A 57,671-nucleotide genomic window follows, 5' to 3' on the forward strand; every position below is an offset into this window, starting at 1 on the left:
GATGGAAGTTTTCTATTACTAAACCAAGATTTTTTTGAATCAGCAACGGGCGTTGATTCAAATCTTAGTCAAATTCAATCAAATAAAAAGAGATTTCATGATCTTCCCAAAATGTCATTTACAACGACCAATGATCTTATCGATGGGCACTTAAACGCAAAATTTGATGTAGTAACTTGCATGGAAGTTATAGAGCATTGTGCCCTGCCTGAAAGAGAACTCGTACTTAAAAACTTAAACGCACTTCTAAAACCAGGCGGACATGTTGTGATTTCAGTTCCAATTGAAATCGGACCCACATTACTTTTTAAGCAATTGTTTCGCCGCATAGCTGGATGGCGCGGCATTGGAGATTATAAATACATTGAACCCTATTCTATGAGTGAACTTATCAAAATGGTGATGGCAACCCAAAATACTGAGATAAATCGCCCGGTACATGAGCACGTTAACCCACCTGCTCCACCACTAAAACTTCATTCCCATAAAGGGTTTAACTGGCGCGCTTTAAAGAAGCGTCTCAACCAAGATTTCATCATCGATCAGACGTATTTCTCGCCTATTCCGATTAACCAAGGTCTTGTTAACAGTCAGGTTTTTTTCGTTTGCCGAAAACCTGACTCGACTCAGTAAGACTTCTGACAATCTCTGTTTTTTTCAAAATGCCAAAATCTGTGTAAAATGTTGATATTAAAGAGGAAAAGCAACATTTCGGCAACAATTTGGATGCTCGCCTAAAGCCTTGTATTCTTTGCGAAAGTTGCCGTAAGTATACAGAAAGTAAAGTAAATTGTTGGTTGAACCGATAGTAGAGAGGTATGGTTCAACAACATTTTATTCATTTTTTCATAGCATTCACATTAACCACGTTGGTTTGCCCAATAGTCATCATGGCGGCTCACCGCTTTATGGCATTGTCTCATATTGACGCAAGGCGACGTTCTACATCAAGAACCCCGCTACTTGGTGGCATTGCAATTGTTATCGCAAGTGCAGCAAGTATGAGTTTGTCGCAATCATCCCTTGGTTTTCACCTACTTTTAGTAAGCATCCCCGTACTTCTCATTGGCATCATAGATGACTTTAAAGAACTCTCAGCACGCCCTAAGTTTTTTGTACAAGTTTTAGCAGCTTCACTTTGGGTAACAACAATACCCAGAGGTGATTTGTTACTTGAACAAATAGGTCTTCCCCCATCAATTGCAATGTTGCTCTCAGCAGCTTGGATCATTGGAATTATTAACGCCATTAACTTCATTGATGGAATGGATGGCCTTGTTGCTGGAACTTTAACAATTGTTTTTATAATGCTGGCGATTCTCTTTAACGGAAATAGAGAGATGTCTATTGCCATGATTATTTTCGCAGGAACTTCACTTGGCTTTTTGTTTTTCAATTATCCGCCAGCAAAAATTTATCTTGGTGATAGCGGCAGCGGACTATTTGGTTTTGTTCTTGGAAGTGCCACAACGATTTTACAACCAAGCCTCAATGGTTCTTATGCCGTTTTGGTTCCGATGCTTTTATTAGCTTACCCACAGATTGATGCTGTTTTAGCAATAATGCGTAGACTCATCAATCAAAGGCCCATCTTTAAGGGCGATCATAGTCATCTTCATCACAAGCTCCAAAAAATTGGGTTTACAGTTCCTCAGTCGCCTTTCATCATCTACTCAGTTGTTATGTATTGTGCGATTGGTGCATATACCATTAACTCACTACCAATATTTCCAGCACTTCTAGTACTTGCAATAACTACCGGTGGATTAATTGGAGCACTTGCTTTAGTGTTTCTATGGGATAAAATTCTTGGTAGTCGCATCGCCCTTTATAATCACTCTGTAATTAATCAACAACTCTCACTTCAAAATAAAAGAACGGGAACGCTTAGATCGTTTCCAGGATTACTCATAAATTTAGCAAAAATTAGTAGTGAATTTCAGCGCTTCACCCCAACCATGACTCATAAATTTGCTGCAGATTTTTCAGCATTAGTGAAACAACATTTTCCAGAAGGATTATTTAAATCTGTAAATAACAATGGGATCATCATTTATTTTGAGCAACCTTTAGAAATAACTGAATCTTTTTTAAATGAATTTAAGAGTGCTCTAAAAACAATGTTTCGAGAATATCAAGTACTTGAGAGCGAAGAAGAAACTCTCAGTGATACAGTTGTATGCTTATCAAATAATATCACACGAGGAACTGGCGAATTAGATGAAGTTGCCAAGCTTCCAGTTAAGCGAGCTGCATAATGAAAACTGTCGCCCTTAACTCTTCTTCATATTTTAATAAAAGCATTTTACAAATTTCAATTTTCAATATTCTTGTTATTACCGGAACGATTTTTTTATTTTCGCTGGTATCACTACCGGCAATTTTATTTATTCCATTTTGCGTATCAGCATTAACACTTTTTTTAGGGCCTTTTAAAGCAGCACCCGCGATCATTTTAACTTATGTTGGATTTGATGGAATGCTTAAAATTCTATCTGGATACAACCCAGTAATCCACGTTGCCTCAGATCTACTCGTGGTTTTATTATGCATACGCTGGCTGATATTCGTCGCTTTTTCACGCTCCTCATTAAATTTCAAGCTTCCACCATTTTGGGTGTTTTTTCTTATACACGCAATGTGGGTTTCACTTGAAATTTTAAATCCATACGGAATAGGTCTCGTACCAGGTATCGCTGCTTATAAAATATATGCATCATTTTTAACACTCTACTTTTTTACTTACTCATTTTTTGATAAAGTTTCAGACCTCAGAAGTATGTTTGTATTAGCCATTATTATTCTCACCGTAGAGTCAATACTTTCGATCTACCAATTTAACTTAGGTGCAAGCTCAGTCTTAGCACTAAGCCCTAATTATGCAAAACCTATGAACGATATTTTTGTTGGTAAACAGTTCCGCCCTTTCGGTACAGCTGCTACTCCAGGCGGAGCCTCTACTTGGTTATTTCTAAGCACTCCGCTTGTAGTGGCTTTTACAAGTATGGATAAAAAAATGTTTAAAAAAATAGTGCTTATTGCACTTATTATCGTAGTAATTTACGCCCTTTTTGTATGTCAAATTAGATCTGCGATGCTTAAAGCCGTAGCTGGTAGTATTGCAGCTTATATTGTGATCTTTTGGAGAAAACCCGTTCGATTATTTGCTGGAGCACTCGTTGGCGGACTTTTTTATTTATCATTTCAATTAATACTTACTATCGATGACCCGCAGATGAAAACTGCTCAAGCGCGGTATGAGGCTATCAACAGTATCAGGTCTATTACTTCTTCGCGTGGACATGGAGTTGTAGAGAATATTCTCTATATTTGGGAAAATGCTCCATTTGGAATTGGACTATCTCGAACAGGTGCAGCGGCAAAAGTATTTGAAGAAAAAATTTCATCAAACCCCTATTTTGGTGTTGAGTGGATGTTCGCCGATAATTTATACAAGGCCTTCCGAGAATACTGCGGTTTTTAAAACCAGGCACGCCAAAGAAAACGGAATAAAAACATCTATGAATATGCTAAAAATACGTAGAAAAATTGCAAAATTAAAATTTTATATTCTTGATAATTTATTAGATTTTTATTTTCAAATTGATACTAGTTCAAACAAAGAACTTATCGAATCAGCTGGCGAGCGTAATGGTTATGACCCCACTGATTGGCAGACATTTCCCAAGTTATTAAGACTTATAAATCCTGGCCCACATGATGTCTTATTAGATCTTGGTTGCGGTAAAGGCCGAATACTTTTGATGGCTTCTCGATTTTCATTTAAGAGAATTATTGGAGTAGATTACAATTCTGAGCTTTGTTTGATTGCTGAAAAAAATGTTAAATCTTATTCTAAACGATCAACTTGTAAAAATATTTCTGTGATTACAGAAGACATGATGAAATATTTAATCCCCGATGATGCTACAATTATGTATATTTATAATCCCCTTGAACAAAACCAGTTAAAAGGTGTGATGCAAAAAATAATGACTTCCATTCAGAAAAGTCCAAGGCCTTTTAAAATTATATTTGGCGCACCACCAGAATTTTCAGAAGAAATTTTTAAATACTCCAATGCAAAAAAAGAATTTTACGATATTGGCCGAAACTCAAAAACATACACGGTATTTTCAATAAATTCCTAATTAGGAAGGCAAGATAAAAATGAAAGTTTCATTTCGAAGAACTCTTAGAGCAATTTGGCGGCGTGTTTATTTCTTGATTCATCAACCTCTCTTTTGGGCACTTACAGTTTTTGGCCACGGCATTACACTCCTTAGCTCCATTCTTTTTTATTACCTAGAGAAAAATTATAACCCCGAGGTTCAATCATTTCTGGATTGCCTTTCTTGGAGCACCGGGCTCATGACAACAATTGGATATGGGGTGGTTGTCCCTGTGACGACACCTGGGAAGATTTTAAGTATTGGTATGATGCTCATTGGTTCACTTTTTCTTTGGTCTTATATGGCACTTTTTGTAAGAGCTCTTTTGACTCCTGATTTAGGTCACTTGGAGAAAGAAATGGATGAATTGGAAAGTGGACTTACCAAAATCAATAAAGCAATTCATCTCGATAATGAAACTGCGAATAAATTAATCCATTCAATTGAGAAACTTAATTCTAATTTGCATAAATTTAAGGACTATGAAGTCACAAGAAAATAAAGTAGCTGAAGTAGTCTTTATTAATGCTTCAGTTTAGTAGAGCTACTTTCAGATGCATGAAGCATTTTCTCGGTGTATGCAAGCGCTAGAGTTGAAAATAAAAACACGAGATGAATAATAACCTGCCACTTAATATGATCAGGATCCTTCTTAGTGATATCGATAAAGGATTTTAACAAATGAATACCAGAGATACCGACTAAGGCTCCTGCCAACTTTACCTTTAGAGTACCAGCGTTAATTTTTTCAAGCCAATCGGGTCGATCTTCATGTTTATCCAAATGAATGCGACTTACAAATGTTGCGTATCCACCGATGATAACCATAATGAGGAGGTTTAAGACCATCGTTATATCAACTAAAGTCAAAATACCTAACATTAGAACTTCTTCAGTGATTGAATTAACAGTTGCGCAGAGATGCACCAGCTCAGCCAAAAATTTGTAGGTGTAAAGTAGTGCTCCTACAATAAGGCCACCATAAATGGGCGCTTGTATCCAACGGCTTGCAAAAATCACTTGTTCAAAAATATTCTCAATGCGTTTCATAGTACCTCGACCTAAAATACTTTGAATGAAACTGATTTGTCTACTTGATTCACGCGGGTTAAGTACTAGGTATGTGCATTTAGGCAGATTGGTATATTGAAAAATAAATATAAGATTTGGGTAATGCTCTCTTTGTAAGCCAAAGATGATGTTCCTCAATGAAATCTCTCGAATCTCGGCCTCGAGCAACAACGGTGATGGGTTTTTCTTGAGCAATCTTTTTAAGATCAACGAGAGTCTTCTTAATGGCCTCTGATGTCCCGTAATCATATATAAAATAATAGTCTGCAGTGGCGGGTTGAAATTCCATGGAACTCAAATCTGCATGTTTAAATTTTACAAGGGGATGGCCAAGGCGATTTAGGCATCGCTTACTTTCTTTGACTCGTTCGCCAACATATTCGTATCCGATAAATTTAACTTTCGGATAGTGCCTCCCGACGACAAAACCCATGCGCCCGTAACCCGCGCCTAAATCAACAATTGTAGTACTTTGTTCGGGCTTAAGTAATGAAAGGATAGTTCTAATTTCGGTATACGGAGTAAGAAACCGCTTCGCTGCCAATCCAATCCATAATTCTTGTGTTTTTTCGTGAAAACCCGAAGCCTTTAACCGGCACCCGTCGCTGCGAAGTTTCTTTTCAACTTCTTCTATCTGCATGCCGAGATAGGCATCTACTTGGTCGGAATGAGCACGTACCCTTGCTTCAGTAATACTCTTGTCATCGCATCGCACGAGCGGAAAAGGATTTTTTGAACTAAATTTCAGCATTTAAAATCGTACTGCTCCCCGCGATAAGTTGCAAGACTTGAAGACTCCTGTATAGAGGTCCAAATATTTTGAGTCATTATAAATCTGGCATACTTTCTGCTCTACTAGGAGTGACTTTAAAATAAAAACGATCAAGGAGTTTTAAATGAGAAGTTTGTTACTTTTTTTCGTGGCTTTGTCGATTAATTCTACAGCCCAGGCTGTGGAGATTCAGGTTCCCAGTAATAACACCAGCATTATGAGTTTTTTAATGGCAAATCCTGCTGCTCAAAATATCCCACTGTCTATCCAATTAACCTACGGTGTAGTTGTAAAAGTAATCTCGATATCATATTCGCAGTGTGCACAGGGCTCTGAGACGTCCATGAGTATTCAAGCTGTTGATTCTCAGGAAAAGAAAATTATTAACGTGAAAAATATTTCAATTCCTTGCCCAAAGTAAGTCCGAACTAAAACACCAGTAATCAAGGAAAAAGGTAACTGTGGAAAATGACGATACACCTAAAATGCAATCAACAGCCATCTTACTTGATCGAAATAAAAAAGTAATTGTTGATCTTTGGGCGTCAATAGCAAAAGAACAATTTCCCGCAGCTCAAAGTCAAAGTAAACCAGCCCTCCTGAATGCTCTTCCTCAATTGATAGATCAAATAATTAATGCCCTTTCTCTAGTTGGTTTTTCCACAGACGAACGAAAAGATATCTCCAAAGAACATGGTCAACAGCGAGCGGCACTAGGCGATTACACTCTCAAGCAAGTATTAGCCGAAATGAGAATTTTACGAGAAACAATGTTTGAGATTTTAGAAAAAGTCGGAGGCCCACTAAATCAGCGTGATCGGGATATAATTCTAGATTCCATTGAAAGAGGGATTGTCATAACTGGTGCTGAGTTTATGAAAATTCAGATTAATGAAAAAGATCAGGAACTTGCTGAGAAAACCGAAGTCGTCAAACAAGTTGAATCTGATCTTTATGAATCACTCACCACAATCGAGAAACTTGAATCTGAACAACGGTTAAGAGATTTATTTGTGGCAACACTTACACACGATTTAAAAAATCCGCTGACAGCCGCAAAAATGAGTTCTCAGATTTTACTCCGCAATTTAGGAAATACAGATGACGTAAATAAATTGGCATCGAGAATTTTGAGTAATATTGTGCGAGTAGATACCATGATAGATTCTTTACTAGATACAAATCAAATAAGGGCGGGCAAAAGCCTAACCATTGAGACGAAAGAATATGATCTTAGAAAACAGGTAACAGAACTTTTAGAATAATTTTCTCAAACTCAAACTGAAAAAAGATTTATTTTTAATCCTCCAGATCTTCCAATCAACTGCAAATTGGCTTACGGCAAAATTGGCAGGGCTTTGGAGAACTTACTAACCAACGCTGTTAAGCATGGAGAAGTGGGTCGCCCTATAACTGTGGCGGTCCAAGAATTAATGAATGAAATAAAAATTTCTGTTCATAATGAGGGAAAGCCTATACCAGTAGAAGAACAGAGTGCAGTTTTTGAGCCGTTTTTTAGATCAAAAACCGTCCGATTCGGAAAGCAAAAAGGTTGGGGATTAGGACTAACATTAGTTCAGGGAATTGTTGAAGCGCATGGTGGGAAAATTGAGTTAGTGAGTAATGCTGACTATGGAACGACCTTTTCAATTATATTTCCCAAGACGCCATAGGTTGAGAGCAGAATTAATTCTTTAGCACGATCATTTTCTATTTCATCCAACGCAGAAGAAAAATAGGCAGAAATTCTAAAGTTAAGATGAGGTGCCTCGCCGAAAGCTGTATAATTTAAATTACTTTCTAAAAATTTTCTTTACTTATTAAATATAATAACTTATTATATTTAATAAGTATGGAGCATCTTGATGTGGCAGGTTAAAATTCAGGATAAAGCTGCTCAAATATTTGAAAGCAGCGATTTAACAGAAGATGACAGGCTCGTAATTCAAACTTGGGCCCAAATAGTGGCCGAACACGGCCCTGATGAGCTTAAAAAGAAACCTTCTGTTTGGGCTGACCACCCTCTTTATGGAGAATGGGCAGAGCATCGGGCCTCTAGTTTTAGTTATAGCGGTCGAATCATCTACACGGTGAAAGACAGTATTATAACAGTGATTGTGGTGAGAATTACTACTGACCATGATTATAAAAAGAAAAAGGAGTAAAATATGGCAACACGTCACTTTTTTAACCTTAAGTTACCCAAGGCAACACCTGGAAAAGTGATCAAAGCTTTTCGTACAAATTTTAATATCACTCAACAAGAGTTAGCTAAAGTCACCGGCATTGCTGAAACCAACTTAAGTGCCATTGAAAATGATAAAGTTGAAATCGGAGTTAAAAGAGCAGTCCTCATTGCAACTGCTTTAGGCATTAGCCCCTCAGGTCTTTTATTTCCAAACGGTTATGTGTCTTCATATGGAAAAGATATAAAAACTGTTCAAGCAGCTGCTGCCAAGATGATGGCGAAGAAAAAAGTAGGCTGATCAAAACAGCTATAGACTTATGTTGAGTGAATAACCATCCCCTTTCTCGACTCATGACGATCAGAATGAGATTTCGAAAAACGTCTCATCCTGGACTCAAGTAATAATCTCAAGACCCGATAAACTTAGGTAGGATAATAACGTAAGGTGGCTTTTATGAAGGTAGCAAACAGTATGCGTTCTTTGCTTGCTCTAATGCTTTTGGTATCTGTGAGTGTAGCTTGTACAGGCAAAGGTAAGGCTCTAGGTGCTTCGTCGAAACCAACTCCGCTCGCAACTGCGACGCCGAGCCCTTCGGCCACAGCTACTCCGGTTCCTACAATTGAGCCAGAGCCAACCGGTTGTCTTAAAGAAATTCCATCTGAACCAGTTCCGATAGTAAACAACGCAAGCTGCACTCAAGGTTATGTTCGGGCCGAGTACAATGATGGGCGTAAAACCTACAAGCTCTGTGTTGCGAAATCGGCATGCGAAGTGGCTAAGCACGAGAACTTTCGCTGTCTCCCAGGCGACTATCCTGAAATTACCAAAGACTGTCACCCCTTGCCTGAGATGGTCGACTATGAAAATCGTTATCGTCACTGGGTAATCGATGAAGCTTCAGGTTTGGTCGACGACGGCGCTCGTGGCATGTACGATGCTCTCGGCCGCCGGGTCCTCAATGGGCGAGTGACAAATGACTGGGGTTGGACAGGAACTTGTGCTCCTAAAATTTGTCCTCCCAAACAAACGAACAAGCAGTGTGTGAATCCTGCTCCGCCACCTCTCCATCATATGCGCGTGGAAGCAAGTGGTCAGGGATCTGATGGCAAGTATCGTTTCGATTCTACGCCAATTGTTTGCGATGGACCTGTTGGAAGTCCGACGGCCAACTATTGCTCGACGGTTTGGAATGGAGAAAAAACTGGCTGCTGCCCCGTTCGTCGTAACAGTGATCCCCTTCGCAAAACATGCGATCTTGAGTTGACGGGTTCCAATACGCTTAATGGTGATGTTGGTCCTGTATGGAGCACCACATACGGTGGCGAAATCTTCCCGACTAGTAGCCCTTTCATGATTTATGTGGATTGGTTTAATCCCAACTACCCAGTTGATGTGTACTCTTGCGGAAACCGCATCGGCACAAAACCTGGCGTCTGTAACGGCATCCGACTGGGTCAGTAATCTTAAACGTTGATACCATTTTTGGTGTAAATTGATAATGCGGCACTGGGAGGTGGTCTTAGGAAAAAACACCTTATCTGATTCAGGAGAACCTTCTGTGGCTTTAAGAGCCTGATGCAATCGACGATTGAATGTCTTCAATGCCCTTGCAGCTAAAGTAGATAATCAGTAAAATTATTCATGCCAAAAAAGCCTCGAAAGAAAATTACAACGGTGAGGGAGCACCCCTTGCACGTTTCGGTGAGCGAAAAAAATCCAACGGGCTTAACTATAAGAGATCAACACTTACGGCGTCTTCAAGGCACTTATCTTGGTACCGATGAAATTGAATCTATTTTCAATAAATATGACCGAAAAGCTTTGATCTACCCAACTCCGAATAAATTAAATGAATATAAAAACGCTGATATGCATGATGAGCAGATCGCTGTATGGACAGATTATTTCAATAAAAAATTTAATATCAATCCGCCCCTAGATCCAAATGTAGTCAAAGCGTTGATAGCAAGTGAGTCTGGATTTCACAAAGATCCTCCGAACAATCCTGTAGCCATAGGCATAGCACAAATAACTAAACCTACATTAAAAATTCTTCAAGACCCTAAAGGTGAAACAAAAGATTTCATTTTCACTAAAATCCGGCAAAAAGATTTAAAAGATCCAAACATTGCCATCCCAATGGGAATTCGCTGGCTCTTTAGAAAAAGACAAACTGCAGAAAGTAAGTTGAAGCGCACGCCAAATGCAGAAGAAATTATTTTAGAATACAAAGGCCTGCTGAAAAGCACAACCACATATAAAGACAGTGCGCTTAAAAAGTTTAGGAACGAATATGCAAAACTCAAAAAGAAATAGATTTATATGCTTTTTTCTAGTTTCAATCTTGAGTGGGTGTACCACGCCTCCCTATAGAATTACAAAACAACAGGGTCGCAAAGTTGAGTTTAATGTTGCACCTGAAAGAATATTAATGGAGTGCGAAGAAATCAAGACTCATGAGGTGCTTTACGGATTTATGATCCATGTTCTAGATGAAGAAAACACAGTTTTGACCATGTCGCAGGGCAATCGACTCGGAAAAAAAACTTGTTTCGATGGGATTAAGAAAATAGAGAGAATCTTAAAAAGAGGGAAACACATCTATATCGGTGCTATCGGAGATTTTGAAGTTCCCCGTGTAAAAGAGGAATATAAATATACTTATCCAAAACTGGGAACATTTCATGGTAATGGAAGAGCTTTTGGATTTATGGCCATCGCAAATGAACATGGCGACTGTTACGATGCCTACTATGGCGATAAAATGCCGTGTCCACAAAGTGAATTTCCGATTAAGTGAGGCTAGTCCCATTTATTACCGTGCGATCTTAAACGCTACCTTTGGATTGATCTTCTCATTGTAAATAATGAGCTTATCAGTAGAGACCTTGTCAATTCGGTGGTTAACGATCTCGCTGACACGCGCTTGATCAATTTCTAGTAAATCCGCAAATTCAACCTGAGATAAATCTTTCTCAGACATATAGCGCACAAGGTTTTGGCAGAGATCCCAACGAAATTTTTCAACCGGAGATGAGCTAGGCCCTACCATCAAAGTGCCTTCAGCATTTTTAAGCTTTCGCTCCATCTCTTTTAATTTCTTCGCATTAGGGTAACGATAAACTCTTCGACTCATGATAATCAAATACCTAATCTTGCAATATATTGCAAGATTCAATATTTGATAACAAAACTACTCGCAGTATAGTGATTGAAAATCACATTCCTACATTTGAACATGCAAGCGTAATTTTTTTAAGGATTTTTAAGGTCGAATTTGAATGATTTCAATCTCTTGGAGCATTTCTGCGTGTTCAAAAATTGGTAGCGGGGAGAGGATTTGAACCTCTGACCTTCGGGTTATGAGCCCGACGAGCTACCAGGCTGCTCCACCCCGCGACAAGTTCGAATGAACCATTGAACCATTCCTTGTAGTTCAGCCCAGCCCTCTTCGTCAAGTGACTTTAGGTTCTAATGGCAAACTTTGGATGCTTTAAAGCGTCTTTTTCCATTTAATGCAGTCAAACAATGCTCATCCCTACCACAACCGATGACTGTTAAAGGCTGAGCCCCTTGTAATTTTTCAATGGCAGCGGGGTTTGAAACCACACTCCACTCCCCTTTTACTGCGATTTTTAACCACAGGCCTTCCATATCTGTTTGATAAAATAATTCTTTTCCACGCACATACCAGGGGCCGTCAATCATCGGGGTGCGCCATGTTTGAAACGGAACACCTTTTGAATCAAGCTCATCAATAGTAGCAAGTTCGATTCCGGAATCATCAATGGGAAGTTGCTTAAACTTACCCGAGGCTGTGTAGGCCTCAATAAATTGTTGTTTTTTAACCTGGGAAACAAAAACTAGATGCACCGAACCTGGGCACGCTTGTTTACAAGAATAAACCAGATCAAACGATTTAAATTTATCAAGGTTTATCCCAACAGGTAAGGGCAAGCCCTTATGATTTCTAAACTCTTCAATGGCATTCACAAACATTTTTGGTCGATCACGTAAGTACCGTGTATTAACAATGGCCCCTAATTCTTCTCGCAATGTTTTATATAAATCAGGCTCTTTACACCGACTAGCAAATGGTTTTTGCGCTTCTGATGTAATCACATTGCCAGATATTGCCCCAGCTCCAGCATCAACACCTGATTGAGGTGCAATTTCACCTACTGAAGTTGGTGATTCGACAATCACCGCACGATTTGGGTTTGTCTCTAGTTCTTTTATGCGAATAGATGAATAGATAATAGATGCCACAAGGATTATACATACTAGAGCTAGAATCCAAAACAGTTTTCGTGGGTTCATGAATTAGTTGTCTATGTTTTTTTCTGGATCAGCTTCAGAAGGCAGATACTCTTCAAAAATAGAGGCTGCTTCACTTGCAGTGCTTTCTGTCGTAGTAGCAGCAGCTGGCTTATCAAAAGCTGCAACTCCTGCATAATTTTTAAATGCAGTGAGTGCGTCTTCTTCTTCTACTACCACATCGGCGACAACTACCGCCACTTCTGCCTCTGCGGCGATGGCTGCTTTTGCTGCTGCTTCTAATCGAGCATCAAATTTTGCAAGCCACCTTGCATCTGAATCAAGAAGTGTTTCACCTATGATTTGTCGTTCGCGTAAATCTTGTGCTCGCTCATTTTCTTTTCGTTCTTTTTCGCGCTTTTTTTCTTGTTCAAAAAATTCCGAGCTCGTTGAAATCGTTGAGAGCTCTGTTGTGATGGTGAGAAGCTCACTCTCACTTTCAGAATAACTCTTGCCAATAGACAGAGCCATTTTATCAGTCAAATCACCAAGTGTTTCTTTTTCAGTTAAGTCTTCAAGTTCTCCAATACCCTCAGGGATGAGTTCATCAATTTCACTCAAAGTTGGAAGCTCTCGAATATTGCGAAGTCCAAAGAGTTCTAAAAAGTCTTTTGTGGTTCCATAGAGCATGGGTTTACCAGGAAGTTCAGATTTCCCAACAAAGCGTACAATGTTTTTTTCCATGAGTGCGCGCACGAGATGACCTGATTCAACGCCTCGAATTTGATCAACTTCTGACTTCACAACAGGTTGTTTGTAAGCAATGATACTTAATACTTCAAGTGCAGGACCCGAAAGTTTAAAGGGCCTTGCTTTGACCATTTTTCGCATCCAACCAGCATTATCAACCTTTGTGCGTAATTGATAACCACCCGCTACTTCTTCAAGACAAATGCCTCGATCACCACCGGCGTAATCAACTTGAAGTAATGCTAAAAGCTCGCGAATTTTTTGAGAATTAATATTTGTACCATGAAAAGTTCCTCGTAAATTTGCAACACTTAATGGGTTAGAAGCTGCAAACAACAAGCTTTCAATAACTGATTTGGCTTGTGTATCTTCAAGTTCATTAGGAAGAACAGGTAATTCTTCAGTATCACCATCTGTCACAGCTTCAAGTGCCTCAATGGCACCTTCTTTTGTGGCTTCGCCTAATTCAGCTTCCATTGCTCGAGCTGTTTCTGCAGCGTCAAGAATTTCTGTAATTTCGTTATTTGTTTTTTTAGCCATTAGATAAGCTCCCCTGCTTCTACAGCTTTTACTTCAGCATCGTTATCAAGCATCTCTTCTTGAATATGAGAGCTCGCTTCTTCACTCAAGCTTTCAAGTCTTAAGTCTTCTTCTGCTTTAAACATTAATTGATCGGCAGTTTGTGCTGCATTTGTAGAATCAAATTCTTGAACGCGATTAACAACATCACTGCTCACAACTTTAATGGTTTCAATGTAAATGGATGAAAACGCCTCTGTTTGGTAAACACGGGTAAAACTCATGCGGCAGAGTTCTAAAACACTTAAAAAAGTTATGAGCAATTCTTTTTTCGTAAATGTTTCACTTAATAAACTTCGAAGCTCAATGCGCTCACCAACTATAAACCGATGTTTAATTTCGATAAGACGTGCACTTATGCTCATGCCGCGACCATATACTTCGTGGGTCGTCTTAACGGCTTCTTTCATGAGTTGCCTAAAAGCAGCAATCAGAGCAAAAAGGCCTCGTTCATCTAAAATTATTTCGCTTTCAACTGTTGGCATGGGGTCTTTTGAACCACGAACCCAAAGATCACGATTCAACAGCGGACGTTTATAGAGTAATTTTCCGGCTTCTTTATACTTTTGATATTCAAGTAATTTTTGAACAAGCTCTTTTCGAGGATCATCTATGATTTCTTCACCTTGTTCATTGTATTGAGGAACAAGCATTCGACTCTTGATGTAAATCAGTGTTGCAGCCATGGCCACAAACTCACCGGCCACTTCAAGATTAAGCTCTTTCATGATCTGGATGTATTCAAGATATTGCTTAGTGATTTCATGAATTGGAATATCGCAAATATCTACTTCATTTTTTTTAATGAGGAACAACAATAAAGACAAAGGGCCTTCGAATGTTCCAATTTGAACCTGAAGACTCATTTCCACCCCAATTGGCTTTTAATTTCGCTCAATGTGTTTTGTCCTTCACGCTTAGCCTTTTGATTACCATCGCCAATGATTTCATCAACGTGGGACGGATTATTCAAGAGTTCTTTTCGCTTTGCCAGAGGTTCTTTCATGAATTCATTGATATGGCCACCAAGCGCCATTTTGCAATCAATGCAGCCGATTCCCGCGGTGCGACAGCCCGAACTGACATCTGACTTGGTTTTATCAGAACTAAAAAGCTTATGAAGCCCGTACACGGCACAAATTTCGGGGTTTCCTGGGTCAGTGCGTTTAACTCGGGCAGGATCCGTAGGCATAGGTTTTAGGATTTTTATAATATTCTCAGGTTCATCTAACAGAGCAATAACATTGCCGTAAGACTTACTCATTTTACGCCCATCAAGCCCTGGAACCGCAGGTGTCGACGTTAAAAGCGCTTCTGGCTCGGGGAGCTTGATTTTATACATATTATTAAACCGGCGCACAATTTCACGAGATAACTCAAGATGAGGAACCTGATCTTGCCCTACAGGTACTTTTGCACCCTTAAATATGGCAATGTCAGCTGTTTGAAGCACTGGATACATAAAACGGCCTAAATTATAGGCATCTTTTTGCTTTAATTCTTCAGCAGCATCTTTCCAGGTAGTGACTCGCTCAAGCCATCCCATGGGTGTGACCATGCAAAAGAGCATATGAAGCTCTAATAGTTCTGGAGCCATCTCACTTTGAACAAAGATAACCGATTTATTAGGATCAATTCCAAAAGCAAGCCAATCGGTAATAATCTCACGATTGAATTTTTTAAAAACTTGAGGATCTTTAAAACCATCAGTCAGTGCATGCCAATTCATTGCACCATAAAAGCACTGATAATCTTTTTGAAGTTCGACCCAATTACGAAGTGCGCCGAAGTAATTACCGATATGCAAACTTTGCGTTGTTCGCATCCCACTCATGACACGTGGCTTATTTAAGTAAGACATCTAAAGCGCACCAAACACACTCAGTGATCCGCGAAGCATGAACTGAGCTGTTTGAACAACTGGGGTATAAATAACAGTGGCAAGACCACCGGTCATAAATAATAAAAGTAATAAAATACTAAAAGTTGTTTGATGCTCTTCTAGTTTTTGGTTCACACGATCAGGTAAAAAGATCGCAAATATTTTACCACCATCTAGGGGGTGAATCGGGAGTAAATTAAAAAATGCTAAAGACAAATTTATTAATACAAATGTTTTTGAAAATTCAATGATGGCTTTAGCGAAAGTAGCAGTCTCAAAAAATCTAACTGTAATACCAAATGTAAATGCCGCGATAATCGCTAGAAGAATATTTGAACCAGGCCCTGCAAGGGCCACCCAAAACATTCCTACTTTAGGGTTTTTAAGATTATCGGCATTAACAGGTACTGGCTTTGCCCAACCAAAAAAGGGAGCTCCGGTTGTGATAGCGAGTATTGGTAAAATAATAGTGCCTAGCATATCGGCATGAGCAACTGGATTAAGTGTAAGTCTGCCCAGCATGCGAGCTGTGGGGTCGCCTAATTTATTTGCAACCCAACCATGCGCGTATTCATGAAAACAAAGTGCTAGGAGAAATGGGATTAAAAACATCCCCACCTTGACCAGCATGTCTATCACATTTAGGTTTGAGGCCACGTTTTAGCTACCTTATTGGTTGTTTATCGATGTTTCAGGTTTAACATTTGATGCCCCGCCAAAGCAAGTGATTGCTTGACTGTTCACTGACAAAGAATTCTAGTTATTTCATGAGCTTATTGAGGCTAGCCGGTATCCTCTCTGGGGTGTTATTTGGCATTCAAACTTTTGGTGATACGGGGAACTATAATTCCGTTCTCATAGGTGATCGCGCCGCCGGTATGGGTGGGGCGTTCACAGCTATGTCGGGTGATCCGTCTGCGTGCAGTTTTTATAACCCAGCGACTTTAGCACTCATTCCAGGCTACAGTTTTTCAGCCAGTGCGAGTCTTTACAATAAGTATGATACGTCTTTTTCTGATGCAGGGAATCTATCAGAATCAACGCTGAAACTTAATCGCGGATCATTTCAAGGTATTCCCGCCGCAGCAGGTTCAGCACTTGGGTTTAAGAAATTCTCAGTTGGATTATCAATTTTAACTCCCGAATATGACACATTCTCTGGTGACATCAGTCTAAACGCTCACCCCAATTCAAACACATTTATAAACTCAAAAGATCAAAGTCTTTGGGTGGGCGGAAATCTGGCTATTAATTTTACGGACAAGTTTTCAGCTGGAATGACTTTTTATTATACATCTCGGGATTATTTTAGATCTACAATCGACCAAACAGTGTCAGGCAATCACACAAAACTTTCTTTTGAAACCAAAGCCTTTACATCTAACAATGTGGTTTATGTTTTAGGCGGGCTTTATAAAATTACCCCACAATTTTGGATTGGCTCTAGTATGCGTTTGCCTTCAATTCAATTATCAGGAGATGGAAGTTATTATAAATCCATTCTAGATACCAGCGTAAGCGGAGTCCCGACAGTTTCAACTCGTAAAAACATTCCAAGCCAAACAACTATTCCCCATAAATTTTCGCTTGGGCTTTCATATTCAATACCTAAAAAATGGTCTATAGACGTAGATGCTTCTTTGTATGGAGCAAATACTTACCGAGATTTATTAGATCCTGTCGCTGGTGATCAAATTACTAACCAACAAGTTCTTAATTATGCCATCGGCGGGGAATATTATTTTGCTTCGTGGATCGCATTAAGAAGTGGGCTTTTTACAAACTTTTCAAGTCATCCCGATATCACCACAGGCCTTATTAGACAGGCTGATCATATTGATATGCTCGGTTTTTCAAGTAACCTTGCTATTTTTACTGGAAGCACATCTATTACTTTTGGCGGGTATTTCACTGGAGGCCACGGGCAATCAACTCAACAAGTAAATCAACAAATAATTGTCACACCCAAAGTTCAATATATTTATTCAATGCTTATTGCTTCTTCTTATGTATTTTGACTTCAGATTAATTTAAAAATTTTGCCACAGATATGAGCTTTGTTTTTTTAAAATAACTCGACACATACGGACACTTTGTTGTGAGTAAACACATCACAGGCTTTTTAATCACTTTTTGATAATCTGAAAACAGATAAAAATTCGCCTGACCTTTACTGATAATCAAATCAGAATGAAACAATGCATGATCAAGTTCAGGAGATTTTTCTTCCCACGAAATACCTAGTGTGTCAGGCCCCGCACAGATAATCATGTTGGCATATTTCTCCATATGCACGTAAGCCCCATCTTCAAGTGTTGCATCGCTGGTGATAGGGCCACCACGTAAAACACTGGTGACAAACCAACCACGTGTACGCATGTCGGCAATTAAAAGCCTATCAAATGCAATTTCTCCAACGTTATCATGAATAAAAAGTGCATGGGGCTGTGATTTTTTTAAACTAGATTTATATTTTTTAGGAACACTATTTAAAAAATTATAAAATTTCTTTGTGTCATTAATCACAAGCTCTTCTGCAACTTTATCGCGAACATGTTTTTCAATAATTTTTATAGGAACGTCATACCCAGTACCCACCGTTCTAAAATCAAGGTGATTACTAGCTATTACCCATTTTACAAGAGTCTCAAATTTAAAATGAGTGTCTTTTTTCTTTGAAAGTTCTTTTTGTAAAAGCCCTGAGAGTTTAAGACCTACGTCATTACAATTTTTTCTAAGCTGTTCAAAAGGCAAACGTTGTCCTGTGAGATGCTTAGCAATACGATGTACTTCGGTGATGAAAACACTAGGCAATGTGTTGAGATTGAAATTTTCAGAAAGATATTTCATACAGGCATTTATGACTTCAAGTTGTTTTTTCTCATCAACACCCATGAGGCGCACCGCACCTCCTATGTCGTCAACAATACATCCAGCGCAACCTTGTTCTGCTTTCACCCATGCTCCTTTGAGATAATAGATTCCCCCTAGACCATAGACTTGAATTCTTAATCCTGCCACGAAAAAATCCGATAAGTTATCAATGGCTGAGAATTATAAAAAATCTATTTTTGATAGTATCCATGGTTTTATCGGGATGACGCGCACCGAAGATCGGATTGTTGCGAGCCCCTACTTTCAACGACTACGCTGGATCAAACAACTCGGCTGGAGTCATTATATATTTCCAGGTGCAACACACACCCGCTTTGCCCATGCACTAGGTGCAATGCACATTATGGATAAAATTTTAAGAAGCATTGGCAAAGGTGTTGATGATGAAAAGCTTTATAATTTAAAAACGCGAGATTCAAAAACGATGTTTCATCGTAAAATGAGAATCGCAGCTATGCTTCATGATATTGGAACATTTCCATTTAGCCATTCAATCGAAGCCGGCTATATTAAATATAATCGCAAACAAATAGCACTTGGCAAAAAAATAACCCCAGCTAATCATGAAGAACTTGGTCGACATATTATCACTAACACCGATTTTGCATCAGGAATCACACACATTTTAAAAGCAGATGGCTTTGACCCTAATGAAATCGCACAAATTATTAATGGTCATTCAGATGATCCACTAGCGAATCAACTTATTCACTCGGATATTGATGCTGATCGAATGGATTATCTCTTAAGAGATTCTCATTATACGGGCGTAAAATATGGCGTGTTTGACGTTGATTACTTAATTGCAAACATGCGTGTGTGCAAACAAGGTAAAAACGAAGTTTTAGCTGTGAATGAAAGTGCATTGATGGCGGTGGAGTATTTTTTAATCTGTCGTTATTCGTGGTACACGCAGATTATTCATGAAGGCACTGCTTATCAATTTGATCTCCTTGCAGAACGCATTGCTGAATTTTTTATTGAAACGGGTCTAGCCTATTCTTTTGAAGAAATAAAAAACTTAGTGAGTAAAAATCCAAAAGCTTTTTTTGGTTTTAATGACAGTTATTTTACGTCAAAACTTCATGAAGCTCTTGAACACGGCGTAAAAGGTGCTCACAAAATTTCTGCCATGATTGAAGAATGGATAGAAATGCTTATGTTTCGCATTCCCATGCAACAAATTAAAGCTGACCCCTTTGAAGCATCACTTATAACAAGCCCAGTTGAGCGCAGTGATCGTATTGAAAAAATACATAATGCCGTTGAGTGGTTGAGAACAAAATTAGACAAAGTACCAACAGCTTGGGTCGTAGAAGATATCCCAACAAAGGATGTTATCTTTACGAAAAATAGTGATGCTTTAAAACGATCAAATAAAACCCGACTAGATCAACAATCGTCTGTAAAAATTGTTGATCGTGAGGGTAACGTAAAATTATTGATTGATGTTTCAAATTCATTAATAAGAATTCTAGCAGGCTATCAGAATTTCACTCCACGAGTTTACGTTGGGAAAAATACTTACAAATATCTACAATCAAAAGGATCTCTCAAAGAACTTGAAAAAATGTTCGGACCACAATTAAAAACCAAAAAACCCGCTTAATTTACATCACCTCCAAGAATTATTCATAAATTCCAAACTGCGCATTATATTTGCCAAATCCTCAACTCTCACAGGGGAGGTATAAGACATAGCAAATTTTGCAAAGCTTAAAGTCTCAGTTTTCCAAATTTTTCGCCCTTTTGAAGTAAGTCTTAATATTTTTGATCTGCTATGAAAATAATTATCCGTATACTCACAAACACCGTCAGCAACGAGTTCATTAGCTATTCTTTGAACATTTTGTCGATTTGATTTCAACACCCTGGCAATTTGCGAAACTGTCATCTGACCGTCATCAAGAATCCCCAACACAAGATTCGCCAACGAATCCGACCGATTTATAAGCTTATGAGCTTCTACTAAAAGTTTCCTAAAAATTCCAACTTTCAACTCATTATTATTCATTCAAAACCACCTTCAAAAAAACATCATTACAACTAAGAAAACTTGTCGCAGCAAATATCTTATAACTTGCGCAACAGAAATCTCAAAACTAGCCCACCAAGAATTGCGGTTTTTTTAACAACCACCACGGAGGTCCACACCACGGAGCTCAATACAAAATATGACAATTTTTTGTCATATTGACAATTAATTGTCAATTTCGAAAGACAGGTGTTTCAGACTTATCAGTTTACGATGGCTTAAATATGGTTTATTGTTTGTTTGTTTATTTGTTATTTGTTTGTTTGTTTTGGGCTAAAAGAGTTTCAGAATTTAATTTTTTTCAAAAGTTGCAATGACATTAGCTAGAGGAGTTCCTGGAGTGAAAACCCCTTTGACTCCAAGTTTTTTGAGTTTTGAAATATCACCTTCAGGAATAATTCCACCTACAAAGAGTTTCACATGCTTAAGCTTTGCTTTTTGCAATCGAGATTGAACATCTTTGACCAATGTTAAATGCGCACCTGATAAAATACTAAGACCGATCATATCGACATCTTCTTGAAGGGCTGCTGAGACGATCATATCCGGCGTTTGATGAAGGCCCGTATAGATAACCTCATGACCAGCATCACGCAGGGCGCGGGCGATGATTTTTGCACCTCTGTCGTGGCCATCAAGGCCGGGCTTAGCTATAAGTATGCGTTTTTGACTTGCCATAAGATGGTTCTATTATAAAACAGTGAAGTCACAAGAACCAACTACAAAAAGTACTTAAACGGAGTCAAAAATGATCCATTTCCTTAGCGACGATGAAAAAGCATTCCAAACAGCTGTCAGGCAGTTTGCCGAAAGCTCAATTAAGCCCCTGGTTTCAAAAATGGACCATGAGGCTGAAATGGATAAAAACCTCGTTAAGCAATTCTTTGAAATGGGCATCATGGGCATTGAATCCCCCGAAAAATACGGAGGTGCGGGAGCTAGCTTCTTTATGGCCTGTCTCGCGGTTGAAGAACTCTCACGAGTTGATGGTTCATGCGGAGTCTTAGTAGACGTACAAAATACTCTCGTCTCAAATGCAATGATTCGTTGGGGTACCGAGGCACAAAAAGCAAAATATCTTCCTAAATTAGCCGGTCAATGGGTTGGCTCTTATTGCCTTTCAGAATCCATTAGCGGTTCAGACGCCTTTGCACTTCAATGCCGTGCTGAAAAAAAAGGTGATAAGTATGTTCTAAACGGTCACAAGCTTTGGATTACTAATGCCAAAGAAGCCGAATTTTTCATCGTTTTCGCCACCGTTGATAAAACACTAGGCTATAAAGGTATCTCTGCATTTCTCGTTGAGAAGTCATTCCCTGGTTTTACTATTGGCAAAAAAGAAGACAAAATGGGAATCAGAGCTTCGTCTACATGTGAACTACTATTTGAAAACTGCGAAGTACCTGCCGAAAACGTATTAGGCGAAATTGGAAAAGGTTATAAAACTGCAATTGAAACTCTCAATGAAGGTCGTATCGGCATTGGAGCGCAGATGATCGGTGTTGCCCAAGGTGCCCTTGAAGCGGCCATTAAGTACTCACAAGGTCGTCAACAATTTGGAAAACCAATCTCAAGTTTTCAAGGAATTCAATTTCAATTGGCCCAAGCAGCTACACAATTAGAATCAGCACGTTTGATGGTCTATCATGCGGCTAGACTTAAAGATGCAAAACAACCATTTCTTCAAGAAGCTGCTATGGCAAAATATCATTCAAGTAAAGTGGCTGAATTTGTTTGTTCAACAGCAATTGATGTTTTCGGTGGTAATGGATTTACAAAAGAATACCCTGTTGAGAAATTTTATCGAGATGCAAAAATTGGTCAGATCTATGAAGGCACGAGCAATATGCAGCTTCAAACAATCGCTAAGACTTTACTGACGAATTAATCTACCGATTCAACTAATAAATTATCCGTTTCTTGACCGGCTTCAAAACTTTTTAAAATTTCTACAGCTAAAGTAATGCCATTATCTTTTGATGTGAGATCATTCGCGATTCGAATAACCACTTTTGAATCTGTCAGTACAAACGTATCTGCAATTTGATGATCTTTTTCATTAAGCATAAAAAAACTTAAAGCCTGATATTTCCCGATGATTACTTTTTCAAACTTCCTATCAGGAAACTTAGATTTTAAATATTCAGTTAATTTTTCAAATGTAATGATTTTAAGTTTTTCATCTTCTATTTTTTTGAAAATAAAAAGTGAGCCACCTGGCCCCATGAGTGTAAGGCAACTTATGACTTTACAGTTAGGAGATGTTCCATTGTCAATGCCCGTAGTCCATCCCTTAGGGTAAGTGATCTGCGCTCTTGTTTCTGGAACGACTGCATTTAGTACGTTTGTTTTTTCTAATTCTTGAGGATTTATATTAGGATTACCACCTCTTTTAGTCACGCTATCTTTTAAGTTCTTGTTAGCAGCGGGGCATGCCGTAAGCATAAGTCCTGTTAAAACTAGAGTGATTTGAAGGGTTGATTTCATACACGTCCTCATAAAGATCCATCAGACTTCAGAGCAAGGACTATGCCCAAACAAGATCAACTACAACGCGTAACCATCGGTAATTTAAAGGATTTTTATGTCACCCAAAGCCATTTTTCGGCACTTTTTCAGCTATGTGCGGCAAACTGCTTTACGCGGCCCCAAGAAATATTATCATCAATCGTTTTTCCGTAATGAGCTGTGTGAATAATGCCACCAGGATTAATAAGAAAATGTGCAGTTAACTGGGTGAGCTGACCATCAGGCACACCTTGTGGGTGACCGGCCGCAACCGCTTTTACGAGTGACCCCAAAACCTTAGGGTGTAAAACACCGCCTAAGCTTTTACCGACTCTGTACAGGTCATATAAGTTTTTTTCAGGATTTGAAATCATTGGTAACGTCGAAAGAATGCCCTGCTTCATTTTAGGAGGAAATTTACTTTCTTCTGATTCAAAAATGGCTACGACATCGACTCCTCGCTTTTTTAATTGCGCATATTCTTGCATGACAGTTGCAAGATGAAAATTGCATAGCGGGCAAGAAGCATAACGATAAAACATTAACCAAAACTTCTGTCTAGGATTAGCTCCCAAATCTATATTTCTACCATCTATAGTGGTCTCTCTGAAATCAGGACACTGCATCCCCGCTTCTAAAATTTTCATAATGATCTCCTGTATTGCCCGCCTACTTGATAAAGTGCGTGTGTGATTTGACCAAGTGAACAAACGCGAGATGCAGACATAAGTTCTTCAAAAATATTTCCACCATCGAGGGCTACTTTTTTAAGTTTCTCAAGGGCTGAGGGAGCTTGCGTGATATGTCTTTTTTGAAAATCTCTAAGGGAATTAATCTGCAATTGTTTTTCAGCAGCAGATGCTCTAATCATTGAAATAGGCTCAGGGGTGAAGCCCTCGGCTAAAGTTTTAGGATCCACGAATGTATTTACACCGATGATGGGCAATTCGCCTGTATGTTTTAGGGTTTCATAAAACATACTTTCTTCTTGAATTTTACCACGTTGATATTGAGATTCCATGGCACCCAGCACCCCACCACGTTCTGCGATTCGACTAAACTCACTTAAAACGGCCTCTTCGACAAGCTCTGTGAGTTCTTCCATAAAATAACTACCTTGATTAGGATTTTCATTTCTGGATGTGCCTAATTCTTTTGTGATGATCATTTGAATTGCCATCGCACGCCTCACACTTTCTTCAGTGGGAGTAGTAATGGCTTCATCGTATGCATTTGTATGAAGGCTATTACAATTATCATAAATTGCAAAAAGCGCCTGAAGTGTTGTTCGAATATCGTTAAAATCTATTTCTTGAGCATGGAGTGATCTACCACTGGTTTGAATATGATATTTTAATTTTTGTGAGCGCTCATTAGCACCATATTTTTCACGCATACTTACAGCCCAAATCCGTCTTGCAACGCGACCTAACACTGCGTATTCAGGATCAAGTCCGTTACTGAAAAAGAAACTTAAATTGGCCGCAAAATCATCAATCTTCATTCCACGACTGAGATAATACTCAACGTAGGTGAAACCATTGGCTAACGTAAATGCCAGTTGGCTAATGGGATTAGCACCTGCTTCCGCAATATGATAACCGCTGATACTTACAGAATAATAATTTTTGATATCATTTTGAACAAAATATTTTTGAACATCGCCCATGACTTTTAAAGAAAACTCTGTTGAAAAAATACAAGTATTTTGAGCTTGGTCTTCTTTTAAAATATCAGCCTGAACTGTTCCTCGAACTTGCTTTAAGGTTTCTTTTTTTATTCTCTGACGATCTGACTCTGTAGCTTTTTTACCTAATTTTGTTTCAAATTCTTCTACTTTTTGATCAATCGCTGTATTGAGATAAAAAGCTAATATCGTTGGAGCAGGGCCATTGATCGTCATACTTACACTTGTAGCAGGGTCGCAAAGATCAAAACCCTTATAGAGTTTTTTCATGTCTTCTAAAGTGCAAATACTCACACCACTCTCGCCGACTTTCCCGTAGATATCTAATCGCTCATGGGGGTCTTCACCATATAAAGTGACACTGTCAAATGCTGTAGAGAGTCTTTTTGCCTGATCATTACGACAAAGATAATGAAACCGTTTATTGGTTCGCTCAGGTGTTCCTTCACCCGCAAATTGCCTACGTGGGTCTTCACCTTCACGCTTTAACGGGAACACACCTGCTGTAAATGGAAATCTCCCTGGAACATTTTCTTTTCTTAAAAATTCAAGCCTATCACCCCAATCTCGAAGCTTGGGAACAGAAACCTTTGGAATTCTTGTTTGAGATAAGCTTTTTACAGTGAGTGGAATTTTAATTTCTCGATCTCGCACTTTATAAACGAGTTCGTCTTTTGAATATTCTGAAATAAGATTTTGCCAGTTTTCAAGTTGAGTTAATACTTCGGGCTCAATTTTACTTTTTAAGTCTTTTAACTTATCAAGCGCAAAATTGCCAGGCATCTGATCTTTTAAAGCCTCTTGGGTTTGACTGATAGCTCCAACTAACGACGCAGCTTTTGCCATTTCAGCAGAATTTTTTTTATATTCTTTTACAGATTTCACAATTTCAGCAAGGTAACTTTGATTTTCCATAGGAATAATAACTTGGCGATGACTGGTCAAAAGCTCTTTATTATTTGTTTTAGCTTCAAAACCTTTAGCTTTTAAAAGCCCACATAACTTTGTAAACAACTTATTAACACCACCATCATTAAATTGTGATGAAATGGTTCCAAAAATCGGAAGATCGTCATCGGGATTTTTATCAAATAATTTATGCGAACGTCGATATTGCTTTCGAACATCACGTAATGCATCGGGAGAGCCTCGACGATCAAATTTATTTATGGCAATGATGTCTGCAAAATCGATCATATCGATTTTTTCTAATTGTGAAGGAGCTCCATATTCGCTGGTCATCACATATAAAGACAAATCTACAAACTCAGTAACACCCACATCACCTTGACCAATTCCGATAGTTTCAACAAAAACCAAATCAAAATCACTATGCTGAGTCACACCAATGACATCACTTAGAGATTTTGAAACTTCACTTAAACTTCCACGAGTGGCAAGGGAGCGCATAAAAACACCGGGCCTTGAAAGTGAATTCATGCGTATGCGATCACCTAAAAGGGCACCTCCAGTTTTTTTCTTGGTGGGGTCTACACAGATGACTGCTATTTTCATATCAGGATATGTATTTAAATATCTTTGAATGAGTTCATCAGTGAGAGAACTTTTACCCGCACCACCGGTGCCTGTGATTCCGACAACGAGAGGTTTTTTTTCACGCTTTGTGAGTGCAGTGATCCAATCAGGTTTTTCTTTATTATCTACGTTTTCAATTGAAGTGATTACTCTGGATAATTCTTGTGGCCACGACAGTTTTAGCTTTTTCTTTTCAAAAAAATCTTTTTTTACTTTAAGAACATCAAAGTCACATTCGTTAAGAATATCATTGATCATCCCCTCTAAACCCATACGTCTTCCGTCATCAGGATGATAAATGCGAGTAACACCATATTGTTCTAATTCTTTTTTCTCGCTATGAACAATAACCCCACCTCCACCACCAAATATTTTGATGTGGGAAGAATCATTTTCTTTAAGGAGATCCACCATGTACTTGAAAAACTCAATATGCCCACCTTGATACGAACTAATGGCAATTCCTTGGGCATCTTCTTGAATAGCAGCATTGACGATATCTACAACAGAGCGATTATGCCCGAGATGAATGACCTCAGCACCCCCTGCTTGTAAGATGCGTCTCATAATATTGATGCTCGCATCATGACCGTCAAAAAGACTAGCGGCTGTAATGATACGCACATTGTTTTTCATTTTTTATTCACCAGTAAATTTTGGTTCACGTTTTTCAGTAAAAGCTTTTGTGCCTTCTTTAACGTCTTGTGAATCAAATAACTCTCCAAAGAGATCTAGTTCAAAGCCTAAACCTTTATCAATAGCCACATCAAAACCATCATTAATGGCTTCTTTACTTGCAGTCACTGCAAGAGGGGCTCGCTTTGAAATAATTTTAGCTGTTTTAAGGGCTTCATCTAAAAGAGTTTCTTTAGAAAATACTTTATTAACTAAACCCATTTCCAATGCTTGTTGAACATTTATTTGCTCACCCGTGTAAATCAATTCACGAGCACGGGGTAAACCTACAAAACGTGCAAGTCGTTGTGTGCCGCCAAAACCTGGCATCAAACCTAAAAGTACTTCAGGTTGACCAAATTTGGCATTCTCAGAGGCATAGATAAAATCGCAACTACAAGCAAGCTCTGTTCCACCACCTAAGGCAAAACCATTGACGGCAGCAATCACAGGAATTCTTAATATTTCAAGACGTCTAAAAACACTTTGTCCAAGTTTTGAAAAAGCTGCAGCTTGTTCAGAATTCATTTCAGACATGGCTACAATGTCAGCTCCTGCTACAAATGCTTTTTCACCGGCTCCTGTAATAACAAGGGCACGTAAATCGCGATCTGTGTCGATTTCATCAAGTTGAGTATCAAGTTCTTTTAGTACTTGTTCATTTAAAGCATTAAGCGCTTTAGGACGATTGATTTTTAAAACGCCAACACCATCTACTTTTTCATAAGAAATTGTTTCAAAAGCCATTATTTTGCACCCTCATATTTGTAAAATCCACGACCTGTTTTTTTCCCAAGCCAACCAGCTTCAACATATTTAATTAAAAGTGGGCAAGCTCGGTACTTACTATCTCCAAGCCCATCATGGAGAACATTCATAATTGCTAAGCAAGTATCAAGGCCAATAAAATCAGCCAATGCGAGTGGCCCCATAGGCTGGTTGGTTCCTAGTTTCATGGCATTATCAATGGCCAAAGGTTCAGCCACACCTTCAAAAAATGTATAAACAGCTTCATTAATCATGGGCATTAAAATTCGATTAACTATAAAACCAGGAAAGTCTCTCGCCTCAACAAATGTTTTACCCATTTTTTCTGCCAAAGATTTAGTTACAGCAAATGTTTCATCAGAAGTCGCTAGCCCTCGAATTCCCTCAACAAGTTTCATTACGGGTACTGGGTTCATAAAATGCATCCCCACAACCTTGTCAGGTCGTTTGGTCACTGAACCAATTTTTGTAATGCTAATTGAACTCGTGTTACTTGCTAAAATCGCACCTGGTTTTACAGTGGCATCTAGATTTTTAAAAATTTCAAGCTTCAGACTTTCTTTTTCTGTCACAGCTTCAATAGCGATATCGCATGGCTTTAATGCCGAAAAGTCATCTGACGTTTTGATGCGTTTTAAGAGTTCATCTTTTTGCGCTAAAGTTAAGGCTTCTTTTTTAATTAAACGATCACAACTTGATGAAATAGTGTTTATGGCTCGACTCAGAGCCTCAGGATAAAGATCAAAGAGAATTACATCATGCCCAGTACCTGCGAGCACTTGCGCTATTCCACTCCCCATTTGCCCCGCACCCAATACGCCAACTATTTGCCCCATGAAGGACTCCTTTTTGACAAACTTATTTTTGAATTTCCGCTTAAATTACTTTCACTTAGAACTATATCTTTATGTTCAGCGTGTCAAATTCTATTGAGCTGCTGGAGCCAATCGCCAGATGAGTAAAAACATGTCATTGGGATTCTCTCTAATACTTTCATTATTTTTCACAAAGAATAGAAACAGGCGCGAGACGTTATCTTTGCTGTGATATTCCCCGCCCAAATATCCACGGCCCATGACATTAGAAACCACTTTAGTATTTGGATTTAACTGCTCATAACGACCAATTAAATTAATATTCTCAAATATTGGATGCTCTAAATCGGCATGCCAAATTAAAGAATCTGTGTTTTCAATTTGGCTAAAAGTTTGAAAAATCGAGCCTTCTAATTGAAGGCCTAAACCAAAAATATTAAATCCAAAAAATGCGTTTAAACCTCTGATGCGTGTTTCATAAGGCGTTCCTATAGCTATAAACCTACCCGATGTTGCACTCAAACCTAAGTTACTATGTGCCGGGCCTTTGAGCCCCCATTGTCCTGTGACAAAAACACGATTGTCTTGATTTGAAGTGAGATTTGCACCTTCACCGTTGTGTACAGCGAGATCCATGTAGTGCCCATCAAGATCAACATGAAAACCCACACCTGTATCTCTTAGCGGAAAAAAACCACGCTCATAAAGTAAAGTTCGAGGGAGCCATAATTCTGTTTCATCTTGAGATTGCAATCCCCAGGGAATTCGAAACTGACCTGCGTAAATGTCTCCAAAATAGGTATGAATTGTACCCGTAACATCTGTCATGCTCACTGACTCAGCGTTTGGCGCTGCCCAATATGGCCGATAAAGCAATTGACTCGCCCCTACAGAGGCCTTGATGTGAGCCCATTGCACAAATCGACTCGTGAAACCCACACGCCATAAAAGCGGATCTATACCACCTAACGAAGGTTCTTGGACGTGCACTTGAGATTGAAAAAACATGTCATCAAATTCAACTTTTAGAGCTTCAGCAGCTTGAATTAGCTGTGTAGAAAAAAATAAGCAAAAAACAAATAAAACACTTACGGATTTTTGAAACACTTTGATCATGACCTTATTATTTGCGGCAATATATGCCGAGGCAAGGGCAAAACTTGCCTAACTGCAATGTTTAAAGCCATTTAATCACACTACCCTAGGCCTTGTTTATGCATTCCTCATCTAAGAGGAAGAATTGTGAGAAAAACTAAAGAGTTTGATATCAACTCATGCATGCTTTTGACTCTCGGCGCCATACTTTTATGGACAAGCCTCGCAAGTGCAGTACCCGTTTATCGATTCCATGACTCGCCTTTTCCGTCAGGGGAAAGCAGTCCAAAAAACCTGGATATGACAGGTCTTACCATTTCAAAAACTTGGCTTAAAATTCGTTGGAGTAACCACGAGGGTTTGGTACCAAGACAGGCCATCTACAATGCCATTGATTTAAGTAAACGCGCTCTACTTTTAGAAACAACGCCCTATAGAAAAATACCTCAAGAAAACAGATTGCCCGCAGGTGTGTTTCAGAAGAATACTGACGTAGAAATCATTTCACAACAAGATCATTGGGTATTGATAAAAAATAAAAAAATCTCAGGCTGGGTGAGTGAAAATTTCTTGAAAGCACATCCCCATGATTTAGGCTTTATGCTTACAAATAAAAAAACGCACTTTAAACTTTCGCCAGATATAAAATCTAAAACACTTTATGAAATTCCTGAAAAAAGAAAAGTAACTTGTTTAGAAAAAAATAATTCGTGGGTCAAAATAAAGTATAGAAATAAAATAGGCTGGGTGAGTGTTCATCACGTTTTTTCAAAATTAGATACTGATTTTGCAATTATCAAAATAAAAACTAAACCTCAAAACTCAACATCAACTGACAATTTAGAATTTGGTCAAAAAGTTCAAATTACAGATCATCACACAACACAATGGGTGAAATCAAAAACTCCTGAGCATGGCCACGTTTGGTGGCTATTTAATCAACACCCAACGCAACTACAAGTTGCCAAATCTACTCTAGAAACGAAAGAACTTTTTGATAGAGGTCTTTATGATATGGCAGCACATCCACAAATGCCGCTTATTAAATTCGCCTCAGCCCAAGGAGTTTTTCTAACTACTGATGATAAAAATTGGCAAATAATTTCTGAATTCGGACATCAAAACTTTCCAGTGGCCATCGCAAATAATGGCGATATTTATGTCGGGCATTATCGAAGCCAAAACCAGGGCGAAAGTTTTCAACCCTATTTGCGCTGGGATAAAATTATTTCTAAAATAACTGAAATTAAAGGTTATACCCCTCAAAATCTAAGACTAACTGATATAGATTTAAATGATAATTCTAATGCGATAGTCATTACTTTAAGTTCAGCGAAAAATTCAAATAAAGATGAAATCAGACTTATGTCAACTAATGGCGGAAAGTTTTGGAAGCTTGCAAATGAGAAAACTCCTTCACAATGGCCTCTCTTACGAAATCTCGCAAACCGTAACGCCCGTCTATCCCCTGTTTTTCTGCGTCCACAGGAGTTAGAATATGAACATAAACGTCCTGCTTCCAAACTCCCCAATTAGTGAAGGCTGAGTTCTTAGGTAAAACAAACTGAGTACCATAAATACAAATTGGAACAATCGGCTGTTTTGCTTCAATGGCTAGATAAAAAGCACCAAGTTTAAAATTTTCGACCGTACCGGTTTTAGAACGTGTTCCTTCAGGAGCCATCCAAAAGCTTTCTTTACGATTAAATTTCTCTAAAGTTTGTTTTAAAACAGCATGTGCCGCTTGCGGGTTACCCCTCGCAATGGGAAGCATCCCTGAGGCCCGAAGAGCTGCGCCAAAAAGTGGAATTTTAAAAAGCTCAGCTTTTGCAGCCATACGAAATGAAATTGGAAGCGCTAAAAATAAAACAGGAATATCAAGAAGGGCTAAATGGTTACTGACTAATATCATGGAAGGATATTTTTTAAGATTCTCTTTACCTTTAACATGGAGCTTAATGCCCGAAAGATAACAAATAACTTTTGCCCATTTACGTGAAAGATTCTCAAAATCTTTACGCGTTTTAAATGAAACAATGTATAAAGCATAAAGTGAGCAAATTAATGTAAAAGCTGGCATAAAGAATAGATTAAAAAGTGCACGCGGGTAACTTAATAATTTAAAAATCACTTTTTAATCCTGGTTAATCTTCCAATGCCGACAAATTACTTTTACAAGCCCTGGAACGCTGTTTTGTAAAACCGCTGCCCCATGTTTCATATTTTGAGAAAGTTTTAAACTTAGAGTGGGCTGTCTAAGTAATACTTGAGTCACATTTAGCTGAGTCATTTTTCCGGTTTTTTTAAAATACTCGTTAAAATGTGGAAGCTCTTGCCCAACATCATCTATGACTATTTTCATAACCGCTGTTTTAAGACCAAGTTTTCTACCAACACGAATAATCTCAGCGGTTTCCATATCCACAGCTTCAGCGCCAGATTCTTTAAAAAGCTTTTCCTTATCATTAGGTGTTTCTAACACCAACGGCTGAGTGGTGAGACTCGTTGCACGATACTTTAGGCCCTCTTGAATCATGGATTTTCCCATATCTTCTACAAGTGTTAAATCCATATTAAAAACAAATTGATCAAGAGAAGAGATAACCTTATTTGGAATTACTGCATCACCAACTTGTAAATTAAGCGAAAGCCCACCGCAATAACCAAGCACAAGAACTCCGACATAAGCATCACTATTCATGACAGCCAATGCTGCGGTTGCTGAGGCTTGCATACCCATAGAAGTCATTACAACATCGACTGGGTAACCGCTCAGTAGACCTGAGCACATGGGGTGTTTATAACCTTTTGGAGTTTTTTTATCGGTCATTAATTTTTTAAGAGTTTTGAATTCTTCATTAATTGCTACAGCAATAAGTAATTTTTTACTCATAGTATTTTAGGTTCCAGAATTTTCTGGTGAAAAATAGATTTCACCCAGAACACGATCTCTAGCAGCTTTTCGTTGACGACGTTTGTACTCACCATGGGCGGCAGTACCAGAGAGATTACTAACGTATGTTTGATAATCCATGATTTGAATTTCATAAGGGTAAAAAAACCGTAGCATTCCGGTATTTGTTTTTATTTTTATAAGTTGTCGACAAATAAATTTTACTACCCGATAACCTTCATCACTAAACGGATTAAATTTTTCTCTAAATTTCCCTCGATGAGCCTCTGAACTCATAAGAGCTTTTAGCTTTGCCTCAACTTCTTCTGCTTCAATTGGTTTTTTAGTTTCAATAAGCTCATCAATAGTTTCTAAAAACAGATTCGTCGGGAACAAAGTATTTCGCGATTGATTTGGCACCACGTTAGCAAAACAAATAGCGTTGTGAAGTCTTAAATACTTAATGACGCGAAATGCATCAAAAACTGAACCCGTAACAAAACGCAAACCCATCTTATCAAAAATATCAATAGCCACAGTCTCAGGTTTACTTAAAGTTTTAATAACCATGCTGTGTTTTTCTTTAAATGCTTTAACTTCAAATTTCATCAACGGAATTTGATCTACGTCATCTTTACTTCCCAAATAGAGTTCACCGTGGGGCAGCGAAACAACGCGGGATTGTACGGGTTTAAGAATCTGGTCTTGAATTTCTGATGTGTAATTAAAAAATAAATCGTTTTCAACGTGAGCCACACAATGCATTACTCTTAAAATAGCGCATGACCAAAGTTGCATAATATTTTGAGCATGATCTCGTGTGCTGGCATATAACAAAAGGCGTCTGATATCTTGAACCTTATCTTTTGATGCTAAAACATCAGGAATTTTTTCATCAGGTTCGAGAATAAACTTCTGCATCATTTCTATGGTTTGATCAAAAACTTTCCAGATGGCATCGTCTTCTTCAGGTTTTGAAAGATCATATCCGTATGATTTTAAAAATTCTCCAGCCTCTTCAAGTGAATGAAAATCAAGACTTGGAATATCAATGGTACTAAAACCACCGATAACCGTTTTCATAAGTTGTTTAGGAAAATCTAAATTGACCGCCACACCAAGACTGTACTTAAAACCATAGCTCAATTCAACAAAGAGATTAGCGGCAGCGCATCAGTTTGCAGGCGTTAATTTTACCCGTTCCTAACTTACCAATTGCTCCACCGAGAGTTGGATTTGGCTTATTCACTGTGTTCTCAAATGTAACTATAGCATTGAGTTGATTACCGATGATTTCACCATTAATCTCGACTTTTCCGAAATTATCTTTAAGTAGTAAATAGACTGACGACTGCCCTTGCAAACATGTGTCTTGTTGACAATTTCCCTTAACGAGCCCTTGAACAACTGGCATTGTAATAGGAATGGCCGTGTTGCCATTGATTCCACTAAGACTATCCCAAAACACAATCGAGACTTTACCCGATTGAATTGCGATACCTTGAGGTGTGGCCACTGCGTCATTAAGGGTTTTATTACCAGCAAAAATAATGGTCGATTGATTATCACTACCAGCTGCACTAAAGCCAATGGCGCAATTTGCATTAAGCATTCCGTATGTTGAATTTTGCGTACCACATCCAAGTCCTTTTGCATCAGGAACTGCAGGGGTAGCTGAAGTACTCCCCACTTTTTCAGGGGCTAAATCTGTACTTAAAAACCATCGAACAATTTCATGCTCATCAGCAATGCCTGCTTGTCCGCTGGTAAATCTTATTCCCGTTGGTCCAAGAGAAGGTTTTATCTCACCCCAAACTGCTTCAGTCATAGAGGCCGTCACAGGTGGTCTTTGACCACTGACGATTCCATTGTCTACGCCCGTTGCTCGATCAGGGCCTGAATCACCCACTCGGCCAGTAAAATCAGGTGCCGCTTTTTTGGGGCTCGGGCAGGCGGTTTGAAATAATGCTAATCCTATGGCAAATACAAGTACGAGTTGTCTCATAACTTTCTCCTCTTACGTATAAAGACTATCGCAAGGGATGGGCCATGATTTTATGTGTTTAAATGGGTTATATTAGATTTGAAGGCTCAAAATCATCATTCTAAAGCTTACGCGCTTAATGTCGTTAGTCAGGTGTCAAAGCGTTTGATAGCGAAGTTTTTATAAAGTCAAACCTTTTGCGAGCCCCTGGAGCTTTGCCTTACAGCTATTTTTGCCCGATAAAGCTACAAGTGCTTTTTCTCTAGCAGAGTTAAGATCCATCATTTTTCCGTTTTGAAGTGGAATATTCTCAGGAAACACAACTTGGTTTACGAGATCATCACGCCTTTTATCTGTGATTTCTTTAATGCGCGCAACACCCAAAGGTAATGGCACCCCAGCTTTAAATTCAGGATCAAGGCTACGTCTTGGGTTTAACGAGAAGTTACGTAACTCGCTCATCTTTAGTTGAGCCATCGCGTACCAGCGATTACTTAGCTTCATATGGCTTTTGTAATCAATTTTAGAATCATACTCTTGATAGAATTTTTCAATACGTTCTTGATTTAGATCACCCTCTTTAGCAATGGTGAGTGCAAGTGGCGCAAGTACTGAGTCAAAATTATTTAACAATACCTGTCTTGCCAAGAGCTCTGATTCAACAAAAAGTTTTCGAATTTCAGTTTGATAGAGTTTGCGATCAGCGTCAGATAATGTTTGAAGAAATTCATTTACTGATTTTCCATGAGGCAATGCAGTTTTACCCCAAGCTTCTGACAAACCTGAACGTAAAACAGTATCTACTGCTAACTCCATAGATTGTTCCATGTCATTACTTTTACCTGCGTCATGACCACCGTGTTTGTCAATCAGCATTTGAGCCACATAACCACCTGCATTCACAGCCATGTCACGAATAACGGCTTCAAGGCCTTGTTTGAAATATTCTTTCTTCTCGTGTTGAGCAAGCCCCAGATAAACAATCCATTGCCCCATGATCTCAGCAACACCTGGCATTATTGTTAGACGCTGAGATTGAAATTTTTTGCCAAAAAGAACACGCCTTACTAATTCATGTCCCGCTTCATGATAGGCCGTCATGATATGCACGGAATCTGTCATTTTCACATGCTCTTGCAATGTTCTCATTCCAAGAGAGAGAACATACACACCAGATGGTGTCTGAATTTTGTATTTAAATTTATTGTCTTTTGGAATGATAGGAAGTGCTGTAAGCACAACTTTTGACCCTAATGGAACATTCTTACTCAACAAGAATACTCTTAATTCATCTCTGATTTTTTTAACAAAATGATCAATTGATGCGCCCTGATCTTTGATAACAAAACCTTCAGTTTCAATTAATTTAACCGTGGCTAAATAATCATTGGGGCTAGCAAAAAGCACTTCCCAACCACGTCGCCCCTCTGTAATTTTTAAATCTTCAAGGGCAAGTGATAATTTTAACTGTGAAAGTTCACGAATAGTTTTGTAATTTATTGGTGAGTAAAAAAACATATTCTCAAAACCAATTCGCGCAGCCATTGGCTCTGACAAACTTTTATATATCGTAGCTCTTCTAATAGATTCAGACTTAACTGATTCTTTATAGATAGTTTCACGCGCAGCTTGCTGTTGTTCTTGAGGTATATGTGTTGGAATTTGTGAATACCACTCTTGCCCGATGTTTGCAGTCATGATGAGGGTCACATTACCCATGGATCGTGGTTTGCCGTCAGCAAAAGTTCTTACCGTGGGTTCTCGAAGAATATCAAATAGAGCACTTAACACCCAAGGTGGTGCATTTCCGATTTCGTCTAAAGTCGCCATGAAATTACCTTCAGTACGATCATAGATTTTCATGAACTCAGACTTAATTACTTTATCACCAACTTTTTGGCCTAATATTTTAACTTTTAAATCGTCTTTGTTAGTGACAGAACCGAAGTCAAAAGCGTGCATAGCCTTTTCATTGCCATAAAGTTCAATAGCGAGAGATCTTGCAGTTTCAGTTTTTCCGGTTGAAGTTGGGCCAAATAATCCAAAAACTTTTACTGCCTCTTTATTATCATTAACTGTATTTTTGTTATTACCGCGACGCTCTTGAGTTAAAACTACAGCTTTTGCGATCTCATCTATTACAACTTCAGCACCAAAAACGCGTTTTTTTAGACGCTCACCTAAAGTAAGTATTTTTCGCAATTGTGCATCAGTTAATCGCACAGCTTCTCGCTCATGCAATGTACCTTCAAGCACTAGCTCAGTCTTAATATTGTCTCGCTTAATTACGAGTGAGTAGGTGCGATCTGGATTTTGAGTGATATCTAATTCAATTGGATATCTAGCTGTAGGCATTTCAATTTTACCTTCAGAAAATGCCTCAAAGAGTGGGTCTTCAACAAAAGATGTGATGCGATCAATAACAGGTCTTGCATTATCTTCTGCGACATATTGATACTCTTGTAAAAATGCGACAAGTTTATTTGACCAAGAAAGAACAGGTGCTTTTGCACCACCTAAACGCACGTTTAAACTCTCTAATTTTTGTCTCGTGATAGTTTGTAAATCTTTAACTGAAAGTGGTCTAAACAAAAGCATTTGCCAATTTTGAAAGCGATTAACCAGATCTTGTGAAATACCAGGCGCATGCTCTGCTTTTCCACCAGTATTTTCAATGTGATTAGTTTCCATCAAACTATCGCGAAGGCGGCCGTAGTTCTTACTAACATTTGGCCATTTAACCATCATCTCGTCATAATTAAGGGGGGCGCCATAGCGTCTGCCGTCGGGTTCTCGAGCGGTCAAAAGCTCTGAACCTTCATTGGTAGCGATGATGTATAAAACAGGGACATACATTTTATCTACGCCACCTTTAACCGAATTGCTAACTCGCACAAAACCTTGATCAAGAGTTTCTTTTAAAAATGAATCTTTCATAGATTTTGACCAACGCTCAAATCCAGAAATATAAATAACTGCACGCTCAGGTCGTTGACCTTCAAGTACTTTTTCTGAGCCCTGCCATTCAGGATTCTCGGCAATAGATTCTTCTGTTTTACCGTGAGGATTCTTCTCAACTTTTATTTGATAACGCCCTCCAGAATGAGCTGCTAAGAATCTCTGAAGAGAGGTAACACCGTCTGAACCAATATGCCCCGTAGATGAGCCCGTTAATGAAGTCATATCTTCTTTTCCAGTGACTACGGGCAATCTAAACAAATGTGTTTTGTACGCCTTATCGCGTTTATACATGGCATCGGTAATTGCTTCAGTGGCTGTGTCTTTTCCAGTACCAGGTAATCCCATAAATAAAAGAAGCTCTGGCAACTCTCGATTGAAACGAGTGATATAATTTCTAATTTCAATTTTTTTTGCAGCCGCTATAACTTCAGGCTGCCCGATAATTCGTTTATTTAAAATCGCAGTAAAAGCATCTAACTCTTTTTTAAGAAGTTCTTTATTGTCTCTTGTATTTGGAACTGCATCTTGAATAACGTCCTGATCACCATTCTTATTAGCATCAGCATTCTTATCAGCTGACTTTAAGCGAGATCCATCAGATTCGTCCTTAAAAGGCTCTTCAGGATTAACGCCTAATTCTTTAGCTACATAGGACAAACGATTATCAAGATTAAGCTGTCCACGTACTTTTGACTGATAGTTTGGTGAGGCCTTTCGAATTCTTACCACCTCAGGTGTGAAAGGTAAGTCTTCAGTGAATTTTAGAATATCTAGTGTTGGCGCGTTTTGCCCGTGGCCATCTTGGTAAGTAATGTATGTACCTGTTTGTTCGTGATATCGTAAAAATGTGAGTTGACGATCATTACTAAGAGTAGCGATGTAATTTATTTTAAATCGACTCTTCTCACTACTCACGGCCATTTCAAATGTTTCAACACGCTGAGTACGATTGTTGATAGCAGCAAAATATATTTTTTCTTTAGTTTGGTGAGAGATTACCGTAACACTTTCGCTAGTACCTCTGGCAATTTGAACATTCCATATGCCTTCAGGTTTTACATTTCGACTAAAAGGAACTGGATAAACTGAACCATCTAAACTCACAACATAATATTGATCATTGACTGCAACTTGGATGTACTCACCACTATTACGTACACCAAAAATAATATCATTACCATTTACCTTCTGTAAGGCATTATGCTCAGGATCAGGGTAATTCACATTTACAGTTGCCGTATTTATTTGACCTTTAAAAATCGTATAAACTAATTTAGTACGCGGGTCCAAAAAACTTACTTCATCTAACTCAGCCCCTGCGTTGAAGTTATAAATAAGTTGTGCACCATTAATAAATTCGTAAACGACAGGTATATTTCCGTTCACGTCGTTTGAGTTATCTCCTGCCTGCGCACTCTTTTGAACTGTAAGAAATATTGTAAGAACTAGAATGGCAATAATCAGTTTTTTAATGGTCATTCTTTCTCCCGCACTTTTGCGTCCCAGTATGAATGCTTAGCCAAATACAAGACCTATGCCACTTAAAGCCCTTTAAATTTCCGCCACTTACGCAAAGTTTAGAAATTAACGATGACGAAGTTTTTGGCAAAAATGCCAATTACAAGCTTAAGGGCGGCTTGCAGCGTCAAGTAGAGTAATACAACTAGGCAGTGCACCCCCCACATGAGGGAGAATTCTTTTAGCAATATCAAGTCTCACTTCGCGCTCAAAATTATCTATAAGAACTCTTAAAGATATCTGTTCAGAAAAATATTTCGCCGCAAACTTACTTAAAAGGCTTTTGGCATCTGCAACTAAAAATTTGATACCCTTAGCCTTTGCCTGAGATTCAATTAAAAGATTAAGTTTAAGCTCTAAAATATCACGCACTTCTTTAGTATTTTTGGGTGGAAAAAATGCATGTACTCCTGTCATTCGATCAACAAGAAATTCAGAAACACCTTCTTCAATTACAGCTTTTCGAATTTGCCCTTCAGTTGGTAATGCGATTTCTTTATCTACTAGCTCTTTTGTTTTTTTGTTTGCAGCCGAAAAGCCAATTGTACTTTGAGTTGAAGGTTGAGATTTTTTGATCCAGTCATTAATAAATTTTTGCCCAGCATTTGAAGCAAAAGTGATAGTCACACGACGAATATCAACTCTTACTGACACTTGATTAACTCTACTTTGCGAACCATCTAGTGAAGCCTTTGTATAAAAATGATCGCTATCCATCATCGTGAGTAAAGTGTTTTGCACTGATGTGTGTGCTTTTTCAATTTCATCAAAAAATAAATGTGCGTAAGGATTTTTCAGCACTGCTTCATAAATTGTATTGAGTAAATCATCTGACGTTTTACCGGCACCATATTCGCTCATATTGATACGTACAAAACCATCAGTCATATGTGTTGCAAACCAAGTCTTTGCCACTCCCTTAGGCCCAACAAACATGCGCCTGCCACGAGGTTTTGAGGCATCTTGAGAACCTGTTAACGCCAATATAAGATCGTCAATAACAGCGTCTTTTACGTCAGTATAATTTTTAACATAATGATCTAGGTTTTCACGTGTAGTTTTAACTTTGTTGATTCTAAATTGAGGGTCAAATTCATCTGCATTGACTTGTTTTACCTTGGTAGCAATGGTTTCTATATATTTTTTAGTGATTTGATTAACTGGCACTGATTCTAGCTGTGCATATGCGTAAACGGCCTCTAAGTGCCTACTTGCACGCTCTAAAACTGTACCGATGGCATCGATTTCACCTGCGACATAAATGACATGTTGATTTAATTCATTTGAAAGTGGTTGATACCCCACTTTTTCTGCCCACATATGAAGTGCTTCAAGCATTTTTTCTTGTGGAATTTCTTTTTTAATAATTTGTCTCATCCGGCGATTAAGACTTCTATCACCAGCAAGACTTTTCTTAAAGCCATCATGATTTGTTGTACCGATAAAACGAACTTTGCCGTTTGCTAATTCTGCACTTATTTGCGCAAAAAAGTCATTAGCCTGACCTGAGTGAGTGCCGCCACCTCTAAGTGAATGCATGTCATCAAAAATAAAAATAACATCGTTTACTTTTGCATATGCAATAAGGGCTTTAACACGTAACTCAGTTACGCCCTTCCATTTTGAGCCCGCATCAAAATCAGTGGCATTGATCTGAATAAATTTTGTGTCTTTTGAAATTTCAGGAAACTTACCATCCAAAACCATTTTTATAAAACTTCGAACTAGTTCAGTTTTGCCTGAACCAGGTTCTCCGATTACAATTGCACTTCCTGCTTGCTTGTAGAGAAGCACACTGCGTAGGGCTTGAATTTCTTGGGGTTCATAGATATCAAATATTTTATTACTTGTACTGATTTCTTTTGATAAATTAATAAATGATTCATTGATTATGACCGAAGATTTGATCCATTTATTATCTTCCGTCTTAATATATGGGTCTTTTGGATCATCCGTTGGTTTTTCAGAACCCACATCCATTGATTCTTCTAGAGGTAATACATCCTGAGGTCTTTGTACAACTCCAGCATCTTTAAAAGTTTTTTGAATTTCACTTTTTCGTTCATCTAATTCACTTTTGGTATAACCGACTTGACTAGGGACATGCTTCTGTGGGTTCCACGCGTCTAAATTAAAAACTTCTGCTAAACCTTCAACACTCAAACCTTCACTTGTGGTTACTGATTTTTTGCCGTCGGTAATTTTTAGTGTCCCAAGTGGTATAATAGTAGATTTTGGGCTTTTTATTGATTTGACTGTACCCAACTGAATACTCGCTCCATCATCTCTAACTAAAAAAACATCACTTTGGTTTTTACCTGCAACGATACTTATAATTTTATAACTAACATTACCTACTTGTTTGTACTCAACATGTGTTTTCATTCCGACTTTATGCCCACCTACGATTTCATGGGGATATGTCGCTTGAGAAATCGGCAGTGTTACATGATTTCCATTTTGGTTTACAAAATGAAGTTCATCTCCTACTTGAAAAAATACAAAAGTACCGCGTTGTTTAATAGCCAGTGCCTGGTAATTTGATATTTCTGAAACTTGATTTGATACAATCTTAGAGGCAATCCAACTATCAAAAAGCAGTTGTGATTCTACCTGCTCATTTACTGCGACTCGTAGAATTTTTCCATGCACGATGAGTGCACTTGGATCAAGAGGAACAGCGTTTGTTGGAGCAGATCTTGGCAAAAAATAAACACCATAGCCAGGTACACTTACCAGTTTATTCTCATTAGGAAATTTATAAACAAATCTTCGAACAGGAGGCTCAAGTATTGCGAGTGCATTGATTGAAAATACTGTGATTAAGAGAATGAGTAATTTTTGAGCCTTCATTAAACTCCCCGAATAAATTATGTGTCACAAGAATCTGCAGAAAAACCAATGCAATACACATGCTCACTCAAAGTTTTTAAACAGTCATTTAAGTCGCTAAATTCGATTTTTAAAGTAGATTTTTCAGAAGTGTCAATTGTTAAGGCATCATTAAAATTCGCTGGTTACTGTAGGCGCGAGATACGGGATTTGTATTGCTGTTCAAGTTTTTTATTACGCTCATCCCCTCCTGGTAAATTTGCAGAAAGATACACAGGGGCCACTTTACCACTCTCAGAAAAATACTCACAAACTCTCACAGATAAATAATTTACCGTGATTGACCCTAAAATAGTTGAGAGTGGCCCCACAGGAACATCTAGACCTTGAATTTTTACAACTGCATCACCTGGTATGCCACCTGAATCAATAACATGGTCACAAAGTTCATAGAGTTTTTTGCCACTGACATGTCGGCTGGAAGTTTTTTTAGAATGCTCGATATTCGTGATTGCCACAGTAATAAGGCCAGCTTTTTTAGCATGTTCTGCCATTTCAACGCTCGTGGCATTGATTCCTGAATTTGAAATGATAGTAATCACTTCACCTGCTTGTGGCTTATAAAAATCAAAAATTACTTTAGCAAGACCTGAAAGTCTTTCAAGTGGCCCATTACGCGAAGGACCTGCATGGGGCATGAGATACTCTTCAAGCCATGGGTTAATTGGTATTAGCCCACCCGCACGATGAAATGCTTCTTCAACCACCATGTGCGAATGCCCAGCACCAAAGAGATGCCAAACGTTTGGAGTACACTTTAAAGAATTGGCATCATCACCAGAAGTTAGACTTTTAAAAATCGCAAGTGCCACACTTTCGAGCACAGGTTTTTGTGTAGCTAAAAGATTTTCAATCTTTTCTGTTACGGTTTTTACGTATCCATCAGCTGCTGACATAGTTCTCGCTTACAAAGAGTAGCTCTATTTTATTATTTATAAAATTTTCGCTCGGTTTTTGCCATGCTTCTTAAAGGTGCTGAGGGTTTAAATCTTGGACCCCATTTTGTAGATAAAAGTTCAAGTTCATCTACGATCTTTGCTGTGCCTATAGAATCTGCCCATCTTAAAAGCCCGCCTCTAAACGGAGGAAAGCCCGTACCCATGATCATACCTAAATCTACTGCGTCAGGTGTTGTTACGATTCCCTCTTCCAAACAAAGAGCTGCTTCATTAATCATCGGGAACAAAACCCTATAAACAATTTCTTGCTCGGTAAATGGATTTTTTGGATTTGAAAGACCTAGAATTTCATAGATTTTTTGATCTACCTCTTTTTTGCCAGCACTATCATAAATGTAAAACCCTGAGTTGTTTTTTCGCCCCAGTTTTTTTGCATCAACAACTTTACCCATAAGTGGACAAGCTTCAGCTCTAACGCCAAACTCATGACCCAATACTTTTGCAACTTTTGCAGAAGTATCTAACCCAACTTCATCAATAAGATGTAGTGGACCCATGGGCATTCCAAATTTTAAAAGGGCTTTATCGATAAACTCAACACTTGCCCCATCGCCTAAAACATAACAAGCTTCATTTAAATACGGCATTAGTAAACGGTTTACTAAAAACCCCGGACCATCTTTTACAACGATAGGTGTTTTGCCCATTTTTTTACATAATGCAAAAATAGTAGCTGTTGCTTCGTCACTTGTTTTTTCGCCACGAATAACTTCGATTAAGGGCATTTTATTTACTGGATTAAAAAAGTGCATTCCCACAAAGTTTTCAGGCTTCGTAAGTGCCACAGCCATATCGTTAATTCGCAGGCTTGAAGTGTTACTTGCAATGATCACATCGTCTTTACAATATTTTACAAGATCACCTAAAACTTTTTTCTTCACATTAAGATCTTCAACAATAGCCTCAACAACTACATCTAAAGTTTTAAACCCAGCAAAGTCTGTACCCCCACTAATTAAACCCATTTTCCTTTTATAGTCATAGCGTGTGAGTTTCTTACGTTTCATGGCTTTTGAAAAAATCTCATTTGCAGCCTTAAGCCCTTTTCCAATTGCTTCAAAAGTAATGTCTTTTAGTCTTACGATCATTTCTTTTTCTGCAGCCAGTTGAGCGATACCACCACCCATGATTCCAGCACCTAAAACGCCAATGCTTTTCACTTCTTTTGACTTCACATCTGTTGAAATTCCTGTTTGTTTTTTGACGGCTTCTGTGAGGTAAAAAAGGCTAATAAGGTTTTTACTCACATCTGTTGTGGCGACTTCGCCAAACGCGTGTGCTTCAATGGCTAAACCTTTTTTAAAGTTACCTTTGTATGTTCTCTTAATTACTTCAATGGCCTTTAGAGGTGCTGGGTAATGCCCCTTGGATTGAGAGAGCACCATCTTTTTTGCTTGAGAAAATACAATAGGCCTTCCTAGAGCACTTTCTAAAAAAGAATTTCCCATACCTTGTGCATTAAAATATTTTGTCCTCTTTTTCGCCCCACCTTTAATAACTTCAAGTGCATGAAGTCTTGCTTGCTGAGCTAAAACTTCTTTGGGCACACTTTTATCTACAAGACCTATCTTTAAAGCTTTTCTACCATCAACTGATTTTCCAGCTAAAATAATATCAAGTGACGCTTGTAACCCCACTGTTCGAGGCAATCTTTGGGTTCCGCCAAAGCCGGGAATCACACCTAATAAAACTTCAGGTAATCCAATTTTTGTGGCTGGGTCATCACTGCAAATTCGATAATCACAAGCCAAAACCATTTCACATCCACCACCCAGACAAGCGCCATGAATAGCAGCAATCGTCGGGATTTTTAATTCTTCAAGTGCTAAGAAAATACTTTGCCCTAGGTGACAAGCAGTCTCTGCATCATCGGGTGTTTTTAAAGCTTTTATTTCTTCAATATCAGCACCTGCAATAAAAATGCTGGGCTTTCGTGAAATCAAGATAGCAACTTTGAACGTTGATTTTGAGAGCTCTTCGATAATTTCATGAAGCCTCATCAAAACACCGCTTGAAAGTTTATTTACCTTTTCGTTTGGCATGTCAAATTCCACCCAAGCGATTTCACCTTCAGCTTTTAGCCTGATGGCGTCGGACTGAGTCTGAATATTTTTTGTTACTGCCTTAAGCTTCTCGTTCGACAATGATAGCTCCACCTTGGCCTCCACCGATACACAATGTCGCTAGTCCGAATTGAACATTGCGATGTTTCATTTCTTTTAATAGGGTTAATACGATTCGTGAGCCAGTGGCTCCTACCGGATGCCCCAGAGCGATTGCTCCCCCATTGACATTTAATATTTTAGGATCAATCTCCCCTGTAGCTTCACTCACACCAAGTCTATCTTGGCTGAATTTTTTAGAAGCCATAGCTTTTTGACAGGCAATAACTTGCGCGGCGAAAGCTTCATTGAGTTCAATAAGACCCATATCTTTTAATTTTAAACCTGCACGTTTAAGTGCAAGTGGGGTAGCTAACGCTGGACCCAAACCCATACGCTCAGGTTCTAAACCCGCAAATCCGTAAGAGCGAACAATACCCAGTGGCTTGTAGCCTAAGCTTTGCGCTTTTTCTCGCGACATCATTAAGACCATTGCCGCACCATCAGTAATCGGACACGCATTGCCAACAGTTATGGTTCCGTATTTTCTATCAAAAAATGGTTTAAGTTTTGCGAGTTGCTCTAAACTTTGACCTTTACGAGGACCAATATCTTCTTTCACTACAGCTTCATATTTAGGTGGCAAAAACACAGGTGCAATTTCTTCACCCAGCCGACCATTTTCTGTGGCGGCAATGGCTTTATTATGACTCTCTAAAGCATACTTATCTTGTTCATCTCGAGAGATTTCAAATTCACGAGCTAAAATTTCTGCAGTTTGACCCATGTTGATCCCAACAAATGGATCCGTTAACCCAACCATTATTGAAATCACAGGTTTTAAATATTCTAATTTCATATCACTTAATGCACTTAATTTTGCAGGCATCGTTTTAGCTGCCATCACTTTTGCAAACACGTCGGTGAATTCTTTGGAAAATAAAAGTGGCATATTTGACATGCTCTCGGTACCACCGGCCACAACCACATCGACAATGCCTGATTTAATTTTATCAAAGCCTTGGGAAATACTCTCCAGTGCAGATGCGCAATTGCGGTGAACTGAATAGGCAGAAACCTCTTTTGGAATTCCAGAATGAAGTGCCACGACGCGCGAAATATTAACGGCGTCCGCAGGAGTACCGGTGTTTCCGATAATAACTTCTTCAACTATTTTCACGTCGAGATTGGTGCGAGCAATTAGTTCTTTGAGCGCTACTTTTCCAAGTTCAGCAGCATGCACATCTTTAAAAAGTGATCCTGCTTTTGCAAAAGGGGTACGCACTCCGTCAACAATAACGACATCACGTGGTGATGACATATATTAAAACCTCATTGGTATAGGTTGATTCAAACCCTATTACCTCAGGTGAGTGGAAAAGAGTCAAGAAACACCAAGCTTACTCTTCACATTGCTGTGACGCATTACATAAGTACTCCACACGTGTTATTGACTAAGCTTAAGTCTAGCCCTATCTTTATCTAAGAATATGGCAATTGTGAAAGGAACATCATGAGTTTTGAAGATGACGCATTGACGTATCACAGCTCGGGGCGCAAAGGTAAAGTTGAAGTTGTTTCTACCAAGCCCTGCTACACACAACGAGATCTAGCTCTTGCTTACACTCCCGGAGTAGCTGAACCTTGCAAACGTATCGCGCAAAATCCTGACCTGGTTTACGAATATACAGCAAAAGGAAATCTTGTCGGCGTCATCACCAATGGAACAGCTGTTTTAGGGTTAGGCAACATCGGCCCTGCTGCTGGAAAACCTGTCATGGAAGGTAAAGGTGTTCTCTTTAAACGTTTTGCCGACATTGACGTCTTTGACATCGAAGTAAACACTCAAGATCCCGAAGAATTTGTACGAGCCATTAAGCTTTTAGAGCCCACTTTTGGCGGTATTAATCTTGAAGACATCAAAGCTCCAGAATGTTTTTACATCGAAGAAGAATTAAAAAAGACAATGAACATCCCCGTCTTTCATGACGATCAACATGGAACCGCCATCATTAGTGGTGCAGCTTTTATCAACGCACTCATTGTTACAAACAAAAAAGCAGAAGATGTACACGTTGTTTTTTCTGGCGGAGGAGCAGCTGCAATTGCATGTGCTAAACTTTTTTTAAGTTTAGGAGTACAAAAGAAAAATCTTTTAATGTGTGATTCCAAAGGTGTTATTTATAAAGGGCGTACTGAAGGAATAAATAAATATAAAGAAGAATTCATTGTCGATACCAAAGCAAGAACCCTTAAAGATGCCATGGTTGATGCTGATGTTTTTGTTGGTGTAAGTGTTAAAGGGGCCGTCACAAAAGATATGCTCAAAGGCATGGCAAAAAATCCGATTGTTTTTGCCATGGCAAATCCTGATCCAGAAATCACTTATGAAGATGCTTTAAGTGTTCGTAAAGATGTTTTAATGGCCACAGGCCGCAGTGATTATCCAAATCAAGTTAACAACGTTTTGGGGTTTCCATTTATTTTTAGAGGGGCTCTTGATGTCAGGGCCACTGCCATTAATGAAGAGATGAAAATTGCTGCCGTTCATGCGCTTGCAAAATTAGCCAGAGAAGATGTTCCTGACTCAGTTTCACGTGCGTACGGAAATAAAAAATTCAAATTTGGGCCTGAGTATATTATTCCAAAACCATTTGATCACCGCGTTTTGTTGTGGGTAGCCCCAGCTGTGGCAGAAGCCGCCATGAAAAGTGGTGTGGCTCGCCTACCCATTAAAAATATGTCTGATTATCGAGAACAGTTAGAAAGACTTCAAGGTAACTCTCGCGGAATTATTCGTAACGTTATTAATAAAGTAAAACATTATTCACCTGAAGTTTCACATCTTCCTTCAATTGTATTTACTGAAGGCTACAACGAAAAAGTTCTCCGTGCTTGCCAGATTATTTTAGAAGAAGGTGTGGCAAGACCCATCATTCTTGGGCCCGAAACAACAGTGCGTAATAAAATTAAAGAATTAGATCTGTCACACTTAAAAGACATAGAAATTATTCAACCCATTAGATCTGATAAATTTGGACTCTACTCACAACGTTTTCATGAAATGCGAAAACGTCGAGGTGTTACACTTTTAGAATCAGAGCGACTCATGTATGACCCCAATTATTTTGGTGCCATGATGGTTCACATGGGCCATGCAGACGGTCTTATTAACGGTGTAACCCAAAGTTATGCTGAAAGTGTAAGACCCCTCTTAAGAGTTCTGGGCACTAATCCAGGAGATGTGGCAGCGGGTCTTTACATTATTATTCAAAAAAATCGAATGCTCTTTTTTGCTGATACCACAGTGAATATCGACCCGACCGCAGAAGAATTAGCAACCATCGCGATTAACAGTGCTGATGTTGCGAAATTTTTTGACGTCAGTCCACGCATAGCAATGTTGAGTTTTTCAAATTTTGGAAGCACACGCCATCCTCAATCAAGTAAGATGCGCGAAGCTGCAGATCTTGTACGTCGTAGACGCCCTGATCTTATCGTTGATGGTGAAATGCAAGCTGATACAGCCGTTGATCCTAATATCGTAAAAGAACTCTTTCCATTTTGTGAAATAAAAGATGGGGCTAATGTTTTAATATTTCCTGATCTTAATAGCGGAAATATTGCCTATAAGCTTATGCATAAAATTGGCAATGCAGAAGCAGTAGGCCCAATTCTTATGGGTATTACAAAACCTGCAAACGTTATGCAAAGATCAATTGATGTAAATGATCTCCTTAATATGGCAGCGATCACAGCCATCCAGTGTCAGAGCATGAAACAACAGACGAATGCTTGATCTCACACGCCATCCTGAAAAAGTTTTACTCATAGGGGTGGGCCTTAAAAGTGATACAGCGGCAAATTTAGAAAACAGCCTTGACGAATTAGCCCTTCTCGCAGAAAGCGCAGGGGCTGTTGTGGTTGGTATTCTTAAACAACGGCTTGAAAAAATTATTCCAGCTACTTATATCGGTTCAGGAAAAATTCAAGAAATTGCAAAACTCAGAGAAGAAATATCAGCAAACATTGTAATTATTGACGCCAAACTCTCAGGTGTTCAGCAAAGAAATATTGAGACACTCATCGGCGCTAAAGTATTAGATCGTCATCAATTGATTTTAGATATTTTTGCACAACGCGCCCAAACTCGAGAGGGTAAACTTCAAGTAGAACTAGCTCAACTCAAAGATCAAATGCCAAGACTCATTGGAGAATCAATAGCGGGGCTTTCAAAACAAGGCGGGGGCATCGGGACAAGAGGTCCTGGTGAAACAAAACTTGAGATGGATAGACGTCGAATTCGAACTCGTATTGAGCAAGTCACTAAAGCCTTAGAGGCTGTTAGAAAATCTAGAGAACTCCATCGAAAGCGTCGTCAAGCAAGTCATATTCCTGTCCTTGCACTTGCAGGGTATACAAACGCAGGAAAATCCACACTCTTAAATTACCTCACTCACTCAGACGTATTAGCTGAAGACAAACTCTTTGCAACACTTGACCCCACTACACGAAAATTAAGACTCCCCTCAGGTAAACAGGCCGTTGTCACTGACACCGTAGGTTTTATTGATAATTTGCCCCATCATCTCATCGAGGCTTTTAAGGCAACATTTGAAGAAATCACCCAAGCCGATGTGATTTTACATATTCATGATGCTTCTCACCCTTTTGGGCCACAACAAACACATGTTGTGAGTGAGCTCTTAAAAGAAATTGGTGTGCACGATAAACCCATTATTCATGTTTACAATAAAATTGATAAAGTCCAAACCATGAGCGAAAGAACCACACAACGTGAAAGCCCCTTCGTAAATGTTTCATCAATTGATGGCAATGGTATGGATCAACTCTTAGAATTAATTGAACGTGTTCTAAATGAAATGTCTGTATCTGTTGATTTGTATCTACCTACCAGTGACCCGTCACTGGTTTTTAATCTAGCTCGTGATGGCAAGATTCTTTCACAAGAATCAGGCCCTCACGTCATTCACTGTCGGGTGAAACTCACCGAAGAAGCCCTTCAACGTTGGTCGCGCTACCTTACTTAAATGCTAATTTATTTTTACCCGTCATCATGGCGCAAAGCCTCAATGGGGCTAGAATCTGCAATTCGCCATGCTGGAATCACAGCACCTGCTAAAGTGAGAATCATCCCTAAAAATATTATTCCTAAAATTACAGGCACTTCTACTTGCACAGGAATTGTCGTGTCATAATAAATTTCTGGTAATTTGATAATAGGAAATCGATCTAATAATCCGCAAATAATTAAACCAAATACCACTCCACCCACAATTCCTACAAGACCTAAACAAGCACCAATTGCCATAAAGATTCTTCGAATTTGTTGTTTTGTAGCACCAATGCTTTTTAATATACCCACGTCAGCACGTTTTTCAGTCACAAGTAATACAAGTACTGAAACAACAGAAAAACTACTGACTAAAACCGTGAGGCCCAAAAATAAACCCATTAATGTTTTTTCCATATTCAATGAATAAAACAGTGCTGAATGAAGTTCTTGCCATGTTTTTACTTTTTTAACACCAAGCTTAACTAATGATTCTTTTACTTTTACCGAGTCATCAGGATTATTAAGCCTTACTTCAAAACCTGACTCTAAACTTGCTGAATGTTTTAATTTTTTAAGACCTGTATTCACATCATAAAAAACAGCATGGGTGTCGACATCGGGGACATCCGTTCTCAGAAGGGCTCTTACACGCACTTTCTCATAAATGGGCATTTCACCAGCGGGCAATAAAAGACTTTCAGGTGCGACTATATTGATTTCATCACCATCAAAAATGCCAAGACTACGAGCTAGTTCAACTCCTAATGCAACTTCTTTAGGTGCAAGTTCAAAATTAACTTTTGCAATTTGTTTTTTGCCAACAATGACAGAACTTCCGCTCTCACTCACTTCAATCTTATTTTTGACCTGTTGAGCAATTTTCTTAAGTGCTTGCGAATCTACACCTCGAGCTACACCACCAGAAAATATTCCATCAAGTGTACGAATGATGACGTCTTGATTTGAATAGGGGTCAACAGTTCCATTTTTTCCGACAACTTCAGTTATTTTACGAAATGTTTCAGCCGATGCATCGCTGATTACAAGATGGGGTTGAACACCCAAGAGTCGTTTTTTAATAGCTTCATCAAACCCTTGCATTACAGACAAAACTACAACCATTGCTAAAACACCCAAACAAATACCCCCGACAGAGAGCATAGCAATTGTTCGTACAACAGACCCCCGCGTACGATTGAGCATATAACGTTTTATAAAAAGACGTTCCAGAAGCATAAAAACATTCTATGCTTTGAAAACTCTGACATCAACGTGTTTATCGAATTAAAATTTAAGGAGATCCTGCATGTAGCGCTTCCAAAAAGACCAAAAACTCTCTTTTTTGCGCTGTTTTTTAAGGGCATTGCCAAATCGGCTGATAAAATCTTCTGGCTTCATAGTTTTAATATTCTGTGGATTTTCAAAATTACCAATGATTTGACCTAAAAGCTGAGAATCACCTTCCATATATCGAAGAATTTCTAACGCAAGCCCTACTGACCGCTTTTGGGGATTCTCATCAAACTGAATCGTTTCAGATTTGGCATTCTCTTTTGCTATTTGATTTTCATTGTTTTGCTCTTCTAAGCCTTGATCACCAGATATTTGAAGATCTGATTCAATGACCACCCCTGTTTTTATTCCATCGAGGCAATTCCATTCTACAACTTGGCCATTAAAACTAATTTGTTGTTTGATAATATTATGTTGTTGATCAGTCCAAGTAAAAAGATCAGTACCAGGCTCGCTATGAAACCAACGACTCATAATATCTTTGTTTTCATTTTTAACTAGATCGGCTGAAACTTCTTTAAGATTTCGCCCGATGCCTCGGCCGTTAAAAAAGGAGTGGGTTTGTTTCTCATTCATTTGCAGGCAACCTCTCGCCTTCTTTATCCTTTATTTCTTGATTTTTCTTACGTGCAATGTCTTCTTCTTTTACATCTTCAACTGCGCCCTTTAACAAAAATGATTTTTGCATTGCCCTTAAAACAACCACAGCCTCTTGAAGTGCTTCAACACTCTTTTTACTCGCGTCAGGAAGCAGAGGTGCTATTTCGGCAATAATAGGTAAAAATTTATTAATCTCTTCTGTCAAATTCGCAAGCTGTTCCATTGTTTTCTCACTTGTTTTTCCAAGTGAGGGCAAATGCTCAGAAAATTGAGCAAGAGCTGGTAGCATTTTATTCACGTCGTGGGTGAGACGGTTAAGATTTGAAAGTGCTAATTGAAGATTTTTATTTTTTGTTGCTTGCTGAGTAAGTTCACGGAGACTTCGCATAGTGGGAAGTGCTTCGTCGAATATTCCAATAAGTGCTTGTGAACGTTTAGGATCAGTAAATGCTTCAGCAACAGTTTTTAAATTTTTAAGCAAATTATCAATGGTCGCCAAATAGGGTCCAAGCTTTCCACCACCTAAGAGATCCATAATGTCCATTGTCTCTTCACTTGCAATAATTGAATTATCAACCAATGCAGGGGCGTCTTTTGTACCGACTGTGATCTCAACAACTTTATCACCTATGATAAATGGCCTAATGACTCTTGCGATTGAATCTTTTCTAAGTTGTTTATCAAATTGGCTTGATACTTTAAGCTGAACTTCGATTTCATTATTATCGTTGAGAATAACACTTTCTACAGTACCGGCTCGAAGACCTGAAATTTGTACGAGGGTACCAGGATGCAAACCATTTCCATGAGTAAATGTAGTCTTAATATGACGACGCGCTGAGAACCAACCCTGTTTGATGGCTACAATGACTGTAAATGCACAAAAACCAGCAGCTGCAATAATAACAAAGAGCCCAGCCATGCGTTCAAATTTGGAAAAATGAACTTTCATGCTGCCCCAATTTCAATAGAATTTTGATTTTCAAAAATCAATTTGCTGTCCTTAATTTGAATGCGTTCGCAATCAAACCTTTCGATAAACCGCCTGTCACTGCAAGCCATTACAATAAGTTCATCTTGCTTACCTTCACTTCGGTATTCATCGATACAATGTTTAAGGGCTTCTACTGCGTTTTCACCGATTCCCAGGTTAGGCTCATCAAAAAACAAGACTTGTGGTGTGCAAACTAACGATCTTACAAGACCCGCAATTTTACGAACACCGGCTGAAACTGCAGCTGGCCTATGATCAAGGAAATCTTTGATATTAAAATTTGAAATAAGTTTATCGAGATATATCCCTCCACGTTCAGCGCGCCATTGCTGATTGTAGAGTAATGGTAGTTTGATATTTTCAATCAGTGATTTATTCATTAAAAGTCCACCATTTTCAAAACATATGGAAGTACTTGTTCTAAGTGGAGCAAATTGTTCAAAACTCATTTCCCTTAATGAGCGTCCGTTGTAAATTACATCACCTTGAGTTGGCTCAACGAGACCCGCGAGCATTCTTAGAAAAATAGATTTACCGCACCCAGGTTGACCCTCAAGTACAATAATTTTTCCGAGAGGAAATTTTAAATTTACATCATTAAAAAGGGGCGCACCAATATCAAATTTCAAGCTTAAGTTCTTAATTTCAATATCAGTAATCCGCTCTCTTCTCATATGAGCCCCAATTGTCTGAGATTTTGTAAATAGACACTCAAGCTCACAAGACTATTAAAGCCGACTGTATACATAATGCTATTCACTACTGCTTTTGTAGTAACTTGTGGCACTTCCGTAAAAGATTGCTTCACGAGTAACCCTTGGTAACAGCAAATAATAAAAATCATGCCGCCACTAAAAAGATTCTTGAGCAAAAAGAGCCAAACATCCGCACTACTAATGGCATATGCAATGCTATCAATATAAAAACTAAATGAAATTGGTTGCACAAATTGACCGATAAAATAACCACCAAAGAGGGCAACAATACAAAAATAGAGTGCTAAGCAGACAACACTAATAATGCCCCCAAGAAGTCTTGGAAACACAATGTAGCTCAATGGATTTATTCCCATACTCTCAAGTGCGTCGATTTCACCATTGACCTTCATATTCCCCAACTCACTGGCGATTGCAGTACCCGATCGAGCAATAACGACTAACGCTGTCATTAATGGACCCAACTCGCGAATGATCAACACAACGACGAGATTTCCTAACATGTCACCGCCGCCAACCTTTGAAAGCTGGGAGCTACTTTGAATAATAATTAATGTGCCGGCAATCAACGCCAACATACTTATGAGTGGCAAAGCTTGAAAACCTGTAAAATAAATTTGCGTAGAAATAACTTTAAATATTTCTCTAAAACTATTGTGTTTTCGATTGATAATGACTGATCGAAAACTTACATAGACCATTGTCCAGGTTTGCAGAGTATACCTGACTACACTTCCTATGCGATTACCTATATTGTCTGCCAAATCTAGAATAAACATACACCTCCGCCTGCATCTTACATTTCGGAATTACTCAAATTTTTCTTGAGAATTGAATATGCAATTCCGATAGATAAAGTGATGAGTGCTATTGAATATTGTGAGATCACAATTGAAGTCTTCTTGAACATGCAAGGTCAAATTCCTTTTGACGTCTATATTCAATTGAGCCCAGGTAAATATACAAAGATATTTAATCGCAATGACATGGCCGATCGCACACGCTTTGAAAAATACTTGAAAAAAGGTGCTATCAGTCTTTTCATCAGCCGAAAAGATCGTCGCGAATATATTGCCGCAACAGAGCGTTTTATCAGAAAAATCATCACTCAAAGCGTTGATAAAATATCACCACAAGATGCAAGTCGCGCTATTGAAGAATTAGCTGAACAAACTTTGTTTGAAATTTTTGAAGACAAATTATTTGATGAAAATTCACTACGTATTGCTCAAGATATTGCCAAATCTTATATTCAGTTTCTAAAAAGCGATCCAAAAATTTTAACGCAATTTTTGCAACTCTGCAAAAACGAAACATACATGGTGAGACATTCCATCACCACAACTGTAATCGCTGTACTCATTGCTAAATCAGCATCAAACGAAAATGATCGCACATTACAGATTATTGGATTAGGCGCACTTCTCCATGACATCGGCATGGCTCAAATCAGCGATGAAATTAACGAGCTTGAAAGAAAATTATCTGCCGAAGAATGGACCATTATAAAAGCCCATACTCAAACAGGTAGCGACACACTTAGAGGTGTAAAAAACTTTCCAGAAGAACTAGCAAATGTTATTGAGCAACATCATGAGTCTTACGATGGCACTGGTTATCCCAAAGGGCTCAAGGGTGAAGAAATATACTACCCAGCACGTATCGTCGCAATTGCTGATTGTTTTAGTGCATTGACAACTCGTCGAGGCGGACGATCACTTTTTACACCTGAAGAAGCCATCGCCCTTTTACTTACTGAAAAAAGAAAATATGATCCAAAACTATTAGTAGCTTTTGAAGATTTATTAGCACCTAAAAAGAAAAAAGTTGCCTAGGTATTACCGGGGTATTTGCTCAGCTTGATTTAATTCAAATTCCAATTGTTTCATAAATTCTTGTTCTTCTGAAAGCCTTCGAGTAACCCAAGTGAAAGTTGGATTACCAATGGCATTGCTAAAAAGATTCCAACCAAATGCAGAAAATCCAATAAGATAACTTCTCGTTTTCATCTGCTTCACATCTAAAGGCGAGAGTGGCCCGATACCAGTAAAAAACGGTGTTCGAGCCTTAATAAAATCATCACTTTTAGTTGCAAGTGGCCTGATAATCTTACGCATTCTAAACATTGAAAATGTTGCAACATAGGCTCCGTCATAAAGTACGCGGTCCCAGCGGATATCTTGCCCCATGTAAAGTTGAGCTATCATTGATGAACTTGAAGTTGCTACTGCTAATATCCACATAACGTCAAAATATTTACCATCACCAGAATAAAATCCAAGTAGGCCATCACAAATAATTGCAGTTAAAAAATTAAGTTTGTAATTGGGATCATTCCACATTTCTTTCACAGCGTCTCGAGTTGCAACTGGATTGAAAATGATTTGACTAAATGAAAGCCCACTTCTTTGCATTAACTCACCAATTGTGAGTGAAGTTATTGAGCCACCCGCTCCAGCGCCTGCCCATAACAGTCGAGATGATTTTTCACTAAAAAATTTCATCACCTCAGGCTTTGTCAATGTTGTGGGGGCTTTTAATAAACTCAAAGATGTTTTCTGTAAATTTTTGAGTGATTGTAAACCACGCTGAGGAGCTGAAAATATCGAGCCGAATTTCTTTGATGCCATGGCATACCAGAGAGCATCGATTAACCCCCGAGCATAAACATGAGCACCAGGTTGTGATTCTAAAAACCGAGAAAATTCATAACTATTTAACCCTATATAAGGACCATACTGAATATGCTGCTTGTTTCCCGCTGCTTGTAGCCCCCCACTTAGAGCTAGAATAACATTCGTACTTGCTGCGAGTGGGAATGCCACTGTATGAGCTGTCCATTGAGCTATAGCTTTACCAAAACCTATAGATATTTTTTCAGCTTTAGAAGTATAAGATTCATCAAATCCAAACGCAATTCCATATTCTTTATCTATGGGTTCAATTAAATTTCTATAATTTTGAGGTAATTGGGCAAGGGTTTTATTTCTTAGGTCTGAATGTTTCATAAAGTACTTCGGACTACCAATCCACTCTGTACCTCGAAGCCACGCCGAAACAGCTAGCACTCTTGCATTATTAATCACTTGATGGGCCATTGATTTAATAAGTGGAATATTAGCAACGACGACTTTACCTAAAACGCCATGGTCTTTATTTATTTCTTCTAATTTTGCAGCATTAAGCACGGGCTCAGAGCCTTGATTTTGCGTTTTTATTAACGATCGATAGCTCAGTGCTAAATGTTCATAGAGTTTTGGGGCATCTTTGGCCGTAGAAATAGGAGTAAGAAGAAGCATGAGCTGAGGAACTTGATCAACCATTTGATTGACTAAGAAAAAACCCATTTGAATTTTTTCAGTAGATTCATCAATCATCTTTTTCTGAATCTCTACTGACAAAAGTTTATCTTTTTTAAAGGTATCGATTTTTGCGCGTTCTTGAAGTTGTTCGTAATTGATTTTTTCTATCCAAAGCGAAAGTAATACAAATTGATTTAAATACTCTCGCAATTCAAACTTTTGAGTTCTTAAGTCATGGTTATATTGATTTATTTTTTTACGTAATCCACCAAATATTGGACTATCCTGAACCAAATCGCTAACACGAAATATTTGTTTTCCACCTGCAATAGCTTCATAACGAAATTCATTTTCAATTATTGAATTAAGATATTCCCTAAGCAGCAATAATCTGTATTGCCTTTTATGATCACTTGGAAACTTAGTAACAATAGCAATAAAATCTTGCCGATAAGTTTCGTTATCAAATTGATCTTGAACAAGTTCATCGGCATGAAGAACTTCTTTCACAACCTGAAGATCTTTTGGATCAATATTTGGCTTTACCACAGGTGCTACTGGAGCTGACAAAACTGCTGGTGTGCCGGGAGTACCACTTTGCAATTTCACTTCGGGCTTTTTAGAACCGACATTTACTTCTTCGATTGGTAAAGGTTTTTTTACTTCAGTATCAGTAACAACTGGTGGCGTCGTT

At 38.6% G+C, this 57,671-nt stretch carries 51 protein-coding genes and 1 tRNA gene (1 of these 52 running past the window's edge); 19 read left to right on the plus strand and 33 right to left on the minus strand.

Translation table 11 applies throughout. The features are described from left to right. The 5 genes from SGI74_12495 to SGI74_12515 form a co-directional block, all read left to right on the plus strand. The coding region (locus tag SGI74_12495; protein ID MDZ4678315.1) for a methyltransferase at nt 1–633 on the plus strand (633 nt) is incomplete at its 5' end. A 257-nt stretch (nt 634–890) separates the two neighbouring features. Beyond that, entirely contained in the window at nt 891–2,258 is a 1,368-nt protein-coding gene (locus SGI74_12500; GenBank protein MDZ4678316.1) for an MraY family glycosyltransferase, read from the plus strand. Then, complete coding sequence (locus SGI74_12505; protein ID MDZ4678317.1) at nt 2,258–3,484, plus strand: hypothetical protein; 1,227 nt, start codon at nt 2,258–2,260, stop codon at nt 3,482–3,484. Before SGI74_12500 ends, SGI74_12505 begins: the two co-directional genes overlap by 1 nt. A 43-nt stretch (nt 3,485–3,527) precedes the next feature. After that, entirely contained in the window at nt 3,528–4,151 is a 624-nt protein-coding gene (locus tag SGI74_12510) for a class I SAM-dependent methyltransferase (protein ID MDZ4678318.1), read from the plus strand. A 19-nt stretch (nt 4,152–4,170) separates the two neighbouring features. Then, nucleotides 4,171–4,674: a potassium channel family protein gene (locus tag SGI74_12515; GenBank protein MDZ4678319.1), complete on the plus strand. Its 504-nt coding sequence runs from the start codon at nt 4,171–4,173 to the stop codon at nt 4,672–4,674. 20 nt (nt 4,675–4,694) lie between these two features. Here SGI74_12515 and SGI74_12520 read toward each other — a convergent pair whose 3' ends face one another. Together SGI74_12520 and SGI74_12525 are read right to left on the minus strand one after the other, a co-directional pair. Beyond that, nucleotides 4,695–5,222, minus strand: a complete 528-nt coding sequence (locus SGI74_12520; GenBank protein MDZ4678320.1) for a TIGR00645 family protein — start codon at nt 5,220–5,222, stop codon at nt 4,695–4,697. A 79-nt stretch (nt 5,223–5,301) separates the two neighbouring features. Further along, nucleotides 5,302–5,994: a class I SAM-dependent methyltransferase gene (locus SGI74_12525; GenBank protein MDZ4678321.1), complete on the minus strand. Its 693-nt coding sequence runs from the start codon at nt 5,992–5,994 to the stop codon at nt 5,302–5,304. Between the two features lie 145 nt (nt 5,995–6,139). Here SGI74_12525 and SGI74_12530 point away from each other — a divergent pair, with 145 nt between their 5' ends. From SGI74_12530 to SGI74_12565, 8 genes are all read left to right on the plus strand, one after another. Then, nucleotides 6,140–6,436: a hypothetical protein gene (locus tag SGI74_12530; protein MDZ4678322.1), complete on the plus strand. Its 297-nt coding sequence runs from the start codon at nt 6,140–6,142 to the stop codon at nt 6,434–6,436. Between the two features lie 40 nt (nt 6,437–6,476). After that, nucleotides 6,477–7,280 carry a histidine kinase dimerization/phospho-acceptor domain-containing protein gene (locus SGI74_12535; GenBank protein ID MDZ4678323.1) on the plus strand — a complete coding sequence of 268 codons (804 nt, stop codon included), beginning with the start codon at nt 6,477–6,479 and terminating at the stop codon, nt 7,278–7,280. A gap of 66 nt (nt 7,281–7,346) precedes the next feature. Then, nucleotides 7,347–7,688 (plus strand): sensor histidine kinase, encoded by a 342-nt coding sequence (locus SGI74_12540; GenBank protein ID MDZ4678324.1) that lies wholly within the window; start codon nt 7,347–7,349, stop codon nt 7,686–7,688. A gap of 192 nt (nt 7,689–7,880) precedes the next feature. Further along, nucleotides 7,881–8,180, plus strand: coding sequence for a hypothetical protein (locus SGI74_12545; protein MDZ4678325.1), 300 nt, complete (start codon nt 7,881–7,883; stop codon nt 8,178–8,180). Nucleotides 8,181–8,183: 3 nt separating this feature from the next. Then, nucleotides 8,184–8,501 carry a helix-turn-helix transcriptional regulator gene (locus tag SGI74_12550; GenBank protein MDZ4678326.1) on the plus strand — a complete coding sequence of 106 codons (318 nt, stop codon included), beginning with the start codon at nt 8,184–8,186 and terminating at the stop codon, nt 8,499–8,501. A 156-nt stretch (nt 8,502–8,657) separates the two neighbouring features. After that, nucleotides 8,658–9,665, plus strand: coding sequence for a hypothetical protein (locus SGI74_12555; protein ID MDZ4678327.1), 1,008 nt, complete (start codon nt 8,658–8,660; stop codon nt 9,663–9,665). 228 nt (nt 9,666–9,893) lie between these two features. Continuing rightward, entirely contained in the window at nt 9,894–10,520 is a 627-nt protein-coding gene (locus SGI74_12560; protein MDZ4678328.1) for a transglycosylase SLT domain-containing protein, read from the plus strand. Between the two features lie 28 nt (nt 10,521–10,548). Next, nucleotides 10,549–11,004, plus strand: coding sequence for a hypothetical protein (locus SGI74_12565; GenBank protein MDZ4678329.1), 456 nt, complete (start codon nt 10,549–10,551; stop codon nt 11,002–11,004). A gap of 15 nt (nt 11,005–11,019) precedes the next feature. Here SGI74_12565 and SGI74_12570 read toward each other — a convergent pair whose 3' ends face one another. From SGI74_12570 to SGI74_12600, 7 genes are all read right to left on the minus strand, one after another. Further along, the gene (locus SGI74_12570) at nt 11,020–11,340 is read right to left on the minus strand and encodes an XRE family transcriptional regulator (protein ID MDZ4678330.1); all 321 of its coding nucleotides are present in this window, start codon (nt 11,338–11,340) and stop codon (nt 11,020–11,022) included. Between the two features lie 186 nt (nt 11,341–11,526). Next, a tRNA-Met gene (locus SGI74_12575) sits at nt 11,527–11,603 on the minus strand. A gap of 72 nt (nt 11,604–11,675) precedes the next feature. Beyond that, a complete protein-coding gene (locus tag SGI74_12580; GenBank protein ID MDZ4678331.1) occupies nt 11,676–12,473 on the minus strand; it encodes a hypothetical protein in 798 nt (265 codons plus the stop codon). Nucleotides 12,474–12,527: 54 nt separating this feature from the next. Then, entirely contained in the window at nt 12,528–13,751 is a 1,224-nt protein-coding gene (scpB, locus tag SGI74_12585) for an SMC-Scp complex subunit ScpB (protein ID MDZ4678332.1), read from the minus strand. Further along, entirely contained in the window at nt 13,751–14,656 is a 906-nt protein-coding gene (locus tag SGI74_12590) for a segregation/condensation protein A (protein ID MDZ4678333.1), read from the minus strand. Before SGI74_12590 ends, scpB begins: the two co-directional genes overlap by 1 nt. Next, nucleotides 14,653–15,651, minus strand: a complete 999-nt coding sequence (gene trpS, locus SGI74_12595) for a tryptophan--tRNA ligase (GenBank protein ID MDZ4678334.1) — start codon at nt 15,649–15,651, stop codon at nt 14,653–14,655. Before trpS ends, SGI74_12590 begins: the two co-directional genes overlap by 4 nt. Further along, nucleotides 15,652–16,284: a site-2 protease family protein gene (locus SGI74_12600; protein MDZ4678335.1), complete on the minus strand. Its 633-nt coding sequence runs from the start codon at nt 16,282–16,284 to the stop codon at nt 15,652–15,654. It abuts the gene before it with no gap. A gap of 155 nt (nt 16,285–16,439) precedes the next feature. Between SGI74_12600 and SGI74_12605 the strand changes: the two genes are divergently transcribed. Next, nucleotides 16,440–17,690, plus strand: coding sequence for an outer membrane protein transport protein (locus SGI74_12605; GenBank protein MDZ4678336.1), 1,251 nt, complete (start codon nt 16,440–16,442; stop codon nt 17,688–17,690). 7 nt (nt 17,691–17,697) lie between these two features. Here SGI74_12605 and SGI74_12610 read toward each other — a convergent pair whose 3' ends face one another. Further along, entirely contained in the window at nt 17,698–18,693 is a 996-nt protein-coding gene (locus SGI74_12610) for an ARMT1-like domain-containing protein (protein MDZ4678337.1), read from the minus strand. Between the two features lie 22 nt (nt 18,694–18,715). Between SGI74_12610 and SGI74_12615 the strand changes: the two genes are divergently transcribed. After that, nucleotides 18,716–20,176, plus strand: coding sequence for an HD domain-containing protein (locus SGI74_12615; protein MDZ4678338.1), 1,461 nt, complete (start codon nt 18,716–18,718; stop codon nt 20,174–20,176). Nucleotides 20,177–20,182: 6 nt separating this feature from the next. Here SGI74_12615 and SGI74_12620 read toward each other — a convergent pair whose 3' ends face one another. Beyond that, complete coding sequence (locus tag SGI74_12620; protein ID MDZ4678339.1) at nt 20,183–20,581, minus strand: hypothetical protein; 399 nt, start codon at nt 20,579–20,581, stop codon at nt 20,183–20,185. Between the two features lie 312 nt (nt 20,582–20,893). Continuing rightward, nucleotides 20,894–21,280: a cobalamin B12-binding domain-containing protein gene (locus SGI74_12625; protein ID MDZ4678340.1), complete on the minus strand. Its 387-nt coding sequence runs from the start codon at nt 21,278–21,280 to the stop codon at nt 20,894–20,896. Between the two features lie 70 nt (nt 21,281–21,350). Here SGI74_12625 and SGI74_12630 point away from each other — a divergent pair, with 70 nt between their 5' ends. Then, nucleotides 21,351–22,490 carry an acyl-CoA dehydrogenase gene (locus SGI74_12630; GenBank protein MDZ4678341.1) on the plus strand — a complete coding sequence of 380 codons (1,140 nt, stop codon included), beginning with the start codon at nt 21,351–21,353 and terminating at the stop codon, nt 22,488–22,490. Here the strand turns inward: SGI74_12630 and SGI74_12635 are convergent. The 15 genes from SGI74_12635 to SGI74_12705 all read right to left on the minus strand — a co-directional run bounded on the left by SGI74_12635 (nt 22,487) and on the right by SGI74_12705 (nt 46,316). After that, the gene (locus SGI74_12635; GenBank protein ID MDZ4678342.1) at nt 22,487–23,089 is read right to left on the minus strand and encodes a hypothetical protein; all 603 of its coding nucleotides are present in this window, start codon (nt 23,087–23,089) and stop codon (nt 22,487–22,489) included. The two genes, SGI74_12630 and SGI74_12635, sit on opposite strands and share 4 nt — an antisense overlap. A 128-nt stretch (nt 23,090–23,217) precedes the next feature. Next, nucleotides 23,218–23,757: a redoxin domain-containing protein gene (locus tag SGI74_12640; GenBank protein ID MDZ4678343.1), complete on the minus strand. Its 540-nt coding sequence runs from the start codon at nt 23,755–23,757 to the stop codon at nt 23,218–23,220. Further along, nucleotides 23,754–26,969 carry a fused isobutyryl-CoA mutase/GTPase IcmF gene (gene icmF, locus SGI74_12645; protein MDZ4678344.1) on the minus strand — a complete coding sequence of 1,072 codons (3,216 nt, stop codon included), beginning with the start codon at nt 26,967–26,969 and terminating at the stop codon, nt 23,754–23,756. Before icmF ends, SGI74_12640 begins: the two co-directional genes overlap by 4 nt. Nucleotides 26,970–26,972: 3 nt before the next feature. Continuing rightward, complete coding sequence (locus tag SGI74_12650; GenBank protein ID MDZ4678345.1) at nt 26,973–27,755, minus strand: enoyl-CoA hydratase-related protein; 783 nt, start codon at nt 27,753–27,755, stop codon at nt 26,973–26,975. Continuing rightward, a complete protein-coding gene (locus SGI74_12655) occupies nt 27,755–28,612 on the minus strand; it encodes a 3-hydroxybutyryl-CoA dehydrogenase (protein MDZ4678346.1) in 858 nt (285 codons plus the stop codon). The genes SGI74_12650 and SGI74_12655 overlap by 1 nt, the downstream gene beginning before the upstream one ends. Nucleotides 28,613–28,702: 90 nt before the next feature. Next, on the minus strand, nt 28,703–29,707 hold the full coding sequence (locus SGI74_12660) for a hypothetical protein (protein MDZ4678347.1): 1,005 nt from the start codon (nt 29,705–29,707) through the stop codon (nt 28,703–28,705). Between the two features lie 1,351 nt (nt 29,708–31,058). Next, entirely contained in the window at nt 31,059–31,817 is a 759-nt protein-coding gene (locus SGI74_12665) for a lysophospholipid acyltransferase family protein (GenBank protein ID MDZ4678348.1), read from the minus strand. Nucleotides 31,818–31,820: 3 nt separating this feature from the next. Continuing rightward, nucleotides 31,821–32,579, minus strand: coding sequence for a hypothetical protein (locus tag SGI74_12670; GenBank protein MDZ4678349.1), 759 nt, complete (start codon nt 32,577–32,579; stop codon nt 31,821–31,823). Nucleotides 32,580–32,585: 6 nt separating this feature from the next. After that, nucleotides 32,586–33,695, minus strand: coding sequence for a TIGR04552 family protein (locus tag SGI74_12675; GenBank protein ID MDZ4678350.1), 1,110 nt, complete (start codon nt 33,693–33,695; stop codon nt 32,586–32,588). A gap of 43 nt (nt 33,696–33,738) precedes the next feature. Next, on the minus strand, nt 33,739–34,584 hold the full coding sequence (locus SGI74_12680) for a hypothetical protein (protein MDZ4678351.1): 846 nt from the start codon (nt 34,582–34,584) through the stop codon (nt 33,739–33,741). A gap of 159 nt (nt 34,585–34,743) precedes the next feature. Beyond that, a complete protein-coding gene (locus SGI74_12685) occupies nt 34,744–39,003 on the minus strand; it encodes a hypothetical protein (GenBank protein MDZ4678352.1) in 4,260 nt (1,419 codons plus the stop codon). Nucleotides 39,004–39,150: 147 nt separating this feature from the next. Beyond that, the gene (locus tag SGI74_12690; protein ID MDZ4678353.1) at nt 39,151–41,895 is read right to left on the minus strand and encodes an AAA family ATPase; all 2,745 of its coding nucleotides are present in this window, start codon (nt 41,893–41,895) and stop codon (nt 39,151–39,153) included. A 164-nt stretch (nt 41,896–42,059) separates the two neighbouring features. Next, nucleotides 42,060–42,830, minus strand: coding sequence for an SIS domain-containing protein (locus tag SGI74_12695; GenBank protein MDZ4678354.1), 771 nt, complete (start codon nt 42,828–42,830; stop codon nt 42,060–42,062). Nucleotides 42,831–42,862: 32 nt separating this feature from the next. After that, nucleotides 42,863–45,037 (minus strand): 3-hydroxyacyl-CoA dehydrogenase NAD-binding domain-containing protein, encoded by a 2,175-nt coding sequence (locus SGI74_12700; protein MDZ4678355.1) that lies wholly within the window; start codon nt 45,035–45,037, stop codon nt 42,863–42,865. Beyond that, nucleotides 45,018–46,316: a thiolase family protein gene (locus SGI74_12705; GenBank protein MDZ4678356.1), complete on the minus strand. Its 1,299-nt coding sequence runs from the start codon at nt 46,314–46,316 to the stop codon at nt 45,018–45,020. Before SGI74_12705 ends, SGI74_12700 begins: the two co-directional genes overlap by 20 nt. Nucleotides 46,317–46,508: 192 nt before the next feature. On the opposite strand from SGI74_12705, the gene SGI74_12710 reads away from it, so the two are divergent. Both SGI74_12710 and hflX read left to right on the plus strand, forming a co-directional pair. After that, complete coding sequence (locus tag SGI74_12710) at nt 46,509–48,794, plus strand: NADP-dependent malic enzyme (protein ID MDZ4678357.1); 2,286 nt, start codon at nt 46,509–46,511, stop codon at nt 48,792–48,794. Next, the gene (hflX, locus tag SGI74_12715; GenBank protein MDZ4678358.1) at nt 48,787–50,046 is read left to right on the plus strand and encodes a GTPase HflX; all 1,260 of its coding nucleotides are present in this window, start codon (nt 48,787–48,789) and stop codon (nt 50,044–50,046) included. The genes SGI74_12710 and hflX overlap by 8 nt, the downstream gene beginning before the upstream one ends. Nucleotides 50,047–50,060: 14 nt before the next feature. On the opposite strand, the gene SGI74_12720 is transcribed toward hflX, so the two are convergent. The 5 genes from SGI74_12720 to SGI74_12740 are packed head-to-tail and all read right to left on the minus strand — an operon-like array spanning nt 50,061 to nt 54,454. After that, complete coding sequence (locus SGI74_12720) at nt 50,061–51,308, minus strand: FtsX-like permease family protein (protein ID MDZ4678359.1); 1,248 nt, start codon at nt 51,306–51,308, stop codon at nt 50,061–50,063. 48 nt (nt 51,309–51,356) lie between these two features. Further along, nucleotides 51,357–51,941 (minus strand): hypothetical protein, encoded by a 585-nt coding sequence (locus tag SGI74_12725; GenBank protein ID MDZ4678360.1) that lies wholly within the window; start codon nt 51,939–51,941, stop codon nt 51,357–51,359. Continuing rightward, nucleotides 51,934–52,917 carry an MlaD family protein gene (locus tag SGI74_12730; protein MDZ4678361.1) on the minus strand — a complete coding sequence of 328 codons (984 nt, stop codon included), beginning with the start codon at nt 52,915–52,917 and terminating at the stop codon, nt 51,934–51,936. Before SGI74_12730 ends, SGI74_12725 begins: the two co-directional genes overlap by 8 nt. Beyond that, nucleotides 52,914–53,633, minus strand: a complete 720-nt coding sequence (locus SGI74_12735; protein MDZ4678362.1) for an ATP-binding cassette domain-containing protein — start codon at nt 53,631–53,633, stop codon at nt 52,914–52,916. Before SGI74_12735 ends, SGI74_12730 begins: the two co-directional genes overlap by 4 nt. Beyond that, nucleotides 53,630–54,454 (minus strand): ABC transporter permease, encoded by an 825-nt coding sequence (locus SGI74_12740; protein MDZ4678363.1) that lies wholly within the window; start codon nt 54,452–54,454, stop codon nt 53,630–53,632. The genes SGI74_12735 and SGI74_12740 overlap by 4 nt, the downstream gene beginning before the upstream one ends. Nucleotides 54,455–54,535: 81 nt before the next feature. Here SGI74_12740 and SGI74_12745 point away from each other — a divergent pair, with 81 nt between their 5' ends. Next, nucleotides 54,536–55,510, plus strand: coding sequence for an HD domain-containing phosphohydrolase (locus SGI74_12745; GenBank protein MDZ4678364.1), 975 nt, complete (start codon nt 54,536–54,538; stop codon nt 55,508–55,510). A 3-nt stretch (nt 55,511–55,513) separates the two neighbouring features. Here the strand turns inward: SGI74_12745 and SGI74_12750 are convergent, their stop codons facing one another. Further along, nucleotides 55,514–57,671: the 3' portion of a hypothetical protein gene (locus SGI74_12750; protein ID MDZ4678365.1), read on the minus strand. The gene runs 179 nt beyond the window's last position; 2,158 of the gene's 2,337 nt are visible here — the last part of the coding sequence; the start codon falls outside the window, past its right edge; the stop codon is at nt 55,514–55,516.

It is taken from the genome of Oligoflexia bacterium (genome assembly GCA_034439615.1).
Taxonomy (GTDB): domain Bacteria; phylum Bdellovibrionota; class Bdellovibrionia; order JABDDW01; family JABDDW01; genus JAWXAT01.

Excerpts from the sequence above, each read along its gene's own strand:
- SGI74_12500 (MDZ4678316.1), top strand. The coding sequence starts at position 891 with ATGGCGGCTCACCGCTTTATGGCATTGTCTCATATTGACGCAAGGCGA.
- SGI74_12505 (MDZ4678317.1), top strand. The coding sequence starts at position 2,258 with ATGAAAACTGTCGCCCTTAACTCTTCTTCATATTTTAATAAAAGCATT.
- SGI74_12510 (MDZ4678318.1), top strand. The coding sequence starts at position 3,528 with ATGCTAAAAATACGTAGAAAAATTGCAAAATTAAAATTTTATATTCTT.
- SGI74_12515 (MDZ4678319.1), top strand. The coding sequence starts at position 4,171 with ATGAAAGTTTCATTTCGAAGAACTCTTAGAGCAATTTGGCGGCGTGTT.
- SGI74_12520 (MDZ4678320.1), bottom strand. The coding sequence starts at position 5,222 with ATGAAACGCATTGAGAATATTTTTGAACAAGTGATTTTTGCAAGCCGT.
- SGI74_12525 (MDZ4678321.1), bottom strand. The coding sequence starts at position 5,994 with ATGCTGAAATTTAGTTCAAAAAATCCTTTTCCGCTCGTGCGATGCGAT.
- SGI74_12530 (MDZ4678322.1), top strand. The coding sequence starts at position 6,140 with ATGAGAAGTTTGTTACTTTTTTTCGTGGCTTTGTCGATTAATTCTACA.
- SGI74_12545 (MDZ4678325.1), top strand. The coding sequence starts at position 7,881 with ATGTGGCAGGTTAAAATTCAGGATAAAGCTGCTCAAATATTTGAAAGC.
- SGI74_12550 (MDZ4678326.1), top strand. The coding sequence starts at position 8,184 with ATGGCAACACGTCACTTTTTTAACCTTAAGTTACCCAAGGCAACACCT.
- SGI74_12555 (MDZ4678327.1), top strand. The coding sequence starts at position 8,658 with ATGAAGGTAGCAAACAGTATGCGTTCTTTGCTTGCTCTAATGCTTTTG.
- SGI74_12570 (MDZ4678330.1), bottom strand. The coding sequence starts at position 11,340 with ATGAGTCGAAGAGTTTATCGTTACCCTAATGCGAAGAAATTAAAAGAG.
- scpB (MDZ4678332.1), bottom strand. The coding sequence starts at position 13,751 with ATGGCTAAAAAAACAAATAACGAAATTACAGAAATTCTTGACGCTGCA.
- SGI74_12590 (MDZ4678333.1), bottom strand. The coding sequence starts at position 14,656 with ATGAGTCTTCAGGTTCAAATTGGAACATTCGAAGGCCCTTTGTCTTTA.
- trpS (MDZ4678334.1), bottom strand. The coding sequence starts at position 15,651 with ATGTCTTACTTAAATAAGCCACGTGTCATGAGTGGGATGCGAACAACG.
- SGI74_12600 (MDZ4678335.1), bottom strand. The coding sequence starts at position 16,284 with ATGTTTTTAATCCCATTTCTCCTAGCACTTTGTTTTCATGAATACGCG.
- SGI74_12605 (MDZ4678336.1), top strand. The coding sequence starts at position 16,440 with ATGAGCTTATTGAGGCTAGCCGGTATCCTCTCTGGGGTGTTATTTGGC.
- SGI74_12615 (MDZ4678338.1), top strand. The coding sequence starts at position 18,716 with ATGGCTGAGAATTATAAAAAATCTATTTTTGATAGTATCCATGGTTTT.
- SGI74_12620 (MDZ4678339.1), bottom strand. The coding sequence starts at position 20,581 with ATGAATAATAATGAGTTGAAAGTTGGAATTTTTAGGAAACTTTTAGTA.
- SGI74_12625 (MDZ4678340.1), bottom strand. The coding sequence starts at position 21,280 with ATGGCAAGTCAAAAACGCATACTTATAGCTAAGCCCGGCCTTGATGGC.
- SGI74_12630 (MDZ4678341.1), top strand. The coding sequence starts at position 21,351 with ATGATCCATTTCCTTAGCGACGATGAAAAAGCATTCCAAACAGCTGTC.
- SGI74_12635 (MDZ4678342.1), bottom strand. The coding sequence starts at position 23,089 with ATGAAATCAACCCTTCAAATCACTCTAGTTTTAACAGGACTTATGCTT.
- SGI74_12640 (MDZ4678343.1), bottom strand. The coding sequence starts at position 23,757 with ATGAAAATTTTAGAAGCGGGGATGCAGTGTCCTGATTTCAGAGAGACC.
- icmF (MDZ4678344.1), bottom strand. The coding sequence starts at position 26,969 with ATGAAAAACAATGTGCGTATCATTACAGCCGCTAGTCTTTTTGACGGT.
- SGI74_12650 (MDZ4678345.1), bottom strand. The coding sequence starts at position 27,755 with ATGGCTTTTGAAACAATTTCTTATGAAAAAGTAGATGGTGTTGGCGTT.
- SGI74_12655 (MDZ4678346.1), bottom strand. The coding sequence starts at position 28,612 with ATGGGGCAAATAGTTGGCGTATTGGGTGCGGGGCAAATGGGGAGTGGA.
- SGI74_12660 (MDZ4678347.1), bottom strand. The coding sequence starts at position 29,707 with ATGATCAAAGTGTTTCAAAAATCCGTAAGTGTTTTATTTGTTTTTTGC.
- SGI74_12670 (MDZ4678349.1), bottom strand. The coding sequence starts at position 32,579 with ATGAGTAAAAAATTACTTATTGCTGTAGCAATTAATGAAGAATTCAAA.
- SGI74_12680 (MDZ4678351.1), bottom strand. The coding sequence starts at position 34,584 with ATGAGACAACTCGTACTTGTATTTGCCATAGGATTAGCATTATTTCAA.
- SGI74_12685 (MDZ4678352.1), bottom strand. The coding sequence starts at position 39,003 with ATGACCATTAAAAAACTGATTATTGCCATTCTAGTTCTTACAATATTT.
- SGI74_12690 (MDZ4678353.1), bottom strand. The coding sequence starts at position 41,895 with ATGAAGGCTCAAAAATTACTCATTCTCTTAATCACAGTATTTTCAATC.
- SGI74_12695 (MDZ4678354.1), bottom strand. The coding sequence starts at position 42,830 with ATGTCAGCAGCTGATGGATACGTAAAAACCGTAACAGAAAAGATTGAA.
- SGI74_12705 (MDZ4678356.1), bottom strand. The coding sequence starts at position 46,316 with ATGTCATCACCACGTGATGTCGTTATTGTTGACGGAGTGCGTACCCCT.
- SGI74_12710 (MDZ4678357.1), top strand. The coding sequence starts at position 46,509 with ATGAGTTTTGAAGATGACGCATTGACGTATCACAGCTCGGGGCGCAAA.
- hflX (MDZ4678358.1), top strand. The coding sequence starts at position 48,787 with ATGCTTGATCTCACACGCCATCCTGAAAAAGTTTTACTCATAGGGGTG.
- SGI74_12720 (MDZ4678359.1), bottom strand. The coding sequence starts at position 51,308 with ATGCTTCTGGAACGTCTTTTTATAAAACGTTATATGCTCAATCGTACG.
- SGI74_12725 (MDZ4678360.1), bottom strand. The coding sequence starts at position 51,941 with ATGAATGAGAAACAAACCCACTCCTTTTTTAACGGCCGAGGCATCGGG.
- SGI74_12730 (MDZ4678361.1), bottom strand. The coding sequence starts at position 52,917 with ATGAAAGTTCATTTTTCCAAATTTGAACGCATGGCTGGGCTCTTTGTT.
- SGI74_12735 (MDZ4678362.1), bottom strand. The coding sequence starts at position 53,633 with ATGAGAAGAGAGCGGATTACTGATATTGAAATTAAGAACTTAAGCTTG.
- SGI74_12740 (MDZ4678363.1), bottom strand. The coding sequence starts at position 54,454 with ATGTTTATTCTAGATTTGGCAGACAATATAGGTAATCGCATAGGAAGT.
- SGI74_12745 (MDZ4678364.1), top strand. The coding sequence starts at position 54,536 with ATGAGTGCTATTGAATATTGTGAGATCACAATTGAAGTCTTCTTGAAC.